The organism is Streptomyces longisporoflavus (genome assembly GCF_014649775.1).
Taxonomy (GTDB): Bacteria; Actinomycetota; Actinomycetes; order Streptomycetales; family Streptomycetaceae; genus Streptomyces; species Streptomyces longisporoflavus.
Genome location: NZ_BMTR01000010.1, coordinates 57,407 through 113,283, shown reverse-complemented (window position 1 = coordinate 113,283; position 55,877 = coordinate 57,407). Strand labels below are relative to the sequence as shown.

Here is a 55,877-nt window from a genome sequence, read left to right as displayed (position 1 = left end):
TGACGCTCCGTGGGTCCGGATCCGACTGGCCGAAGCGCAGGCCAGGCTGGCGGCAACGCGCCTGCTCAGCTGGCGTTTGGTGGGGGATGTCGGGGCCGGTGCGCTGGCGCCGGGAGACGCGAGCGGCGTGAAATTCGCGGGAACCGAATCGGCGGTTGAGGTGTACCGAATATGTCAGGAAGTCACGGGCGAGGCGGGGCTGGTGCGGGCCGGCTCACCCGGGTCCCTGGCGTTCGGCACGTGCGCCGTGGTCGGCGGCGGCAGCAGCGGAGAGGGGGAGCTGGAGCGGATGAACAGGGCGGCGCAGATCAATACGTTCGGGGGCGGGGTGAGCGAGGTGCAGCGGGAGATCGTGGCGACGATGCGCCTCGGCATGCGGAGGGGGCGGCGGTGACTGATCTGTCGTACGAGATGCTGAAGGCGTTCGAGGGCCGGGCGGCGGCGACATCCGGCGTGGGCAAGGACCCGGTCAACGCACCGATGATCCGGCACTGGTGCGAGGCCATGGGGGACGCCGATCCCGACTACAGGGGGGCGGACCCGATCGCGCCGCCGACCATGCTCCAGGCCTGGACGATGGGCGGACTCTCCGGGCATCAGGGGCGCTCGGCCGCGTACGACGAGCTGTTCGCGCTCCTGGACGGCGCCGGATACACCTCGGTCGTCGCGACGGACTGCGAGCAGGAGTACCTGCGTGAGCTGCGGCCGGGGAATGAGATCACCTTCGACGCGGTCATCGAGTCGGTGTCGGAGCGCAAGACGACGAAGCTGGGCACAGGGCACTTCGTCACGACCCGGATGGACGTCAGAGCGGACGGCGAACCAGCGGGGACGCATCGCTTCCGGATCCTCAAGTACGCGCCCGCGCAACGGAAACCCGCGGCCCCTGACGGCCCCGCGAGCAAGCGGCCCCGCCCGGTGATCAACCGGGACAACGCCGGATTCTGGGAGGGCGTGGCACGCCACCAGCTCCTCGTCCAGCGCTGCGGCGGCTGCCGGGCCCTGCGCTTCCCCTGGCTGCCCGGCTGCAATGCCTGCGGCTCGCTCGAATGGGACACGGTCGAGGCGAGCGGCGAGGGCACGGTCTACTCGTACGTCGTCATGCACCACCCGCCCTTCCCCGCCTTCGATCCGCCGTACGCCGTCGGGCTCGTCGAACTGGCGGAGGGCGTGCGCATGGTCAGCAACGTGGTGGGCGTCCCCGGCGACAAGGTGCGAATCGGGCAGCCGGTGCGGCTCGAGTTCCGGCAGGTCGACGCGGAGCTGGAGCTTCCGGTGTTCCGGGTGGTCGAGGACATGGCGGGGGGCGGGGTCTGACATGGACTTCACGCCCACGGAGGAGCAGGCCGCCGCACGGGACCTGGCCGGAGAGGTCTTCGGGGATCTGTCCACGCCCGAGCGGCTCGCGGCTGCGGGCACGGGATCGGACGCCGAGCTGTGGAAGGCGCTGTGCGCGGCGGGGCTGCCGGGCGCGGTGGAGGACGTAGGCCTGCTCGGCCTTGTGCTGCTGCTTGAGGAGCAGGGGCGGGTGACGGCGCAGGTGCCGTTCGCGGCGAGCTGTGTCTACGGGCTCCTCGCGGTGGCGGCGCACGGCACGGAGGAGCAGCGGGAGCGGTTGCTGCCGGGGTTGCGGGACGGCACGGCGGTCGCGACGGGGGCGTTCCCGGCGCGGGGCGGCGTGGTGGCCTGCGCGGAGGGGGCGGGGGCCGGGGGATCACCGGGAGCGCTGACCGGGGCGGTGACCTGGGTGCCGTGGCTGCGGGATGCCACGGAGGTCCTGGTGGCGGTGCGCGACCCGGTGCCGAGGGGCGGCCACGGCCTGTGGAGAGTGCGGGTGGCCGACGCGGAGACCGAGCCCGTGGAGCTGACCGCGCCCTGGGCGGCGGGGCGGCTGGTCCTGGACGGGACTCCCGCGGAGCGGATCGGCGGGGAGGGGGCGTACGACGACGTCCTGGCGAGCGCGCGGACCGCCTTCGCGGGACTGCAGGCCGGGGTGTGCGCGGGCTCGCTGGCCCGCGCCGTCGCCCACACGAACGAACGTGAGCAGTTCGGGCGGCCCCTCGCAGCGAAACAGGGGGTCCAACTGCGCGCAGCGGACGCCCATATGGACACCGAGGCGATACGGGTCACGGCGTACGAGGCGGCCTGGCGGCGTGACGCCGGTCTTGCGTACGGCACGCATGCGCTGACGGCCGCGTGGTGGGCGTCGGAGGCGGGCAGGCGCGTCGTGCACGCGGGCCAGCACCTGCACGGGGGCACGGGCGCCGACCTCGACCATCCCGTGCACCGGCATTTTCTGTGGGGGCGGCAGTTGGACGCGTATCTGGGCTGCGGGGGCGAAGTCCTCGCAGAACTGGGCGACTTGATCGCGCGGGACGCGCGGGACGTGCAGGGCGTGCAGGGCGTGCAGGGCGTGCGGGAGGAGACGGCATGACGGGGAGACGGGATTCCGGCGGAGCCGCCGTAGGAGAGAACGTGAAGGTGGGTGACGAGTTGCCGGAGCTCACCATCCCGGTCACCCGGACGCTGATCGTCTCCGGTGCGATCGCCTCGCGGGACTACCAGGACGTGCACCACGACGCGGTGGCCGCGCGGGAGAAGGGCTCCCCCGACATTTTCATGAACATCCTGACCACGAACGGCCTGGTCGGCCGGTACATCACGGATCACTTCGGCCCCGGGACGATCCTGCGCAAGGTGGCGATCCGCCTGGGGGCTCCCAACTATCCGGGGGACACGATGGTGCTGACCGGCTCCGTGGAGGAGGTCGACGGCGACACGGCCACGGTCAGGGTGGTCGGGGCCAACGCCATCGGCAAGCACGTCACCGGCACGGTCACGGTCACTGTTCCGGGCGAGGCGATCCCGGTTCCGGTTCCGGTTCCGGACGGGCCGTCGGCAGGAGGCGCGGCATGAGCGCCGGCGCGCGTGACCGTCTCGGCGGAAAGGCCGCCGTCGTGGGTATCGGGGCCACCGAGTTCTCCAAGGACTCGGGGCGCAGTGAGCTCAGACTCGCCGTGGAGGCGGTCGGCCTCGCGCTCGCGGACGCCGGTCTCGGCCCCGCCGACGTGGACGGCATGGTCACGTTCACGATGGACACGAACCCGGAGATCACCGTCGCGCAGGCGGCCGGTATCGGAGAGCTCTCGTTCTTCTCGCGGGTCCACTACGGCGGAGGCGCGGCCTGCGCGACCGTCCAGCAGGCGGCGCTGGCGGTGGCGACCGGCGTGGCCGAGGTCGTCGTCTGCTACCGCGCGTTCAACGAGCGGTCGGGCCGGCGTTTCGGCTCGGGCGTCCAGCACCGGGAGCCGTCGGCGGAGGGCGCGGCGCTCGGCTGGGCCCTGCCGTTCGGCCTGCTGACGCCCGCGTCCTGGGTGGCCATGGCGGCCCAGCGCTATCTGCACACCTACGGCCTCACCCCCGATGTCTTCGGCCACGTGGCGGTCACCGACCGGAAGTACGCGGCGACCAACCCCGCGGCGTACTTCCACGGGAAGCCGATCACCCTCGCCGAGCACGCCGCGTCGCGCTGGATCGTCGAACCCCTGCGGCTCCTGGACTGCTGCCAGGAGACCGACGGCGGCCAGGCGATCGTCGTGACGAGCGTGGAGCGGGCCCGCGACCTGCCGAAGCCGCCGGCGGTCATCACCGCGGCGGCGCAGGGCGCGGGTCGGGCGCAGGAGCAGATGACCAGCTTCTACCGCGACGATCTGAGCGGGCTGCCGGAGATGAGCGTGGTGGCACGGCAGCTGTGGCGGAGTTCGGGTCTCGCGCCCGGCGACATCGACGTGGGCATTCTCTACGACCACTTCACTCCGTTCGTGCTGATGCAGCTGGAGGAGTTCGGCTTCTGCGGGCCCGGCGAGGCGGCGGACTTCGTGGCCGGGGAGATGCTGCCGCTGAACACGCACGGAGGGCAGCTCGGGGAGGCGTATCTGCACGGGATGAACGGCATAGCGGAAGCGGTCCGACAGGTGCGCGGCACATCCGTGAACCAGATACCGGGAGCGGCGCGCACACTCGTCACGGCGGGCACCGGTGTCCCCACATCGGGGTTGATATTGGCGGCGGACGGCTGAACGCGTCGCGTGTCCCGCCCGGAACGGGAGCGCCGGGCTCTTCACTCAACGTATGCGATGCCAAAAGCTGATGATGGGATTCGTCCTCTCCACCACCCTGGTCACGCTCGCCGTGGCCGTACCGCCGACGGGCGCCGTGGGCAGACCCGGGGCCGAGGGCCGCGTGACGAAGGCCGAACCCGGTACGAGGGCCGGTGCCGGAGGAAGCGCAGGAGCCAGCGCAGGAGCCAGCGCCGGAGCCAGCGCCGGAGCCGGAAGCGCAGCCGGGACCACGGCCGAAAGCCCGGCCGGAACGACAGCAGGCGATCGTGCCGGCGATAAGGCGGCAGGCGTCTCGCTCTTCCGTGGCCGGGCCTTCGACACCTGCCTCGCCCCGTCCGTCGACACGATGCGCCGCTGGTCGTCCTCCGACTACAAAGCGGTCGGCGTCTACTTCGGCGGCCGCGGCCGGGCCTGCCCGCGCCAGCCGCACCTGAGCCACGGGTGGATGCGCGCGGTGCGGGGCCAGGGGTGGAAGGTGCTGCCGCTGTACGTCGGTTCGCAGTCCCCCTGTGTCATCTCGAAGAACAAGAAGCACGTGCGCATGGGGCGCTACCCCGTGCAGCAGGGGACCCGGGAGGGACGTGACGCGGTAAAGAGGGCGAAGTCGTTCGGGATGCGGGCGGGCAGCCCGCTCTATCTGGACATGGAGGCGTACAACTACCGCCAGGTGGAGTGCGGAAAGACCACCCTGGCCTTCGTGCGGGCCTGGAACCGCGAGGTGCGCGGGTCCGGCTACGTACCGGGGTTCTACAGCAGCGCGAACTTCGGCGTACGGCACATGGAGACGGCGCGGCGGGCCGGGGTGAGGGACCTGCCGTCGGTGATCTGGTTCGCGCGCTGGCACAAGCGGCCGAGCCTGTACAACGAGCCCGTGCTGCGGAAGAACGCGTGGCAGGAGCGGCGCATCCACCAGTACGCGGGGAACGTGAAGGAGAAGCACGGCGGACGCACACTGAAGATCGACCGGAACCTCGTGCACGCGCCGGTGGCCAGGATCAGTTAGGAGCGGCGGCACAGCGCGGCCCTCTCGGGCACGCCCTCAGCCCCGTCCTCGGGCACACCCCTCGGGCACGCCCCTCAGGGATGAACCCTCAGGGGTGTGCTCCGCCTCCTCCACCTTCAGGAGGTGGGGCTACCACCCGGCGTACAACCTGAGGCGGACATGGCTTAGGGACCTGCGGCCGATCCGCTGAAGTAGGGGGCGCTTCTAGCGTGGAGCCATGACCGTATCCATGGTGCCGGTGTGCACCAGCGCATCGAAGGCCGCGACGCGGACAGCGAGTCCTTCGGCGTATCCGTCGTTCGCGTCGTACGTACGGGCACGGCAGCCCGTGTTGCTGCGCACCGCGCGCTCGCTGACCGCGAATCCCAGCGATGCCGAGGATCTGCTGCAGACGGCCCTCACCAAAACCTATGTGGCGTGGGACCGGATCCAGGACCACCGGGCGCTCGACGGCTATGTGCGCCGGGCCCTGTTGAACACCCGGACCTCGCAGTGGCGCAAGCGCAAGGTCGACGAGTTCGCGTGCGACGAGCTGCCCGAGCCCGAGGTGACGCCGGTCGCGGATCCGGCCGAGCAGCAGGTGCTCAGGGACGCGATGTGGCGCGCGATCATGAAGCTGCCCGCGCGGCAGCGGGCGATGGTCGTCCTGCGGTACTACGAGGATCTCAGCGAGGCACAGACCGCCGAGGTGCTCGGGGTCTCCATCGGCACCGTCAAGAGCGCGGTCTCGCGGGCGCTCGGCAAACTGCGCGAGGACCCGGAGCTCACGCCGGTCCGGTGATCGCGGCAGCTCCGCCGGACCTTGGCCCGGTGATCCTGGCCGCTCCGCCGGACCTTTCTTCTCCCGGCCTAGTGACATACCGTGCGGTATGCGGCAAGAATCTGGCGAGCCCTACTGCCAGGTAGGTCATTCGGGAGCCGCCCCGGATGAATGCCGCGCGCCCACCGGGAGGACGCCGTGCTGAGCACGATGCAGGACGTACCACTGACCGTCACCCGCATCCTCCGGCACGGGACGACCGTGCACGGGTCGTCGCAGGTCACGACATGGACCGGCGAAGCCGCTCCGCAGCGCCGCAGCTTCCGTGAGATCGGTGAACGCGCCGCCCAGCTGGCGCACGCGCTGCGCGAGGACCTCGGGGTCGACGGCGACGAGCGCGTGGCCACGTTCATGTGGAACAACGCCGAGCACGTCGAGGCCTACTTCGCGGTCCCCTGTATGGGCGCCGTACTGCACACCCTCAATCTCCGGCTGCCCGCCGACCAGCTGACCTGGATCGTGAACCACGCGGCCGACCGCGTCATCATCGTCAACGGCTCCCTCATCCCGCTGCTGGCACCCCTCCTCCCGCAGCTGCCGACCGTCGAGCACCTGATCGTCTCGGGCCCCGGCGACCGCTCGCCGCTGGCCGGGATACAGGCTCAGGTGCACGAGTACGAGGACCTGATCGCCGCCAAGCCCACGGCCTACGACTGGCCCGAGCTCGACGAGCGCACGGCCGCCGCCATGTGCTACACCTCCGGCACCACCGGCGACCCCAAGGGCGTCGTCTACTCCCACCGCTCCATCTACCTGCACTCCATGCAGGTCAACATGAGCGAGTCCATGGGCCTGACGGACGCGGACACCACGCTCGTCGTCGTACCGCAGTTCCACGTCAACGCCTGGGGCCTGCCGCACGCGACCCTGATGACCGGCGTGAACATGCTGATGCCGGACCGTTTCCTGCAACCCGCCCCGCTCGCCGAGATGATCGAGACGGAGCGGCCCACGCACGCCGCCGCGGTCCCCACCATCTGGCAGGGCCTGCTCGCCGAACTCTCCGCGAAGCCGCGCGACGTCAGCTCGCTGGGCCAGGTCACCATCGGCGGCTCGGCCTGCCCGCCCTCCCTGATGGAGGCGTTCGACAAGCTGGGCATGCGGGTCTGCCACGCCTGGGGCATGACGGAGACCTCCCCGCTCGGCACGGTCGCCCGTCCGCCGGCCAAGGCCCTCGGCACGGACGAGGAGTTCGCCTACCGCCTCACCCAGGGCCGTTTCCCGACCGGCGTCGAGGCACGCCTCGTCGGACCCGGCGGCGAACACCTGCCGTGGGACGGCGAGTCGGCGGGCGAGCTGGAGGTCCGCGGACCGTGGATCGCGGGCGCCTACTACGGCGGCGCGGCGGGCGAGGACCTCAAGCCCGAGGACAAGTTCAGCGAGGACGGCTGGCTGAAGACCGGCGACGTCGGCGTGATCAGCGCCGACGGCTTCCTGACGCTCACCGACCGCGCGAAGGACGTCATCAAGTCGGGCGGCGAGTGGATCTCCAGCGTCGAGCTGGAGAACGCGATCATGGCCCACCCGGAGGTCGCTGAGGCGGCGGTCGTCGCCGTACCCGACGACAAGTGGGGCGAACGCCCGCTCGCGACGGTCGTGCTGAAGGAGGACTCGACCCTCGACTACGCCGCCCTGCGCGACTTCCTCTCGGGCACCATCGCCAAGTGGCAGCTGCCCGAGCGCTGGGCCATCGTGCCGGCGGTGCCGAAGACGAGCGTCGGCAAGTTCGACAAGAAGGTGCTGCGCAAGCAGTACGCGGCCGGGGAGCTGGACGTCACGAAGCTCTGACGCGAGAGGCCTGACAGCAGCGTGCGATACGCCGCTGTCAGGCCTGCTCCGAGGACTAGTTCGTGCCGATCTTCGCCAGCAGGTCCACGATCCGGTCCTGCACCTCGCCGCTCGTCGAGCGCTCCGCGAGGAACAGCACCGTCTCCCCCGCCGCGAGCCGGGGCAGCTCCGTCTCGTCGACGGCGGCGGTGTAGACGACGAGCGGAGTGCGGTTCAACTGGCCGTTCGCGCGCAGCCAGTCGATGATTCCGGCCCTGCGGCGGCGTACCTGCATCAGGTCCATCACCACCAGGTTCGGCCGCATCTGCGCCGCGAGCGTCACCGCGTCCGCGTCGCTCTCGGCCCGTGCGACCTGCATGCCACGCCGTTCCAGCGTCGCGGTCAGGGCGAACGCGATCTCCTCGTGCTCCTCGATGAGCAGGACGCGCGGCGGGTGCTGCTCGCTGTCGCGGGGCGCGAGGGCCTTCAGGAGTACGGCGGGATCGGCACCGTACGCGGCCTCGCGCGTCGCCTGACCGAGCCCCGCCGTGACGAGTACGGGCACCTCGGCGGCAACGGCGGCCGTGCGCAGCGACTGCAGGGCCGTACGCGTGATCGGCCCGGTCAGCGGGTCCACGAACAGCGCCGCGGGGAACGCCGCGATCTGCGCGTCGACCTCCTCGCGGGAGTTCACGATGACGGGACGGTAGCCGCGGTCGCTCAGCGCCTGCTGCGTGGTGACGTCGGGCGCGGGCCAGACGAGCAGACGGCGCGGGTTGTCCAGCGGCTCGGGCGGCAGTTCGTCGTCCATGGGCTGCGGCTGGGGCCGGTTGGCGACCTCGACCGCGCCGCCGGGGCCGTCCAGCGGCTCCGGGCCTTCATCGGCGTCCTCGTCCGGCGCACCGATCGCGTACGAGCGGCCCGCGCCCTCAGAGGAGGACGCGATACGTGACTGTGGCTGACCCGGCGTCTGCCCCGGCATGTGGGCCTGCGTGTGGGCCTGCGCCTGGGACTGCGCCTGAGGGTGCGGACGGGCAGCGGTCTCGGGGCGGTCGTCGCCTGCGGAGTCAGCGGGGCCTGCGGAGCCCGCGGACGCCGCGGACCCCGCTGAGCCAGGGGGAGTGGACAGCCTGCGCCTACGCCCCGAGCCGCTGACGGACCCACCGAGAGTGTGCGACTGCGCCGGAGCCGCGGGCGGCGCCGGTGCCGGCTCCGGCAGCGGGGCCGCGGTGGACTGCGGCGCGTCCGGTACGGTCGCGGGCGCGGGTCCCGGTGCGGGGGCAGATGCTTGCGGAGCTGGGGCTGGAGCCGGAGGCGGGGGCGCCTGCGGGGGGAGCGGAGACTGCGGGGCCTGCGGACTCTGCGGGGCCGCAGCCGGAGCCTGCCCCTGCCCCTGGCCCTGCTGAAGTCCCCGCCGACGCTGCTGTTGCTGCTCGGTGATCTGCTGGCCGAACGGCACACCCTGCCCGAGCGTGCGCACGCTGATGGAGCGCCCCTGCGTCGAGTTGGGGTCGCCGGGCGCGGCCTCGGCGGGCAGCGGCTGCGCGGCCCGTGTCTGGGCCGCTGCCTGAGCCGCCGCCCGGGTCCCGCGCTCGGGCGGGAGCGCGACGCCCCGGCCGGGCGTGTGGACGCCGCGCGCGGGAGTGCCTTCGGCGTACGTGGTGGCTTGCGAGGGAGTCCCGGCGGCCGGGGTCTCCTGCGCCGCTGTACCGGCAGCCGGAGCCGGAGCCGGAGCCGGAGCCGGTGCAGGCGCAGCCGCAGGCCCAGAAGCGGGAGCCTCCGGGACACCCGGAGCAGCCGGGGCGCCTGGGACACCCGGAGCACCCGGAGTACCCGGAACGGCCGGAGCACCCGGCACCGGACGCGACCGGCGCCGACCCGTAGGCGCCTGAGCCGGGTGAGGCTGCGGCGGGGTGTGGTCGTCGGCAGGGTGGTGCGGGGCAGCTTCGTGCAGGGCAGCTTCGTGCCGGCCCGTGTCGTCCTGATCGGCGGAAGCCGGCGGCAGCGCGAAGACCCGCCCGCTGGGAGCCTCCTCGGCAGCGGCCCGCTCCTTGGCGGCGGCCAGCGCACGACGGCGCCGCCCGGTCGGCCTCTGCGAACCCTCGCCGTCGCCCTCGCCCGTATCCCCGGCAACAGCCACGGCCGACCCGACACCACCCGAAGGCAACGCGGGCGGCAACGCCAACTGGTCATCGCCACGCTGTGCCCGCTGCCCGGCAGCGGGGGCCACCCCGCCCGCCGGAACCGGTACACCCTGCGGCGGCACGGTCGCCCCCAGAGCAGCGGACCCTGCCGCATGCTCGGCAGCAGTCACTACAGAACCGACGGACCCCGCAGCCGCAGAGCCCTCCGCAGCGCTGGGCCGCCCACGCCGCCGTCCCGTACCACCGGAAACCTGCGCACCCTCGGTCGCCCCGGGCACCTCCGCGGAAGCCGCGATCTGAGCCTCAGCAGTCCCAACAGTCCCGGCAGCCCCAGCAGTCTCAGTAGCCTCGGCAGCCTCCGCCGCACGCCGCCCGCGCCGCCGCCCGGTCCCACTGGGCGAAACCCCGCCCCCGGCGCCGTCTTCGCCGGAAACGGAACTCTCCAGGAACGAATCAACCGACGGCCCCGCAGCCCGCCGGGCCCTGCGCCGACCGCCACCGGTAGCGGGAGAAGCCTGCGCGGGCACCACGACGGAAGACCCGACAGAACCGCCGACGGAAGACCCGACAGAGCCACCGGTCTCAGCGGAACCACCCACGCCCCCCGTCACCTCAGGGGCGGGGACGGGGGCGGACGCCGCAGCGACGGCGCCGCCCCCCGCCCCGATCGGCACCTCAAGGACGTACGCGCTGCCGCTCATCCCCGGCACCTCATGCGTCTGCAGCACGCCGCCGTGTGCCCGCACGATGCCGCGGACGATCGGCTCGTGCACCGGGTCTCCCCCGGCGTACGGCCCACGCACCTCGATGCGGACGACCTCGCCGCGCTGAGCGGCGGCCACCACCACGGTCGAGTCGACGTACCCGCCGGCGGGTACGGCCGCGGGCGCCACACCGGCGCGCGCGTTGCCCGTGGCGTCGATGCCCGCCACGTCGGCGACCAAGTGGGCGAGAGCCGTGGCGAGCCGCCCCGGGTCCACCTCGACCTCGATCGGCGGCGCGTGCACCGCGAACTGCGCGCGGCCGGGCCCGATCAGCTCGATCGCGCCCTCCACGCCGCTCGCGACGACGGCGTCGAGCATGACGTTCACGCGCGAAAGCTGCTCCGTGCCCGAGTCGAGCAGCTGGAAGCCCAGGACGTTGTCGACGAGGGTGGTGATGCGCGCGTACCCGGCCGAAAGGTGATGAAGGACCTGATTCGCCTCGGGCCACAACTGCCCGGCGTCGTCGGCGGCGAGAGCCGAAAGCTCGCGCCGCAGCTCGTCGAGCGGACCCCGCAGGGACGACCCGAGCACGGCGAGCAGCTGCTCGTGCCGCGCGGCCAGCGCGTCGTACCGCGTCTTCTCGCTCTCGACGAGCTCCTCGAACCGGTCCTTCTCGCGCTCGGCGAGCGCCGCGTACCGCTCCTGCTCGGCGGCGATCTCCTCCGCGCGCTGCTCGGCGAGGGCGGCAAGTTCCGCGGCGTGCCGCTCGGTGGCGGCCCGCAGCTCTTCCGCACGCCGCTCCGTCGCGGCCTGCATCTCCTGCGCGTGCTGCTCCAGCGCGGCCTGGTGCTCCTCGGCCAGCGCGTCGTAGGGACGCCGGTCGGTGAACGTCATGACCGCGCCGACGAGCTGGTCCCCGTCCCGTACGGGCGCCGTCGTCAGGTCGACCGCGACCCGTTCGCCGCTCTTGGACCACAGGACCTGCCCGCGCACCCGGTGCTTGCGCCCGGAGCGGAGCGTGTCGGCGAGCGGGGATTCCTCGTAGGGGAAGGGCTCGCCGTCGGCGCGGGAGTGCAGCACCAGGTGGTGCAGCTCCTGCCCGCCGAGATCGCTGGCCCTGAAGCCCAGTATCTGCGCGGCGGCCGGGTTGACGAGGACGACCCGGCCCTCGGTGTCCGTTCCGACGACGCCCTCGGCGGCGGCGCGCAGGATCATCTCCGTCTGCCGCTGGGAGCGCGCGAGTTCGGCCTCGGTGTCCACGGCGCCCGAAAGGTCCCGTACGACGAGCATGAGCAACTCGTTGCCGGTGTAGCCGTAATTGTCGTAGGCGTCCCGGATGTCTTCGAGGTTCGAGCTGGTGACCTCGACGGGGAACTCGGTGCCGTCCGTGCGGCGCGCGATCATCCGCTTCGGCTTCGTACGCCCGCGCTCGTCGATGGAATCGGGCCTGCGCATCGATCCGGGAATGAGCCGGGAGTCGAACTCCGGCAACAGATCGAGGAGCCCGCGCCCCACGAGGGCGGTGCCCGGCGTCTCGAACGCCTCGAGCGCGATCGCGTTCGCGTTCACGACGGTCCCGTTGGCATTCACGAGGACCAACGCGTCCGGGAGCGCGTCGAGTATGGCTGCGAGGCGAGCAGCGCCTCGGGATGGCCTGCTGCTCACGACGACGCTTCCTCCCTGGTTACTGCTGCTTGCCGACTCGCCCGGGCCATTTTGCCGCGTGGCCCGTGGCGTGTCACGAAAGGGAGTCTACGGGGAGAGGTTGCGAGCGCGACGCCGGATGAGAGGGAGGTCGCACGCAGAAGATGTGAGGCTTCCGTAGCCCCTGGTCACGACGGGTCTCTACGCACCGGATGCACCGGCCTCCGGCAGGACGGGGACCATGTTGTTCCAGCGGGAGATCTCGCAGCCGTTCTTGCGGTCGTAGGTCGCGTTCACGGGGCGGCCGTGCCACGTACCGGTGATGCGCGCGGTGGCGGGGCCGCCGTACTGCATGGTGCAGTTCGCGTCGGCCGGCGTGGGCGCGAAGGCGTCGCGGCCCCACCTCTCCTGGTCGAGCCTCTCGCACGCTTCCTGCGCGCGCGGGTGCGTGCCGCCCGTCGGGTGGCATTCCAGCTCGTACGTTCCGTTGAGCCCTTCCCCGGCGTCGGTGACCTTCACCGTCAGCCGGTCGGGGGTCGCCCCGGTCAGCTGCGACGGCAGGGGGAGGGGGCCGGGGCCGGCGTCGGCGACGGCGGGCGCGGCGGACAGGGCGGCGAGGGACGCGGCGGCGGTGAGAACGAGACGGCGCAGCATGACGGGGCTCCACTGGGTGCGGGATGCCGGGTACGCGAACACGTACGGGCTCTGCCGCGTCTAACGTCGTTGACGCCGTGACGTTGCGGGGGCGGGCGGCGCTTTGCCCTGCGGGCCGCCCGGCTAGTACCGTGAGAGCCGCGATTGGTGACACGCCGCCCGGCTGTGTCATCATCTGCACGCACCCCCCGCGCTCGCGCAGGTGTGCAAGCTGGAGGCGTCGCCTAGTCCGGTCTATGGCGCCGCACTGCTAATGCGGTTTGGGACTTAAATCCCATCGAGGGTTCAAATCCCTCCGCCTCCGCTGCAAGATCCCGAAGCCCCGGTCCCCTGGACCGGGGCTTCGGCGTTTCCCCGCCCGGAGGCGTGTTTCCGCAGGTCGCAAGCGGTGCGGCAAACGGATTTCACATGGCGGCGGTGGTCATGTAATGTTCTTCCTGTCGCCGCGAACGGGCCGAAAGGCCGGGGAGCGAAGGCACACAAAAGAAAAATCAAGCACTCGTAGCTTAACGGATAGAGCATCTGACTACGGATCAGAAGGTTGCAGGTTCGAATCCTGCCGAGTGCACAGCAGACCAGAGGCCCCGTGGAGGAATCCACGGGGCCTTCGGTGTTTGGTGGGCTTCCTTGGGAGAAGGCGGTCGTGGCGTTCGGGTGACGAGTAACCTTGCGGACACGGAACGTGGTCGTCTTCCCGGGGGCGTTACGCCCGCCCCCTTCCCGGGGGCGTTACGCCCGCCCCGGGGGAGTTCAGCGATGGAGTACCGGGTGTCTGTGAGGGAACTGCTCGTCGGTCTTGAGCGGGCCGTCGAGGCGGGAGAGCACCGCTTGTGGGCGGTTCGGTGTGCGCACGCGCTGGGGCTGGAGGGCATCGCCGTATCCCTGCGGTGGGGGTCGGAACTGGTGTGGTTCAGCGATGAGATCAGTGCGCGGCTCGAGGACGCACAGTTCACGCTGGGGCAGGGACCCGGCATGGAGAAGGAGTTCGGCAAGTTCGGCCAGGGGCCGTGTCACGTACCGGATCTCGGTTCGTACGCAGGCGAACGCTGGCCGCAGTTCGTGGCCGCGGCCCGGGCTCTCGGCGTGGGGGCGCTCTTCGTCTGGCCCATCCGGTCGGGGACAGTGCGGTGCGGGACCCTGACCGGATACCGCGGGTCGCCGGGACCGTTGACCGCGCGGCAGGAGGCGGACGGGCTGCGGGTGGCCGACGCGCTGACCGGCCGGCTGCTGGCGTGGCGGCCGGGTGAGGAGGCTGCCGCCGGCGGTGTCGACGGTGCCGGCGAGGCCGGGGTGGTCGAGCTGCACCGGGCGGAGGTGCATCAGGCCACCGGAGTGCTCAGCTACCAGCTCGGCGTGCCGATGGAGGAGGCGTTGGTCCGCATGCGGGCCCGGGCCTTCGCGTCCGGTCTCCCCCTGACCGAAGTCGCCCGCGAGATTCTCCGGGCACTGCCGTCGTGAAGCCCCCGTCAGGCGCGTGCCTCAGCAGGGCGATCGTGCGCCGAGGAGTCAAGGCATGAGCCGAGAACGAAAGATCGCCGAAACCTTCGTCGAACTCGCAGGCACCCTCGTCGCGGATTTCGACGTCATCGACTTCCTGCACCAGTTGACCGTCCGGTGCCGCGACATCTTCGCCGTCGCCGACGCGGCCGTCCTGCTGGCCTACCCCGGCCCGCAGTTGTACAGCCCCGCCCCGTGCGATCCCGGCCCCGCCCTGAGCAAGGTGCTGGAACTCGCGCTGACCGGAGGCCCGGCCCTGGACGCCTACCGGACCTCCGCCGCCGTCAGCCCGGGCAATCTCGCCCACGCCCATGCCCACGAGCGCGCCGGCTGGCAGGACTTCACGCCGCTCGCCCGCGAAGCCGGTTACACGTACGCCAGTGCCGTCCCCTTGCGGCTGCGCGAGGAGACGATCGGCAGTCTGCTGCTTCTGCGCGCCACCGACAGCCCGTTGCCCGCCGACGACCTCGCCATGGCTCAGGCCTTTGCCGACGCGGCCACCATCGGCCTGCTCCACGCCCGCTCCGTACGGCACGGCGAAACCCTGGACAGTCAGCTCAGCGCCGCCCTGCACAGCCGCGTCACCATCGAACAGGGAAAAGGCTTCTTCGCCGCCCGGGGCAACATCTCCCTCGACGACGCCTTCACCGCCATGCGCCGCCATGCCCGCCGCCATCGCCTCCTGCTCACCGACGTCGCCCGGCATGTCGTCGAGACCGGCAGTCTGCCGGAGCCGCCGTCCGCCGCCTCTCCGTGTTGCCCCGCCGAGGACGCGTCGAACGAGTAAGTGCGGCCGGTCCGTTCACCCTGCGGGCGGCTGCTGTGCGGGATTATGGACGCCACTCCTCCTGCCACAGCCGGTGCAGTTCGTAGGCCACGGCGAGTGCCCGCAGGTCCTGAAGGGCGTCCATCTCGCTCCGGGGCCAGTCGGCGTCGTCGTGGTCGGCTTCGCGTACGGCGGCCTCGCTGATGCGGGCGATGCCCCTGCGGGCGGCGATCTCCTGGTGGATGCGGCGCGGGGTACGGCAGCCGCAGCGGGGCGTGTCGTGGGTGGCGGGTGCCTCGGCTGCCCGGCAGTCCGCCTCGTGGCCTGCCCGGCAGTCCGCCTCGTGGAAGAGGTCCGCCGCCGCCTCTTCCTCGTCCAGGCGGGAGTGCACGAAGGCGGCCAGGGCGGTGAGGCGTACGGCCGCCGCCGTGCCCTGCGAGGGTGAGGGCGAGGGCGCGGGCGAGGGCGGTTCAGGGGGCCGGGGCGGTCCGGGCGACGGGGCGCCGGGCTGGGCGGGCAGGCTCGCGTTCTGCTCGCGTCGGGGCGAGGGCGAGGGCGAGGGCGAGGGCGAGGGCGAGGGCGAGGGCGAGGGCGAGGGCGAGCGCGAGGAGAGCATCTCCGCGCGGTCGGCGCGGGAGTGCTCCGACCGTAGCCGCGCCTCCACCGCCTCGGACCGCACCCTGCGCGCCCTGGCCCGCGTCTCCGCGACTGAGCGCAGCAGCCGATCACAGCGCTCGTACAATCCGGCGAGTCCTGCGGCGTCGGCCGTGCCGTGCATCCTGCCCCCCCTTTTAGTTGAGCGCATCCGTGCTTACGAGATCGGACTTTCCCGGCCCGGGTCTCCGGCGGCGGACGGAGCGCGGGGGAGGTCGCCCGTGGTGATGACCTCCTGGGCCACCGCGGCCAGCCGCAAGCGGTGGTGGCGCGCGTATCGGCGCAAGGTCTCGAAGGCGTCCGTGGGAGAGATGCCGCGGCGGGCGGCGAGGTAGCCCTTGGCCTGCTCGATGAGGATGCGGCTGTGCAGGGCCTTGCGGAGCTGTTCGTTGAGGGTGCCGGCCTCCTGCATGAAACGGGCGTGGAGCAGGCCGATGGCGGCGGCGTCGGCGAAGGCCTGTGCCAGGGCGAGATCGGCGGCCGGCATCGGGCTGTGGCCGGTGCGCAGCAACAGCAGGCTGCCGAGGGTCTTCTGGCGCAGCCGCAGGGGTACGGCACCGGCGTAGGTGTAGCCGGCGGCGCGGGCCCGGAGGGTGAAGTCGCGCCAGGCGGTGGGGGCGCTGCCGAGGTACCCGGGGGTGATGGCGGTGGCGGTGCGGTAGGCCTCGACGGTGGGGCCTTCGCGCAGGGCCGTGTCGAGTACGGCGGCCTTGGCGGCGTCGGCGGCGTCGGCGGCGTGCGCGGCATCAGCGGCAGCAGCGTCATCAGCGGCATCCGCGGCACCGGCGTCGAAAGGGCCGCCGGTGAGCGCTGCCGGGCAGTAGAGGTTGGGTTCCGGGGAGGCCGGCCGGATCTCCGGGGAGGCCGAACCGTTCTCCGGGGAGGTCGGCCCGTTCTCCGGGGAGGTCGAATTCCGTGGAGAGGCCGGTGCTTCGGGGGAGGCCAGCAGGACAGCGGCATCCGTGATGTCGAGGACGTCACGGCAGCAGAGGGCCAGCTGCTCCGCGAAGTCGATTACGTCGAAGTCATCCGCCAGGGTGTCGGCGAGTGCCAGGAACGTGCGGGTGATCTTCTCTTCCCTGTTCATCCTCATCCTCCGGTTGCCGGAGCGGCAGACGCGCAGACCGGCACGTTCCGTGACCGGCAGATTACGCGCCCTCGCGGAAGCGGAACACGCCAACGGCGAAAGCCGCACGGTAGCGGCACCGGCATGGACACCGGCATGGACACCAGCGGGGACACCGGCGTGGACACCAGCGACGGCACACCCGCAAGCGGCCCCCGGAGCTGGTCCGGGGGCGTCCGCGAGAGGCCGGAACCCCGCCGGGCTCAGGCCGGCGTCCTGACGGCCGCGCGCTCCTGCGGCTGTCCCTGCACGACACGGCGGGGGCGGCCCGGCATCCCCATCAACGGGTTGGCGACGCCCCAGGCCGCGCCCTTGCAGATCAGCTCCTTGTAGAACGCGGCGAGCTGTCCCGTCAGGGCCGCCCGGACAGCGCGGTCGTCGGCGGTGACGTACTGGATCAGGCCCTCCTTGCGGCCCAGCGAGATGCACTGGTTGAAGTAGCGCAGCAGGACCTTGGGGATCTTCCCGCCGGTCAGGCGCGCCGCGATGGCGTCGGCGGCCTGCCATGCCATGGGGGTGCCCGTGGCGCACGACATCCGCAGCGGCTTGTCGCCGGGGCCCATCGCCATGGCCGCGTCACCGACCGCGTACACGTCGGGGTGCGACACCGAGCGCATGGTCCGGTCGACCACGATCTGGCCGGAGTCGGTGACTTCCAGGGTGCTGGCGCGGGCGATCGGGTGGACCGCGAAGCCGGTGGTCCACACGGTGACCGCGGCCGGGATGGTCGTGCCGTCGGTGGTGGTGACGCCGTCGGCCCGCACTTCGGCGACCGCCGCCTGCTCGTACGCGGTGATGCCGAGCTTGCCGAAGACCTTCCGTACGTGGGCGCGGCCCTTGGGCGAGAGCCAGTCGCCGAGACCGCCGCGGGCGGCGAGGGCGATGTCGAGGTCAGGCCGGGACTCGGCGATCTCGGTCGCGGCCTCCAGACCGGTGAGTCCGCCGCCGACGACGACCACGGTCTCCCCGGCGCCGAGGGCGGCCAGGCGCTCGCGAAGCCGGAGCGCTCCGGGGCGGCTCGCGATCTGGTGGGCGTGCTCGGCGACTCCGGGGACGCCGCCCGTGCTCCAGCCGCTGCCGAGGGCGTAGACGAGGGTGTCGTACTCCAACTCCTCGTCCTCGCCCGGTCCGGCCTGGTCCACCGCCGTGACGGTGACGGTCTTGCGGTCGGCGTCGACCGCGGTGACCCTCGCGAGCTTCAGCTCGACGCCGGTGCCCGCGAACATCTCGCCGAAGGGCCGGGGCCTGAGATCCTGGCCGGCCGTCAGCTGGTGCATGCGGACGCGCTCGACGAAGTCGGGCTCGGGGTTGACGAGGGTGATGGCGACGTCGTCGCGGTGCAGCCGCTTGGCGAGGCGCCCGGCGGCGATGGCTCCGGTGTATCCGGCTCCGATGACGATGATCCGGTGCTGCTGCATGGTCTGGCTCCTGTCAGCTCTGAAGCCTCTGAATCGGCTCTTCAGCGGGTTTCGCCCCTTGAACCGGGCAGCCCGCCGTTTCCTGACAGGAACAGAATGTGAAGCACGTCACACGGTCATGCGTCGTCGTCAGAAGGCCTCGCGCAGTGCCGGCTCCCCGTGGTCGGCGCTCGCCCACCGCCGGGTCGCGCGTTCGAGCTTGTCGGGGTTGACCTGGTTGTGGAACGCGGCGATGCCGTCGTCGGTGATCTCCAGGCACATGATGCCGACGACCCGGCCGTCGAGGACCGCCACGATGGCGGGGGCGCCGTTGGCGGTCGTGACGTAGGCCTCGGGGGAACCCCCGACGAGGGCGCGCTTGGCCTGGCTCGGCTTGAACAGGCCCCGCATGAACTTCGCGACCGCGACAGCGCCCTCGAACGCCTTGGCCCGCGCCGGGACCTTCCCGCCGCCGTCGCCGATCGCGACGGCGTCCGCGGTGAGAAGCCGCACCAGCGGCTCGGTCCGGCCGCTGGTTGCGGCCGCGAGGAACTCCTCGACGATCCGCTTGGCCGTGGCCTCGTCGATCTCGGTGGTGCGGGCCCTGCCCTCCGCGACGCGCTTCTTGGCGCGGTGGAAGAGCTGCTGACCCGCGGACTCGGTGATGTCGAGGATCTCGGCGATCTCCCGGTGCCGATAGCCGAAGGCCTCCCGCAGCACGTACACCACGCGCTCGTCGGGCGAGAGGCGCTCCATCAGCCTGAGGACCGCGTACGACAGTGATTCGCGCTGCTCGGCGGTGTCGGCGGGGCCGAGCATGGGGTCACCGGCGAGCAGCGGCTCGGGCAGCCACTCGCCCACGTACGTCTCGCGCCGGGCGCGGGCCGAAGTGAGCTGGTTGAGGCAGAGGTTGGTGAGGACCTTGGTCAGCCAGGCCTCGGGGACCTCGATGCGGTCGACCTCGGCGGCCTGCCAGCGCAGGAAGGTGTCCTGCACGGCGTCCTCGGCATCGCTCGACGAGCCGAGGAGGCGGTAGGCGATGGCCTCCAGGCGGGGCCTCGCGGCCTCGAAGCGGTCCACGTCGTCCATGGTCAGAGCCATGCCCGGATCCTAGCCACTGACCTGCGTCCGCGTGCGGACAACAACATCCGCGGTCCGGGCAAGCAACGGGCCGGCTCGGTGTGATCGTCGGCACTAATGGAGCTTTAACCGGCGGAGCCGCACATTCCACACCTAGCGTGATCAACGACCAAGTACGTCCTGCCTGTTGGAGGGGTGATCACGGTGACCGCGGGACGGGCAGGTGTGGAGGCAGTCGCGGCAGTCGAGGCAGTCGCGTCGGTCGCGGCGGTGACCGTCCGGTACGGATCCACGATCGCCCTCGACGACGTCTCCCTCGAATTCCCGTCCGGGGTCACCGGGCTGCTCGGCCCCAACGGAGCGGGCAAGAGCACCCTGTTGTCCCTGCTGAGCACGGCACGCAGGCCGAAGTCCGGGACCGTCACCCTCCTCGGTGACGAGGCCCCGGGGCGTGCGCGGATACAGCGGCTCCGGCAGCGGATCGGGGTGCTTCCGCAGTCCTTCGGCTTCTATCCCCGTTTCACCGTCCTGGAGTTCACCGAGTACGCGGCCTGGCTGCGCAAGGTGCCCGCCGCCCAGCGCCGCGAGCGGGCCTTCGACGCGCTGCGCCTCGTCCAGATGGAGAAGCACGCGGACCGGAAGATGGGCGCTCTGTCCGGCGGAATGCTGCGCCGGGTCGGTATCGCCCAGGCCATGGTCAACGAACCGGCCCTGGTGCTCCTCGACGAACCGACCGTGGGTCTCGACCCGGCCCAGCGCGTCGGATTCCGCGCGCTGATCCAGGAGTTGGGCGAGCGCTCGGCCGTGGTGATGAGCACCCACCTCGCCGAGGACGTCGCCCATGTCTGCGACCGGGTCGCCGTCCTCATCGAAGGTTCGGTCCGCTTCACGGGGACAGTCGCCGAGCTGTGCGCGCTCCCGGACGGGGGCGCGCCCGGCAAGGACGGCAAGGACGGCAAGGACGGCAAGGACGGCAAGGAAATCGACGGCGGAGCCGTGGAAGCCGGTTATCTGCATCTGGCCGGGACAGAAGCGGTGGCCACCTGATGCGTGTGCTCCTTACCGAGATGCGGCGCGGCGAGGCCAAGGGGGCCGCCGCGCTCATGGGCGCGATCGGCGTGTACTACTTCACCGCCGAGAGCCCGGCCCAGAGCGACTGGATCGGCTGGTGGACCCAGACCAGCCTCCGGGTCCAGCTCTACTCGGTGATCGTGATGGGCCCGGTGACGAGCGCGGCAGCCGCCTGGGGAGCGGGCCGCGCCTTCCGGCACCGAACGAGGGTCTGGGCCGACACCGCGGCCCGCGGCGGCTGGGCGCAGGCGCTGCTGCTCTGGCTCGCGGTGTGGCTGTGGGCGCTGCTCGCGTACGGAGTCCTCGTGGCCGTCGCGTTCTCGCGGACCGCGGAGGTCAGCGACGTCAGCGAGCCCGCCTGGACGCCGCTGCTGCTCGGGGCCGGGATGCTGGGCCTGGAGATCGCCGCCGGGGTCGCGATCGGTTCGGCGCTGCCGTCCCGCGTGGTCGCCCCCTTCGCGGGCATCCTCTGGTACGCGCTCTTCGTCTTCGTCGCGTTCGTCCCCGACACCCCGCCGGCCAAGCTGTTTCCGGCGATAGACGAGTTCTGGAGCTCGGAGTTCGAGCCCAACACGGCGCGCATGCTGATCGCCTTCGCCTGGTGCCTGGCCCTTGGCCTGCTGCTCACCGCGCTGCCCGCGCTGCGGCGCCGTGCGTCACTCGCCCCGCGTCCCGTCGCCCTCGGGGCGCTCGTCGTGGCGGCCGTCGTCGCGGGCGGGGCGCTTGTGGCCTTCCGTACGCCGACGCCCGACTCGTACTGGGCGGTACGCAAGGCCCAGCCCGCGCAGCCGCTCTGCGCCACCAGCGGCCGTACGAAGGTGTGCCTGTGGCCGGAGGACCGCCATCTGCTGCCCGGGGCCCGCGCCGCGGTGAAGACCGTCGACGAACGACTCGGCACCCTTGAAGGGCTCAACCGCGCCTTCTACGCGAGCGGTCTGAAGCGGCCCGCGGGGCCCGTCGCCGAACTGTCCCTGATGACGCCCGCGGAGACCGAGGCCGACCTGACCGACGCGCTGTTCGCGGCGGCGCTACCCCAGCCCGAGTCCGCCGACTGCGAGGCTCACCCGCTGAAGCAGACCGGCGGCTTCCCCGACACGTTCCTCTTCGAGGCCGTCATCCGGGACCGCGCCGGGGCGCCCGGCGAGTACTACGGCGAGAAGTTCGGCCGCGTGCTCGCCCGCGTCACCGGGGCCCCCGCCGCGAAGCAGGACGCGTGGATCGAGACGGCGGCCGGGGACATCCGCGCCTGCCGCCCGGTCCCGGAGCCGCCGCGGTGAGCCCCGCGCGGAGCCCCCGGGCGTGCGGGGCCCCCGGGCAGTGCGGAGCCCCCCAACCGAAGGGCACCCCCGAGTGAGCGCGGTCGTCGCCTTCGTACGCTGCCGTGGCCTGCTCCGGGCCACCGGCGTCGCGCTCCTGATTGCCTTGGCGGCGACCGCGTTCGCGGGGCAGCGCGTGGCGGTGCCCGAGTTCCGCTATCTGGTCGACTTCAGCGTGCCGGTGGCGGAGATCGTGCCGCTCGCCCACGCGGTGGTCCTCGCCACCACGCTGTTCTCGCCGATGGCCGACCTGGAGCAGACCGCCGCCCAGCCGATGAGCCGCCTGCGGGGCGGGTACCTGGTGGTGCTGCTCGCCCTGGCCCTCGGCCTCACCGCGCTGCCGCTGCTCACCGGCGCGACCGCGGAGGTGTTCGGCTCGGCTGCCCGCAATGTCGTCGGCTATCTCGGCCTCGGCATGATCAGCGCCCGCCTCTTCGGCAGCGGGCTCGCCTGGCTGCTGCCGCTCGGAATGTTCGGGCCCACCCTGCTGCTCGGCGTGGACAGCGACAACACCCCGGAACCGTGGGCCTGGTCGCTGCACGCGTCGTCCAGTACGTCGGCCGCCGCGGTGGCCGTGCTGCTCTGGCTGACCGGCGTGGTCGCCGCCGCCACGGGGCGGCCTCGGCGGACGGAGCGGGCGGAGCAGTAGAAGGCGGAGCTTGCGCGAAACTGGCCCTATGGAGTGGCGCAGTGCGGGGTTGAGCTGGGCGGACCAGGAGCGGCCCGTGCTCGTGTGGGAGCGGGGCGAGGTCAGTCCGCTGGTCGTGGGCCGGCGGATGGGGTTCCGTGCCGTGGGCAGGCGACAGTGCGTGGGCGCGCGGGGCAACCCCTGCCCCGTCGCAGCCGCCGTCCCGGCGCGCGGGACGCAGGCCCGTTGCGCCGACTGCGCACGTCTCGACCGCGCGCACTCGGTGGCCGCCGACACCATCGCCGACGATCCCCGCACCTACCGCGTCTACCTCGCCTGGTTCGGGGCGGGCCTCGTGAAGGTGGGGATCACCCGCGAGGAGCGGGGCCCGGCCCGCCTCCTCGAACAGGGAGCCGTCGCCTTCGCCTGGCTGGGGCGCGGGCCCCTGATGGCGGCTCGGCGGGCCGAGGAACTGCTGCGCGTCGCACTCGGGGTACCGGACCGGATCTCGTACGCCAGGAAGCGCGCCGTCAGGGCCGCCTTGCCGGACGTGGAGGAGCGGCGGCACGAGCTGGAACGTCTGCATGGTTTCGCCCTCGCCCTCGACGGATGGCCCGAGTCCCTGGAGCGGGTCCCGTCGGCCGTCGTCGACCACGGCGAGGCGTTCGGGGTCGAGCGTCTCGCGGGCGCCGGCGGCGGATTCGCCGTCACCGAACTCGTCGACGGCGGCGTGGTGCGGGGGGATCTCGTCGCGGTGGCCGGGCCCGACCTGTATCTCGACGACGGCGGCCGACTGATCGTGCTCGACAGCCGACTGCTGCGGGGGTGGCGGCTCGAAGGGGCGGAGAGCGCGGGGGACGCGGGGCGTACGACTGTGCCCGTACGGGAGGTGCCTGTGATCCAGGGCGGCCTTTTCTGAGCCCGGACCCTGCTCGCTGACCGGATGGTCAAGTCTCGCTGCCCGTACGGCAATGAAGGTGGCCGGAGGGTGGACAGGCGGGCGGGGCGCGGCCAAGTCTGTGTACATGAGTGATCAGCCTCTTACGCCTGTCGCGCCTGCCGTACCTGTCGCGCCCGCCACACCTGTCCAGCCTTTTGAACCTCCCTACTACGCCGTCGTGTTCACCTCCCTGAGAACCGAGGCCGAAGACGGCCACGACGACGGTTACGCCGAGACCGCCGACCGCATGGAGGAACTCGTCACCTCCATACCGGGCTTCCTGGGCATCGAGTCCGCACGTACGCCGGGCGGACTCGGCATCACGGTCGGCTACTTCCGCGACGCGGACGCGATCAAGCAGTGGCGCGGCAACACCGAACACCGCACGGCGCAGAAGCGGGGGCGGAGCGAGTGGTACGAGAAGTACGTCGTCCACGTCGCCAAGGTGGAGCGGAGTTACGCCTTCGAGCGGGGTGCGTAGCCGAGCCTTGCAACACCCGTACTGCCACCGGGTCAGCGCAGCCTCAGGCCCCGGCTCTCCGCTACGCGCAGGGCGTCCTGGAGCGCCTCGGTCAAGCGCTGGGCCAGGTAGCGGATCTCGGTCTCGGAGGCGTCGGGGATCATGCCGCGCGCGTACGTGAGCAGCTCACCGCCCATGCCCAGCTGAACGGACTCCATGGCGTCGGCGACGCGGGACACGGGGCCGGTGGCGTCGCCGATCAAGTAGCAGGGCTTGCCCTCGGGGCCGGGCCAGGGCAGCAGGCGGGCGGGGCTGATGAAGTCGTCGGCGTCGTCATCCATCAGGCGATCTCCATCCCGTGGATCCAGTAGGGGCCCGGGGCGTCCACCCCGAAGGTGGCCAGCAGCAATTCGCGTCGGCGGCTTAGCTGTTCGTGGGCGGTGAGGTAGGGACGTACGGGGCGGGTTGCCTCACCGGCGAGGGGGAGAAGGGAGTCGAGGCCGTAGCGGCTGCGGGGGGTGGCTGGTTGCGGGTCTGGTCGCACTGGCGGTGCGGGGGCGGTTGCCATGGGCGCGTGGCTGGGGGCCAGGAGGAGTCTCGCCCAGGCGGTGAGGCGGCGGATAAGGTCGGTCATGTCGTCAGTTCCTTGCTTTGGGTGGCTGATGGCCGTGCCCCCGGACGGTTGCCTCCGTCGCGGGGGTCTTGGCTTCCGTCACGGTATCGGAGGTTCACCGGAGCATGCTAGGGCTAACTGAACAATTCCCTGAATCGCACTGGAGTGCATGGCATGCCCACCATGGTGTGGTGATGGAATTCGCCCCAGACAAGCCTCGCTGGCGCCAAGTAGCCGAGGTGATCCAAAACCGGATTGAGGACGGCACATATCCCCCGCGCACTCGTGTGCCGTCCGTCGTCCAGCTGACCGCCGAGTTCGGCATCGCCAACGCGACCGCGCACAAGGTGCTCACGGGGCTGCGCGCGAAGGGGCTGACCTACACCGAGTCGGGTCTCGGCTCTTTCGTCTCCCCTGCTTCCCCGTCCAAGGGACTCGCTGAAAGCGAGGACACTCAGCCTGCCTGGCGCCAGGTCGCCGCAGCCATCGCCGCGCGTATCACCGACGGCAGCTATCCCGTGGGGTCGCGAGTGCCGTCCGCACTGGAACTGTCCGCCGAGTTTGAGATCGCGACCTCCACCGCCCAGAAGGTGCTCGCCCATCTCAAGGACGAGGGTCTCGTCCGAGCCGAGGTCGGCCTCGGCTCGTTCGTCGCCGGGCCCCGGCTGTAGCTCACCCCGTTTCTCAGGGAATTCACAGGTTGCCGAAAGCTCCCTCTCACGGCCGCCCCGCAACCTGTACGGCATGACTACGACCTCGCCCCAGGGGCGTACCGAACTGCTCAGGGCGGACGGGAGCCCCGTCCGCGTACTCGTCGTCGACGACGAGGTCTCGCTGACCGAGCTGCTCTCGATGGCCCTGCGCTACGAGGGCTGGCAGATCCGCAGCGCGGGGGACGGCGCCGGCGCGGTCCGTGCCGCCCGTGCCTTCCGGCCCGACGCCGTCGTGCTCGACATGATGCTGCCGGACATGGACGGCCTCGCCGTACTCGGACGGCTGCGGCGCGAGCTGCCCGACGTCCCGGTGCTGTTCCTGACGGCCAAGGACGCCGTGGAGGACCGCATCGCCGGTCTCACCGCCGGGGGCGACGACTACGTGACCAAGCCCTTCAGCCTGGAGGAAGTCGTCGCGCGGCTGCGCGGCCTCATCCGCCGGGCGGGGGCCGCCGACCGGCGCAGTGAGTCCGTACTCGCCGTGGGGGATCTGACCCTCGACGAGGACAGTCACGAGGTCACGCGGGGCGGGGACTCCATCCACCTCACCGCCACCGAGTTCGAGCTCCTGCGCTTCCTGATGCGCAACCCGCGCCGCGTGCTCAGCAAGGCGCAGATCCTGGACCGCGTGTGGAACTACGACTTCGGGGGCCAGGCCAACGTCGTCGAGCTCTACATCTCGTACCTGCGGAGGAAGATCGACGCCGGGCGTGAGCCGATGATCCACACGCGGCGCGGAGCCGGTTACCTGATCAAGGCCGCGCCCTCGACCGAGGTGGCCGCCGCCTCATGACGCGGCGGCGGCAGCCGCGGTCGCTGCGGACGCGGCTCGTCGTCTCGGCGGTGGCGCTGATCGCCGTCGTCTGCGCGGTGATCGGCACGGTGACGACCATCGCGCTGCGCTCGCATCTGTACGACCAGCTGGACAAGTCGCTCGCGGCCGTGGCGATGCGGGCGTCGGGGCCGATGCCGAAGCCGGGGGCCGAGCTTCCCGGCGTCCTGTCCGGGGACGGGGACGAGGACGCGGCGAACGATCCGCTGCGGTTCGTCTCCAAGGGGCCCCAGGAGCTCGGCACCATCGGCGCCGTCGTGGAGGACGACGGCTCGGTCGGTCAGGCCCTGGTCAGCAACGAGTCGGACAGCGGCAGCATCGAGCCGCAGACCGAGCAGCTCGACGGGGCGCAGTCGGACGCGCTCGGGTCCGTGCCGCGCGACGGGGACGAGCACAACGCCGACATCCCCGGCCTCGGCGAGTACCGCGTGGTGTACACGGCGGGGCCCAACGGCGACTTCCTCGTCGGCATCCCCACGGCGAAGGTGCAGAACACCCTCGAAACGCTGATCATCGTCGAGGTCAGCGTCACCGCCGCGGGCCTGGTCGCGGCCTCGCTCACCGGCGCGGTGATGGTCGGCGTCGCCCTGCGCCCGTTGCGCCGGGTCGCGGCGACCGCCACGCGCGTATCCGAACTGCCGCTGCACAGCGGCGAGGTGGCGCTGTACGAGCGCGTGCCCGACACGGAGCCGAACACGGAAGTCGGGCAGGTGGGCGCCGCGCTCAACCGGATGCTCGACCACGTCCACTCCGCGCTGCACGCGCGGCAGGAGAGCGAGACGCGGGTACGTCAGTTCGTCGCGGACGCCAGTCATGAGCTGCGTACGCCGCTGGCCTCGATCCGCGGCTATGCCGAACTGACGCGCCGGGGGCGGGAGTCGACCGGTCCTGACACGCGGCACGCGCTGGGGCGCATCGAGTCCGAGGCACAGCGGATGTCGGGGCTCGTGGAGGATCTGCTGCTGCTCGCGCGCCTCGACGAGGGGCGGGACGAGGGGCGGGACGGGACACGTTCCGGGACGCCCGGCCGACCCGGAGCCAGACTGCCGCTCTCGTACGAGAGCACTGATCTCTCGCCGCTGGTCGTGGACACCGTGAGCGACGCGCGGGCCGCGGGCCCCGGGCACTACTGGGCCCTTGAGCTGCCCGACGAGCCCGCGCTCGTCCTCGCCGACCCGGCCCGTCTCCAGCAGGTCGTCGTCAATCTGCTGGCCAACGCGCGTACGCACACACCACCGGGCACGAAGGTCACCGCCCGCGTGCGGCGGGCCGGACCCGGCGTCTGCCTGGAGGTCGAGGACAACGGCCCCGGCATCGCCCCCGCCCTCCTCCCCCACGTCTTCGAGCGCTTCGCCCGCGGCGACGCCTCACGCTCCCGCAACGCGGGTTCAACGGGGCTCGGCCTCGCCCTCGTACAGGCCATAGTCGAGGCCCACGGCGGCGGTGTGGAAGTCGAGAGCGTGCCGGGCCGTACGGTCTTCACGGTCGCGTTGCCCGCAGTATCGGAGCAGGTCAGCGGCCCGTCGCGGCACTCACAGGCGGGCCACAGCCTCACCACACAGGCCTGACAGACCACTTGGCGAATGTCGGTGCCATGCAAACCGACTCTGCTTCGGGCGGTGCTTGCTCGGTCCCTCTGCCGGCCCGGGCCCACCTCCCCGCCGGATGGCGTGATGCGCCCGTTCCCGTGCCCGTGCCCGTCCTGGACATCGTGATCCCCGTCTACAACGAGGAGAAGGATCTGGAGCCGTGCGTGCGGCGCCTGCACGAGCACCTCGTACGGACCTTCCCCTACCCCTTCCGCATCACCGTCGCGGACAACGCGTCCACGGACCGCACCCCCGAGGTGGCGGCGCGGCTCGCGGCGTCGAGCGAGGAGGTCCGGTACACGCGCCTCGAACAGAAGGGGCGCGGCCGTGCCCTGCGCGCCGTGTGGTCCGCGTCGGACGCCCCCGTCCTCGCCTACATGGACGTGGACCTGTCCACCGACCTCAACGCGCTGCTCCCGCTGGTGGCGCCGCTGATCTCCGGGCACTCGGACCTGGCGATCGGCTCACGGCTCGCGCGCAGTTCGCGGGTGGTGCGCGGCCCGAAGCGGGAGTTCATCTCGCGTACGTACAACCTCATCCTGCGCGGCTCGCTCCAGGCCCGCTTCTCCGACGCCCAGTGCGGGTTCAAGGCGATCAGGAGCGATGTGGCGGGGGTGCTGCTGCCGCTCGTCGAGGACACGGGGTGGTTCTTCGACACGGAGATGCTGGTGCTCGCCGAGCGCGCGGGCCTGCGTATCCACGAGGTTCCGGTCGACTGGGTCGACGACCCGGACTCCACGGTTCACCTGGTCAGGACGGCCACGGACGACCTGAAGGGTGTGTGGCGGGTGGGGAAGGCCCTCGCTGTCGGCGCCCTCCCTCTCGACCGCCTCGCGCGCCCCTTCGGGGACGACCCGCGCGACCGGCAACTGGCCGGTGTGCCGCGCGGCCTCGCCCGCCAGCTGGTCGGCTTCTGCGTGGTCGGCGCGCTCTCCACGCTCTTCTACCTGCTTCTGTACTCCGGTTTCCGTACGTTCTCGGGCTCGCAGGTGGCCAACGCGCTCGCCCTGCTCGTGTCGGCGGTCGCCAACACCGCCGCCAACCGGCGGCTGACCTTCGGGGTGCGCGGCCGTGACCGCGCGATGCGCCACCAGGCACAGGGCCTGGTGGTCTTCGCCATCGGCCTCGTCCTGACCAGCGGTTCGCTGGCCGCCCTCGACGCGGCGTCGGGCAACGCGTCCCACGGCACGGAACTCGCGGTGCTCATAGCCGCCAACCTCGCGGCGACGGTGCTGCGGTTCCTGCTCCTGCGGGCCTGGGTCTTCCCGGAGCGGCGCTCCGACGCGATGCCGCCGCCCGACGCCTCGTCCTCGTACGAGACCGACTACGCACACGACCCGAGGAACGCACGATGACGACGACCTCCCACGCGCCCCAGTCGGTGCCGCCACCCGCGGCGACGCATGGGCGAGCCCACCGGGCCACGCGCACCCTGCCCGCGCGGCTCTGGCGCGGACGCCACGACGACCCGCGCTGGGCGCGTCCCGCCTTCCTCGGGCTGCTGCTCGCGACCGCGGTCCTCTACCTCTACAACCTCAGCGCGTCCGGCTACGCCAACTCCTTCTACTCCGCGGCCGTCCAGGCGGGCAGCCAGAGCTGGAAGGCGATGTTCTTCGGCTCGCTCGACGCGGGCAACGCGATCACCGTCGACAAGCCCCCGGCCGCGCTCTGGCCGATGGCACTCTCCGTGCGCCTCTTCGGCCTCAACTCCTGGGCGGTGCTCGCCCCGCAGGTGCTGATGGGCGTCGCGACGGTCGGTGTCCTGTACGCGGCCGTCCGCCGCCGCTTCAGTCCGGCGGCCGGGCTCATCGCGGGCGCGGTGCTCGCGCTGACGCCCGTCGCCGCGCTGATGTTCCGGTTCAACAACCCGGACGCGCTGCTCGCGCTCCTGATGACGGTCACCGTGTACTGCGTCCTGCGCGCACTGGAGAACGGCCGCACCAAGTGGCTGGTGTGGGCGGGCGTCGTGGTCGGCCTCGCCTTCCTCGCCAAGACGCTCCAGGCGTTCCTGATCCTGCCGCCGCTCGCCGTCCTGTACGCGGTGTGCGCGCCCGTGCGGCTGCGCAAGCGCTTCGGCCAGCTGGCACTCTCCGGGCTCGCGATGATCGTGGCCGGCGGCTGGTGGGTGGCGATCGTGGAGCTCTGGCCCGCGTCCTCACGCCCGTACATCGGCGGCTCGCAGAAGAACTCCTTCCTTGAGCTGACCTTCGGCTACAACGGCCTCGGCCGCATCAACGGCGAGGAGACCGGCAGCGTCGGCGGCGGGGGCGGTCCCGGCGGTGGCGGTGGCGGTGGCATGCAGTGGGGCGAGACCGGGCTCGGGCGGATGTTCAACTCCGAGGTCGGCGCCCAGATTTCGTGGCTGCTGCCCGCCGCGCTGATCCTGCTCGTCGGCGGCATCATCCTCACCTGGAAGGCCCGCAGGACCGACACCACGCGCTCGGCGTTCGTGGCGTGGGGCAGCGCCCTGCTGATGACGGCGGCCGTCTTCAGCTTCATGGCGGGGATCTTCCACCAGTACTACACGGTCGCCCTCGCCCCCTACATCGCGGCGCTGATCGGCATGGGCGCCACGGTCCTGTGGGAGGAGCGGGCCAAGTGGTGGGCGGGCGCGCTGCTCGGCGTGGCCGTCGCGGGCACGGCCTGGTGGGGGTACGTCCTGCTCGGCCGGACCCCGGACTACCTGCCTTGGCTGCGCTGGGCGGTGCTCGTGGGCGGCCTCGTGGGCGCGGTCGGGCTGCTGCTCGCGGCGCGGCTCGGGCGGCAGCTGGCTCTGGTGGCGGTCGGACTGAGCTTCGCTGCCTCGCTGGCGGGGTCGGTCGCGTACACGCTCTCCACGGTGAACAGCGCGCACACCGGGTCGATCGTGACCGCGGGGCCTGCTTCGGCGGGCGGCATGGGTGGACCTGGCGGCGGAGGCGGCCGTCCCGGTGGCGGTGGCGGTGGCGGCGGGATGCAGCCGCCCGGCCAGGGTCAGAGGGGCCAGGCCCCCGGCGGCCAGAACGGCAACGCCATGCAGCCCCCCGGTCGGAACGGCCAGCAGGGCAAGCAGCAGCAAGGCGGCATGCCCGGCGGCCGTACCGGCGAGCGCGGCGGCATCGGCGGAGGCGGCGGCATGGGCGGCCTTCTCGACGGTGCTCAAGTCAGCGCCAAGGCGAAGAAGCTCCTGGAGGCGGACGCCGGCGACTACACCTGGGCGGCGGCGGCCATCGGCTCGCAGAACGCCGCGAGCTACCAACTCGCCACCGGTGACCCGGTGATGGCGATCGGCGGATTCAACGGCAGCGACCCGTCACCGACCCTCGCCCAGTTCAAGCAGTACGTCGAGGACGGGAAGATCCACTACTTCATCTCCGGCGGTGGCATGGGAGGCGGCGTGGGCGGCGACAGCGGCACCTCCTCCAAGATCACCTCCTGGGTGGAGGACAACTACAAGAAGGTCACCGTCGGCAGTGCGACCTTCTACGACCTGACCCAGCCGAAGAAGAGCTGACAGCTTCCGCCCGCAAGGGGCCGAACGCACCTGCGGCCGGCCCCTTCGTCATGCCCGCATGCCCGCGCATACCCGTCTTGTACGCCGTACGGGGAATGCTTTACGGTGTACATCACCACTCCACATACACCGTATAAGCAGAAGGAGAGGAGAGGGCATGACGGCAGCGACGACCGCCGAGACCCCCACCCCCTCACACGGGCATCCGCAGCGGTGGCTGATCCTCGGCGTCATCTGCCTCGCTCAGCTCACCGTCCTCCTGGACAACACCGTCCTCAACGTCGCCATCCCCTCCCTCACCAAGGAGCTGGACGCGTCCACGGCGGACATCCAGTGGATGATCAACGCCTATTCGCTGGTCCAGTCCGGCCTTCTGCTCACCGCGGGCAGCTCCGCCGACCGCTACGGCCGCAAGAAGATGCTCGTCGCGGGCCTCGCGCTCTTCGGCATCGGATCGCTGGTCGCGGGCCTCTCCCAGTCCTCCGCGCAGCTCATCGCCGCGCGGGCCGGAATGGGCGTCGGCGGCGCCCTCCTGATGACCACCACCCTCGCGGTGGTCGTGCAGATCTTCGACGACAGCGAGCGGATGAAGGCGATCGGCCTCTGGTCGACCGTGAACTCCCTCGGCTTCGCGCTCGGCCCGCTGATGGGCGGGGTCATGCTCAACCACTTCTGGTGGGGCGCGATCTTCCTGATCAACATCCCCGTGGCGCTCATCGGTCTCGTCGCCGTGATCAAGCTGGTCCCCGAGTCCAAGAACCCGCAGGGCGACCGCCCCGACCTGCTCGGCGCGCTGCTTTCGACGATCGGCATGGCCTCGGTCGTCTACGCGATCATCTCCGGGCCCGAGCACGGTTGGACGTCGACGCAGGTGCTCGGCGCCGCCGCGATGGGCGTGGCCGTACTCGGCATCTTCGTCTGGTGGGAGCTGCGCATCCCGTACCCGATGCTGGACATGCACTTCTTCCGCAACCAGAAGTTCATCGGCGCCGTCGCGGGCGCCATCCTGGTCGCCTTCGGCCTCGGCGGTTCGCTGTTCCTGCTGACCCAGCATCTCCAGTTCGTCCTCGGATACGAGCCGTTGGAGGCGGGCCTGCGCACGGCACCGCTCGCGGTCACCGTGGTCGCGCTCAACCTCACCGGGCTCGGCGCGCGGCTCCTGAAGAAGACCAGCACCCCCGCGACGATCGCCATCGGCATGACCCTGCTCGCCGCGGGCCTCGCCGCGATCGCCGTACTCGGCGGCGACAACTACACCGGCATGCTGACCGGTCTCATCGTGATGGGCGCGGGCATCGCGTTCGCCATGCCCGCCATGGCCAACGCGATCATGAGCGCGATACCGCCGGCGAAGGCGGGCGTGGGCGCGGGCGTCAACGGCACGCTCGCGGAGTTCGGCAACGGCCTCGGCGTCGCGGTCCTCGGCGCTGTCCTGAACTCGCGCTTCGCCTCGCTCGTCACCGTCTCCGCGGTCTCGCTGCCCGCGGCCCTTGCGGCTGCCGGGTCCGACGCCGAACGTACGAGGATCGCCGACGCGTTCTCCTCGGGCCTTGAGACCAGTCAGCTGGTGGGGGCGGTGGCCGTGTTCCTCGGGGGCATGGTGGCGGCAGCGTTGCTCAAGCGTGCGGAGAGGGCAGACTCTGCGAAGACGGACCCGGCCACGGCGTCCGCATAGCATCGACGGGCGGGCGACGGACTGGCCGATTCCGGTCTGTCGCCCGCCTCGGGACCACCGGTACCAGTACAAGCTCAGGACCAGGAAGGTGCGCCATGGCGAAGGCAGCCGACCGCGCGAAGAGCCCCGCGCGGACCAGCGTCTGGCTGGAGGGCAAGGCCCTCCGCAACGGCGCGGGCCGCAGGAGTGATCAGCCGTCGGGCCTCGACCGGGAACGCATCACCGAGGCCACGGTCCGCCTCCTGGACGAGGAGGGCCTCGCCAAGTTCTCCATGCGCCGCCTCGCGGCGGACCTGAACGTCACGGCGATGTCCGTGTACTGGTACGTGGACACCAAGGACGACCTGCTCGAACTGGCCCTGGACGCGGCAGCCGGGGAGATGAACCTGCCGGACGTCGATTCGATCACGCCGGACGGCTGGCGCGAAACGCTGCGCGAACTGGCCGAGGAGTACCGGCGGTTGCTGGTCAGGCACGCCTGGGTGTCGCCGCTGGTCGGCAACTTCCTCAACATCGGCCCGAACTGGCTCAGGTTCGCTCTGACCGTGCAGAACGTGGTGCGCAAGACCGGTCTGCCCGCGAAGAAGCAGACCGGTGCGATCTCGGCGGTCTTCCAGTTCGTGTACGGATTCGGCACCGTGCAGGGCCACTACATCGCGCGGTGCGCGGCGGCGGGGCTCACTCCGGGGGAGTACTTCACGGAGGCCATGGCCGTGGTCCGCGACCACCCGGACGTGGAGGAGACCCTGCACAGCGCCGCCGACATGATGGAGGCGCGGGGCGGGGCCACGGTCGAGGAGATGTGGGAGCTGGACTTCACGGTCGCCCTCGACCTGCTGATCGCGGGCATCGAGGCGACACTCAAGCCCGGCCCGTAGGCCCGTACCGCACGCGCCGCTCAGGCCTTCGACGCCGGGAATCCCCCGGTGGCCACCGGCCCCCACCGCTCCGGAGTGATCCGGATGATGGACTTGCCCTGCTTCACCATGGCCTCGCGGTACTCGTCCCAGTCCGGGTGCTCGCCGGAGATGTTCCGGAAGTACTCGACGAGCGGCTCCACCGAGTCCGGGGAGTCGATGACCTCGGCCGTGCCGTCGATCTGCACCCACGGCCCGTTCCACTCGTCGCTGAGGACGATGATGCTGACCCGCGGGTTCCGCTTGGCGTTGCGCGTCTTGGCCCGCTCCGGATACGTGGACACCACGATCCGTCCGGAGTCGTCGACCCCGCAGGTCAGGGGAGATCCCTGCGGGGTTCCGTCCGACCGGCCCGTCAGCAGAATGGCGCGGTGCCTGGGGCGGACGAAGTCGAGCAACTCGTCGAGCGAGACCGTGGTGTTGGTAGCGATATTGGGTGCCATGAACGCACCCTAGTGCCGCACGCGGCGCTAGACCCGGGGGAGCGAGTCCCCTTGGACCGCCTGGATGTCGAGCTCCACCCGCAGGGTCGTACCGATCGCCGAGATGCCCGCCTGCACCACCTGGTTGTAGTTCATGGCGAAGTCCTCCCGGCGCAGCTCGGCCGTGGCCCGGAAGGCCGCGCGCGTGCCGCCCCAGGGGTCCGCGCCGGTGCCGAGGTAGCTCAGGTCCAGGTCGACCGGGCGTACGACACCGTGCATGCCGAGCTCGCCGTGGACGGTCCAGCGGTCCGATCCGGCGGGCGTGAGGCCGGTCGACCGGTAGGTCAGCTCCGGGTACTGCTCGACGTCCAGGAAGTCCGGCGACTTCAGGTGGCCGTCCCGCATGCCGTTGCCGGTGTCGATGGACGCCGACCTGATGACCGCCTCGACGCGCGACTTCTCCACGTCCTCGGCGATCTCCACGACCCCGCCGAACTCGGTGAACCGGCCGTGCACGCTGGTGATCCCCAGGTGCTGGGCGACCGCACCCACCGTCGAGTGCGCCGGGTCGATGGTCCAGGGCCCGGGCGGCGGCAGTTCGGTGCCGCCCTGCCGGGCCAGGACGATGTTGCCCACCTCGGCACGGCCGCTCGCCGTGACCATGGCGGTCGAGGCGACGGGCGCGTAGCCGACCGCGGTGACGATCACGGTGTACGGTCCCGGCGCCAGGTCCGTCGCGTCGCGCACGGCACCTTCCGCGTCCGCCGAGGCCCGCAGCACCTGCGTACCGGTCATGTCGGTGAGGGTGACGACGGCGTGCGACACCGCCCACCCGTCCCGCGTCCGAATCCGAGCGCTGAGTCCCATCCCGTTTTGCTCCTTGCCAAGCTCAAAGCTCAAAAGAAAGTGTGCGGCCCCCGGCGGCGGTGACACGGCCGTCCCCTGCCGTATGCGCCACCGCCGGTCCGGGGGCCCTTCCACAACCGGCCCGGGCACGCTCATCCGCTCGAAGGGCGCGCCCGGGCCGGGGTCAACTACTCGCCGGGGTGGGCGAGTTCGATGTCGTGGTCACCGACACCTTCACCGGCGACGGTCAGTCCCGTCGCCACCGGCGGGTAACCGGTCGCGATGACCGTGTACTCGCCGCTGTCCAGGTCGCTGAAGGCGTAGGCGCCGTCGGACCCGGTGGTCGCGGTGGCGACGACGTTGCCCGCCGCGTCCACCAGGGTGACGCGGGCGTCGTTCAGCGGACCGCCCTTGGCGCGGACGGTGCCGAGCACCTGCGCGCCGGCGTTCAGCTCGACCTCGACCCGGGTGACGCCGACCGCGCCGACCTCGACGGGCAGCGCCATCGGGCGGTGACCCGCGGCGTTCACCGCGATGGTGACCTGGCCGGGCACCAGCTCGGCGAAGGTGAACTCGCCCTGCTCACCGGTGAGCCCGGTGGCCAGGACATCGCCGCGCACGTCGGTCACGATGACCATCGCGCCGGACACCGGCAGCTTGCCGTCGGAGGCCCGCACCACACCGCTGAGGCCGCTCGTGCCGCTCAGCAGGATGTCGTACGTGAGCGCCTCGTCGGAGACGACGATCGTGGAGGCCTGCGGCTGGAAACCGTCGGCCGAAGCGATCAGTACGTACGAGCCCGCGCCCGGCGCGTCCACCGCGTAGGACCCGTCGCCCTGCGCGACCGCACGGCCCAGCTGCCGTCCCCCGAGGGAGATCAGCGTGACCGCGGCCCGCGGGACCGGGGTGCTCTCCGCGCCGCGGACGAAGCCGCGGACCGGGGTGCCGCCGAAGGTGGGCGGAAGGGTGTCACCGGCGGCCGCCGAGGCCACCGCCGCGAGCTTCTGCGTGCCCTCGGGGCCCGTCTCGGTGTGCGCGCCGACGGAGACGGGCACAGGCTGCTCTGCGGCGGCCGAGGCGGCGGCCGGGGCGGCGGAGGGAGTGGCCGCGGGGGCGTCGGCGTCCGAGGACTCGGCGGCCTGGGCCAGCGCACCGGACGTACGCAACGGAACCTCCTTGATGAAGATCGTGATCAGGAAGGCCAGGAAGGCCAGCGGCGCGGCGATCAGGAAGACGTCGGCGATGCCGTGCCCGTAGGCGCTCTCCATGACCGTGCGGAACGGAGCCGGGAGCTTGTCCAGGTCCGGGATGGCGCCGCCGCCCGTACCGCCGTGACCCGCCTTCGCGGCCTCGGGGCCGAGGTCGGCCAGGCCGTCCTTCACGTAGTGGGTGATGCGCGTGGACATCACGGCGCCGAGCGCCGAGACGCCCATGGCGCCACCGAGGGAACGGAAGAAGGTGACGACGGAGCTCGCGGCACCGAGGTCCTGGGGAGCGACCTGGTTCTGCGTGGCGAGCACGAGGTTCTGCATCATCATGCCGATGCCGAGACCCATCAGCGCCATGTAGATCGCGATGTGCCAGTACTCGGTGTCGTAGCGCATCGTGCCGAGCAGGCCGAGGCCCGCGGTCAGGAGCGCACCGCCGGTGACCAGCCAGGCCTTCCACTTGCCGGTCTTGGTGATGATCTGGCCCGAGACCGTCGAGGAGATGAACAGGCCGCCGATCATCGGGATCGTCATGACACCGGACATCGTCGGCGACTTGTCGCGCGCCAGCTGGAAGTACTGGCTGAAGAACACCGTGCCCGCGAACATGCCGACACCCACGAAGAGCGAGGCGAGCGAGGCGAGGGTGATGGTGCGGTTGCGGAAGAGGCGCAGCGGGATGATCGGCTCGCTCGCCTTGGCCTCGACGAGCAGGAAGAGCAGGCCGAGGACGATCGAACCGCCGACCATGGCGCCGGTCTGCCAGGACATCCAGTCGTACTTGTCACCCGCGAAGGTCACCCAGACCAGGAGCAGGCAGACGGCCGCGGTGATGAAGAAGGCGCCGCCCCAGTCGACCTTGACGTCCCGCTTCACGACGGGGAGCTTCAGGGTCTTCTGCAGGACGATCAGAGCGATGATCGCGAACGGCACGCCGACGTAGAAGCACCAGCGCCAGCCCAGCCACGACGTGTCGGTGATGACACCGCCGAGCAGCGGGCCGCCGACGGTGGCGACGGCGAAGGTCGCGCCGAGGTAGCCGGAGTAGCGGCCGCGCTCGCGCGGGGAAATCATCGCGGCCATCACGATCTGTGCGAGGGCGGAGAGACCGCCCACGCCTATGCCCTGCACGACACGACAGGCGATCAGCATCGACGGGCTCTGCGAGAGACCGGCGACGATCGAACCGCCGACGTAGATGATCAGGGCTATCTGGACCAGGGCCTTCTTGCTGAAGAGGTCCGACAGCTTGCCCCACAGGGGGGTGGTCGCCGTCATCGCCAGGAGCGACGCGGTGACGACCCAGGTGTAGGCGGACTGGCCGCCGCCCAGGTCGCCGATGATTTCGGGCAGGGCGTTGGAGACGATCGTCGACGACAGGATCGCGACGAACATGCCGAGCAGCAGGCCGGAGAGGGCCTCCATGATCTGCCGGTGTGTCATCGGAGCGTTCTCGTCATGAGTCGCCCCGTGCTTGGCGTGGCTGCCCCGCACACCGGATGGTGTGGTTGTTGCCATGGGCTTCCTCTTCATTACGCGGGTGTACGGGTGGTCTCTTCGAAGGGGAGCCGGGCCGAAGCCGCGCGGCAGTCCCCGAAACTGTCGCGCAGTCGCGCGAGCAGCGTGCTGAGCTGGACGACCTCGTCGTCTGACCAGTCATGCAAGTAGTGGGTGAGTGTCCTGATGGACAGCTCGGACAGCTCATTGACCTTGGTCTGGCCCGCGGGCGTCAGGCGCAAGATCCGGGAGCGCTTGTCGGCGGGGTCGGGTTCCCGGAGGATCCACTCCTTCTCGGCGACGTGGGCCACGTGGCGGGAAGTCACCGACATGTCCACGGCGAGCAGCTCGGCGAGCCTGCTCATCCGCATCTCTCCGTGCCGGTCGAGCAGGATGAGTACGGCGGCGGACCCGCCCGGGCAGTCGTGCGGCAAGCCTCGTCCGAGGCCGCGCTTCACGGCACCGATGGCGCTGAGCTGTCGGGCCAGGTCCTCGTAATGACGCTGCGCGGCCACGACACCTCCTATGTTGTTGCTTAGGGCAACGATAAAGACAGTTGGTTGCCGCAGGCAAACTAAAACTGGACCAACCGGCTAAAGAGTCGGCAAAGCTCTGGGGCCGCCCCAGTAAAGTCCGTGGTCAGCGGGGGTTGGGCCGACCCCCGATGGTTCGCTAGGGTCCTGCGCTATGGCACACAACCCCCAGGGCCCCCAGAACACCCCCGACCCGGCCGGCAGCACGCAGATGTTCCGCGCCTTCGTCGACGAGTCCCCCCAGGGCCGAGCCCAGCAGCCGGCGGCAGCATCCGCGGGCCCGCGCATCGGCCTGATCATCGGCGTCGTCATCGCGATCGCGGTGGTGGCGGGGGTGGCGTGGCTGGCGCTGAAGTAAGGACGCCCCGGAGGGGCGTTTAGGGGCGCGGGGAACTGCGCGCTCAGCCACGGCGGACCCGCAGGTACAAGACGACGGGCTACTCCCACTCGACGGAGACGTCCCGCGTCTCCACATGCATGCCCAGCGGCACGCGCCACGCGTCGACGCACACAGTCCAGGTCTTCTTGACGGACTTCCCCGCGTCGATGGGCGCGGGCAGCTTCTCCGTGGATTTCAGCGTGGCCCAGTCCACGCCAAGCGCACCGATGACGTGCGTCTCGAAGGTGACCGTCCCGGACCGCACCGGCGACCCCCCGGTGTTACGGAAGGAGACGGTCACCTTCTCGCACCAGCGGTCGTCCGCGGGCTTACGCTGCGGCTCACTCACGCTGAGCTTCGCGGGTCCGCTGGGCCCCGCGCTGGTGCCACCGCCGGGCGCGGAGGGAGATTCACTCGCCCCGCCTTCAGGGCGCCCCGCTGAGCCGCCCCCCGAACCACTCTCCGTACGAGGGGACTTGGCACCGTCAGCCGAGGAACCACCGCTGTCCGATCCGTCCGAGCTGCTCGGCCCGCCCGGAGAGCCGGAACCGGCCTTGCCGCCAGGGGACTTGCCGGAAGAGCCACCGGCGCCGGACTCCGACGGCGCGGGGGAGTCACCCTCACCCCCAGACTCACCACCGCCGCTCCCCCCGCCGGGAGGCACCAACGGCACAAGCTCCACCTCACCGGTGGGCGCAACTCCCTTGCCAGGCGCCCGCTCAGGGCCCGCACCGGCCGGCCCCGTGGCCACATAGCCGTCGTCACCGCCCCCGCCCCCGCAGGCGGCAAGGACCCCGCCCAGGCACAGGGCAGCCGTAGACGCGCTCAGTACGTTTCGTATGCCACGTCGCATCGCGACAGTGTGTCTGACGACCCGTCAATTAGGAACCCCGTCAGCAACTGCTGTCCCCCTGCGGCTCCTTGAGCGTCCCTGGCCACAGGGGGAGTGCGATCAGTCCGCGATGAGTCCTTCACGCAGCTGCGAAAGCGTCCGCGTGAGCAGCCGCGAGACGTGCATCTGCGAGATGCCGACCTCCTCGCCGATCTGCGACTGCGTCATGTTCGCGAAGAAGCGCAGCATGATGATGCGGCGCTCGCGCGGCGGCAGCTTGGCGAGCAGCGGCTTGAGGGACTCGCGGTACTCGACGCCTTCGAGCGCGCTGTCCTCGTACCCCAGGCGGTCGGCGAGGGAGCCCTCGCCGCCGTCGTCCTCCAGGGCCGGGGAGTCGAGCGAGGAGGCGGTGTACGCGTTCCCGACGGCCAGGCCGTCGACCACGTCCTCCTCGGACACCCCGAGTGCCTTGGCGAGTTCGGGCACGGTCGGTGAGCGGTCCAGCCGCTGCGCCAGCTCGTCGCTCGTCTTCGTCAGCGCGAGCCGCAGCTCCTGGAGGCGGCGCGGGACGCGCACCGACCAACTGGTGTCGCGGAAGAAGCGCTTGATCTCGCCGACGACGGTCGGCATCGCGAACGTCGGGAATTCCACGCCGCGTTCGCAGTCGAATCGGTCGATCGCCTTGATCAGGCCGATCGTGCCGACCTGGACGATGTCCTCCATCGGTTCGTTGCGGCTGCGGAAGCGCGCTGCCGCATACCGGACGAGCGGGAGGTTGAGCTCGATCAGCGTGTCCCTTACGTAGACACGCTCGGGGCTGTCCTTGTCGAGTGCGGCGAGCCGCAGGAACAGGGAGCGGGACAGGGTGCGGGTGTCGATGGCTCCTGAAGCCCCGGAAACACTTGAGCTCGCAAGCGCGTCGGGCGCTGATTCGCTCTTCGTGAGCGTGAGCACCTTCGAGCTGCCCTGGTCTGCGGACATGCCACCCCCTTTGGGTCGCGGACGGTCGCGGCACACGTTCCCGTCGGAGGAACGCAGCCTCCACCTGAATACCGGACGTGGGGCTCCGGCAAACGCGGTTCCAGCAGAATGTCACATGTCGGCAACACGCTGTAGTTACATGTCGACAAAGAAGGGTGACACCGATGCAGGAAAGAGGGGGTCTGGGGCTTTTCTGCTCGTGAAGCGTCGGGAACTGCTCATTGAGCAGTCCACTCGTTACGGTTACGCCTCGATACGGTTTGCGGATCGAAGTCGCGCGAAGCTTCTGGCCAGCAGTCTTGACACATGCATCTGAGAAACGCCCAATTCGGCGCTGATCTGTGATTGCGTCAGATTGCTGTAGTAGCGAAGGAGCAGGATGCGCTGTTCGCGCTCGGGCAGCTGTACGAGGAGATGGCGGACGAGGTCGCGGTGCTCGACGCCGTCGAGTGCCGGGTCCTCATAGCCGAGCCGGTCGAGCAGGCCGGGCAGACCATCGCCCTCCTGGGCCGCCTCCAACGACGTCGCGTGGTACGAACGTCCGGCCTCGATACAGGCCAGGACCTCCTCCTCGGTGATCCGCAGCCGCTCGGCGATCTCCGCGGTCGTGGGCGAGCGCCCGAACGCCGTGGTGAGGTCCTCGGTCGCCCCGGTCACCTGCACCCACAGCTCGTGAAGACGGCGCGGCACATGGACCGTTCGTACGTTGTCGCGGAAGTACCGCTTGATCTCGCCGACCACGGTGGGCATCGCGAAGGTCGGGAACTGCACGCCGCGCTCGGGGTCGAATCGGTCGATGGCGTTGATCAGGCCGATCGTGCCGACCTGGACGACGTCCTCCATCGGCTCGTTGCGGCTGCGGAAGCGGGCGGCGGCGTAGCGCACCAGCGGCAGATTGGCCTCGATGAGCGCACCGCGGACGCGGCCGTGCTCGGGGCTGCCCGGTTCGAGCCCCTTGAGTTCGGCGAAGAGCACCTGCGTCAGGGCCCGGGTGTCGGCGCCCCTGCTGCTGGGGGTGCTGGGGCTGCCAGGGGTGCCGGGGCTGCCGGAGGTGCCGGTGGCGGCCGGGAGGCTCGCGCCGTCGGTGGCCGCGCTCTGGTTGCTCGGAGCGCCGGGGCTGCTCGCCTGCGGGGTCACGGGTGGTGCTTCGGGCGCAGTACTGGCCGGCACGGTCAACGCCACCCCTTCTCGGTCAAGCGCAATCAAGTCCTGTCGAGCTCGGTCAAGATCAGCCGACCCTGGTCAACTCATCCGTCAAAAGCGGTCATAGCATCACAAGACATGTGCACTGTGTGCAAGCACCCGATAACTACGTGTTGAGGGCCGAGTTGGGCCATAAGACGCAGAAAAGCCCCTCACCGTCCGGTGAGGGGCCGCTTCGCGCGGTAGGTCAGAACTCGTAGTCCGCGATCACCCACGTGGCGAACTCCCGCCACAGTGCGACGCCCGCCTGATGGGCCGGGTGCTCGATGTACCGCTTCAGCGCATCGGTGTCCTCGACCGCCGAGTTGATGGCGAAGTCGTACGCGATGGGCCGGTCGGTGATGTTCCAGTCGCACTCCCAGAACGTGAGCTCCGGGATCTGGTCGCCGAGCGCGCGGAAGGCCTTGACGCCTTCGACGACGCGCGGCTCGTCGCGCCGCACACCGTCGTTGAGCTTGAAGAGGACCAGATGGCGGATCATGCGCACTCCAGGGATGCGGGGCGGGGGACCGGGGGGAGGGGAGGACGGCGGGACGAGCCGCTCAGTCCTTGCCTCCGTTGGCGACCCACGTCATGAAATCGCCTATGCTCCGAGCGGCATCCGAAACCGCCTCGAAGCCTATCTGCACATAGTCCGCGGCCTTGGCGGGGTCAGTGATGATCACGTAAAGCATGAAGACGACGAGCGCGAAGAGCCCGATTTTCTTCCACTGCACCGCCATGCTCCGGCCTCCCCTTACCCGCTGCGCTCTGTGACCCCTGTGACGGGCGTGAGTCTAACCCGGCACGTGCTCACCGGGCCTTTGAGGACCAACGGCCTGGTGGCAGAGGCCCTTTGCCGGGCCGTTCCCGGTTGCGCGGGCGGCAGGATGGGTGATGTGCCCGAGCGGATCTGGCAGGAATCCGCGGGCCAGGGACCGGCCCCCACTGCGGGGTCACGCGCCGTCTGCTTCCCCCCAAGGACGGCGCGGGCCGGAGGGTCCGGTCCTCATCGGGGGGAGCGGCTTGTCCCCCCGATGCCGCTTCCCCCGACCCATTCATCCGCCGTCGCGCGCCCCCATCCATCCGCCGTCGCGGAAAACGACGAAGGCCCCGTCCTCGCGGACAGGGCCTTCGTCGTAAGAGCGGTAGCGGTGGGATTTGAACCCACGGTGAGTTTCCCCACACTCGCTTTCGAGGCGAGCTCCTTCGGCCGCTCGGACACGCTACCGAGAGGAACTCTAGCCCAAAGAGGGCCGTGGTCAGAAATCCGCCCCCTCGGCACCTCTAGGGCGACCCCTCAGAGCCCCTGAAGAAGCGGGTGAGCAGCTCCGCGGTCTCCTCCGCGAGGACGCCCTGGATCACCTCGGGACGGTGGTTCAGCCTTCTGTCGCGTACGACGTCCCAGACGGAGCCGGCGGCGCCCGCCTTCTCGTCACGCGCTCCGTAGACGACCCGGTCGACCCGGGACTGCACGAGCGCGCCCGCGCACATCGTGCAGGGCTCCAGGGTCACCACGAGGGTGCAGCCCGTCAGCCGCCACTCGCCGAGCGCGGCGGCGGCCCGGCGGACGGCGAGCACCTCCGCGTGCGCCGTCGGGTCGCCGGTCGCCTCGCGTTCGTTGTGGCCCGCCGCGAGCACCGTCGTGCCGTCCGGGGACAGCACGACGGCGCCGACGGGCACATCGCCGCCCCGGGCGGCCAGTTCGGCCTCGGCCAGGGCAAGCCGCATGGGCGCCCGCCAGCGGTCGCGTACGGGATCGGGCTCCAGGCCGGTTTCGGTCACACCGGGAACCTAGCGGACGGCCTCGAGCACCTCCGCAGCCCCGAGGATCTCGGCGATGTCGCTGAGCGCGTCACCGGGTTCCAGGCCGAGCAGGTCCTTCTCGGGCACGCCGAGGTCGGTCATGAGCTCGGAGTCCCCGAGGGGCCCCGCGGGCACCGCTTCGCCCGAGGGCTCCCCCGTGTCGTCGTCATCGGCGGGATCGGGGGCGGCGTCGGAGCCGACCGGTTCGCCGTCCTCCGTACCGTCCAGGTCGAGGGCGTCCAGATCGACGCCCGGATCGTCGTTGCCCGGCTCACGGCCGAGCATCTCGTCGGTGAGCAGGATCTCGCCGTACGAACTCCGGGCGGCAGCGGCCGCGTCCGAGACGTAGATACGAGGGTCCTCCTCACCGTCGACGCGGACGACGCCGAACCAGGCGTCCTCCTGTTCGATGAAGACGAGGACGGTGTCGTCCTCAGCGCTCCCGGCAGTGGCCTCGCGGGCCAGGTCGGCGAGATCCGACAGGGTCTCCACATCGTCGAGCTCCGTGTCGCTCGCTTCCCACCCGTCTTCGGTGCGCGCGAGCAGTGCGGCGAAGTACACCGTGACTCTCCCACTGGTCATAGACAGTGCCGGTTGACGGTTTGGGTGTCCCCCCGGCGAGTTCGGGGAGCGGGGGAATTGCTGTTCCAAGCCCCGCCCACTCGGAATCGTGGCAGAAACCACGGCTCAAGGAGAGGTCTTCCGCCCGCTGTGTCCGCGTCGCTTTGCACGGACACCTCCCGGATGCCTGCGTGAGAGGTGGCCGCTACCAGCGGAACGTGCGCATACGCATCTGCTGACGCATGCGTGCGGCTCGGGCGCGGCGCGGCTTCACGCGGTCGCGCAGCTCTAGCGCCTCGGCCCTCTCGTGCAGGAACTGGGCGCGTCGGCGCCGACGCTCGGCTTCGGTCTCGCGGTCCGGCTCCCGGCCTCCCGGCTCCCGGCCACCCGGCTCTCTGTCGGGCATGGGCATCACCACCCCAGGTCGTACGTCCACTTTCCCCCGGACGGCGGGTTTGATGCGAGCGCGGGATGTTCCGGGGGGCGCGGGGAGGGCCGGAGCGGTCGGTGACGGGGGAGTCCGGGGGGTCCGTGGCGCGGTTACTGTTGAGGGCATGCGGATCCACGTCGTCGACCACCCGCTGGTGGCGCACAAACTCACCACGCTGCGCGACAAGCGCACCGACTCCCCTACCTTCCGGCGCCTCGCCGACGAGCTGGTCACCCTGCTCGCGTACGAGGCCACCAGGGACGTGCGCACGGAGCAGGTCGACATCGAGACCCCGGTCACAACGACGACCGGCGTCAAGCTGTCCCACCCGCGCCCCCTGGTCGTGCCGATCCTGCGCGCCGGGCTCGGCATGCTGGACGGCATGGTGCGGCTCCTGCCGACCGCCGAGGTGGGCTTCCTCGGGATGATCCGCGACGAGGAGACGCTCCAGGCGTCGACGTACGCGACCCGGATGCCGGAGGACCTCTCCGGCCGCCAGGTGTACGTCCTCGACCCCATGCTGGCCACCGGCGGCACGCTCGTCGCGGCCATCCAGGAACTGATCAAGCGCGGCGCGGACGACGTCACCGCCGTGGTGCTGCTCGCCGCCCCCGAGGGCGTCGAGGTCATGGAGCGCGAGCTCGCGGGCACGCCGGTGACGGTCGTGACGGCTTCGGTCGACGAGCGGCTCAACGAGAACGGCTACATCGTGCCGGGTCTCGGCGACGCGGGCGACCGGATGTACGGGACCGCGGAGTAGCGCTCGGGGTCCTTCCCGGACCGGCGTTCAGCAGCCCTTGCGGCCGTTGGACGGTGAGGGCGTCGGCTTGGGCTCGGCGAGTACCGCCAGAGCCTTGTCGGCGTCCTTTTTCTTTGCCAGATCCTTGAACTTCGAGCCCAGGATGAGGTCCACCTCGCCGCCCTTGCGGGCGTCCGTGCGGCTCTCGGCGCCCGCGAGCTGCGTGCCGAGTACCGGGATCGCGCTCTGAGCGGCGGACTTGGGGCCGAGCAGTACGCCGGTGCCCTTGACCTTCTTGTCGTACTCCTTGGGCGCGTTGTCCACCTTGCCGACGGTGAAGCCGCGCTTCTTGAGCTCGGCCGCGACGTCCTTGGCGAGGCCGCCGCGGGGCGTGGCGTTGTAGACGTTGACCTTGATGTCGCCCGGCTTCGGGAGTGCCTTGGGCGCGGGCGCCTTGGCCGAGGAGCCCGGCCGCTCGGCCGCGCAGTCGCCGCGCGTGCTCGCCGCGGTGGCCTTGCCGCCGCCCGTGAAGACATCGATGAGCTGCAGGGTCCCCCAGCCGATCAGGCCGACCGCGACGACGGAAGCGACCACCGCGAGCACGATCCGGCGGCGGCCACGGTTCCGGCGCATACGGGGATATTTGGCACCCGTGATGCGGTACTTGCCGCCCATGCCGGGGGGAGTGAGCATGCTCATGGGCGCAGCGTAATGCGACGACGCCGTGATGCCTACTAAATGATCATTGACTCGGGCTCAGTCCAACCCAAAAGGGCCAACGAGGGCGTGGGCGTGCGGCGGCGCACCGGTGCCGCTGTTGTCGTCGGACCGGTGGGCGGTGCTGTCGTCTGGCTGGTCAGCCCAGTTCGAGGACGCGGGCGTGCAGCACCTGGCGCTGCTGGAGCGCCGCGCGGACCGCGCGGTGCAGTCCGTCTTCCAGGTAGAGGTCGCCCTGCCACTTCACCACGTGCGCGAACAGGTCGCCGTAGAACGTCGAGTCCTCCGCGAGGAGCGTCTCTAGGTCCAGCTGGCCCTTGGTCGTCACGAGCTGATCGAGGCGGACCGGGCGCGGCGCGACGTCCGCCCACTGCCGGGTGCTTTCCCGGCCGTGGTCGGGGTACGGCCGGCCGTTTCCGATGCGCTTGAAGATCACACGGAAAGCCTACCGGGCAAGGCTCTCCGGGCGCAGCCTTGGCGACCGAGTGCGAGTCTGGGAAATGACGCCGTAAATGGGGGCATTCCGGAAAGACCCGCGCCGGGAGCTGGGGCAGAAGTGAACGACGACCCCGCCGATGCCGTCCACGACGGGGAGCGCGAACCCCTCTAACGGGTCTTTCTCTGTCACGGGGCTGACGGCCCGATCTCTTGCTGCGCCGAACCAAAAGGGCCGGAACTTGTCGACCCTCCGCGTCGCGGTCGCGGTCGTCTTTCGGTACGGCTCGGCGCAGACGCCGAGGCAGGGCGCTCGCCTCCGCGTCTGCGCCGGCGGCTCAGCGGTCGCTCTGGCCGGACCTCTCCTGGTGATCCTCCTCGTCCTCGTTCTGCGTCTTCACGGGGGCCGAGGCCGGATGGGGCGCGTTGCGTACGGCTTCGGCGCGGAGGAGGGCGTGCAGGGCGGCGTAAGGGTCGATGGGCATGGGTGTCTGTCCTCGTTTCTCTGCTGCTTGACAGGGGGGAGGAGTGGCGGTCAGGCCGGGGGCCCAGGGGACTGTCAGCAGCGGAGGACGACGGAACGCGGGGCGGTGACGTGGGGGCGGTCGCGGAGGGGGCCGGGGCGGCTTCGGAGTGCGGCGCGGGGACGTGCGGTGGCCGGGGTGGCGTGGGGGACGGGGCGCCTTGCCGGTACGCGGAGTGCGCTGTCGGCGGTGTCCTGGTGGGCCTCACCGCAGGGCTCGGTGGAGACGGCCGCGGGGGGTGGGGCGGGGGCGGCCCTGGTGGGGGACGCGGGGGCGAGGACGGTGCCGAGGAGGGCCAGCAGAATCAGAACAGCGCGGAGCCACGCGGGACGGCACAACGCGACGCGGCTCATGTGGGGTCATGTCCCACGGAGGGGGCCGCTTGGTGTTGCCTTGCGCCGAGATTGGCCCGCTTGGGCTATGGCGGGGTGGGCGCGGGTTCCTGTGGGGGGCGGTGCGTGAGGGCTGGGTGGCGGGCTGCGGGCTGCGCTGTCCCGCTACTGCCCGGCGGCGGCCTTCGCCGCCTTCAGCTGCTGCTTGTGGGCGCGGACCCGCCGGAGGGATTCGGGGCCCGTGATGTCCGCGACCGAGCGATACGCGTCCGCCTCGCCGTAGGCCCCCGCCGCCTCCCGCCAGCCCGCGGGCCGTACGCCCAGTTGCTTGCCCAGCAGGGCCAGGAAGATCTGGGACTTCTGCTTGCCGAAGCCGGGGAGGTCGTTGAGCCGCTTCAGGAGATCCTTGCCGGACGCGCACCCCTCCCACAGGGCGGTGGGGTCCCCCTCGTAGTGCTCCACCAGGTACTCGCACAGCTGCTGGATCCGCTTCGCCATCGACCCCGGATAACGATGCACCGCGGGTTTGGCCGAGAGCAGCGCGGCGAACTCCTCGGGGTCGTACGCGGCGATCTCGTGCGCGTCGAGATCATCCGCGTTCAGCCGCCGGGCAATCGTGTGCGGGCCCGCGAACGCCCACTCCATCGGCACCTGCTGGTCGAGCAGCATCCCGACGAGCGCGGCCAGCGGACTGCGGCCGAGGAGCTCGTCGGCTTCCGGCTGCTGCGCCAGGTGCAGGGTGACGTCCATGGGCCCGATCCTCTCCCGCGGGGCGGAGGTTCGCACGCGGGGCTCGGTACGCGGGGTCTGTACGCGGGGCCTGTACGCGGGGTCTGAAAACCCTTCGCGTGTGGCGGAGCGTGCGGGAGACGATGGCGGGATGAGACAAGCCACGGCCACCCTCGTCCGCCCCCGCCGCTCCTCCGACCTGCCCGCCTGCGTGGAAGCACTCGCCGGCGTGCACGAGGCCGACGGCTACCCGACCAACTGGCCGGAGGAGCCCGCCGATTGGCTGACCGGAGGCGCACTCATAGGCGCCTGGATCGCTGAGCTCGACGGGCGTGTGGCCGGACATGTCGCGCTCTGTCGCCGTGACGCGGACGATGTGGCGCCCGGGTTGTGGAGCGAGCGCCAGGGCGTGCCGATCGACCGGACAGCCGTCGTCAGCCGCCTGTTCGTCGCGCCCGGCGCCCGCGGGCACGGACTCGGGGCGCTGCTCCTCGCGCGGGTCGTGGCGGAGGCCGGTGCGTCGGGGCTCGACCCGGTCCTGGACGTCGTCGAGTCCGACACCTCGGCCACCGCGCTCTACGAACGTACGGGCTGGCGGTTCCTCGGCACCGGCGAGCAGCACTGGAGCCCGCGGCAGACGGTCACCGTGCGGTGCTACGCGGCTCCGGAGCCGGGCCCGGAGCCGTCTCCGGCGTCGATGTCGGCGCCGGGACCGGGCACGGCGCCGGGCGAGCCCGCCTGAGCCGCCGCCTCCCGCAGCGCGTCGAGCAGCCCCCGCACCGCCGGGCGCTCGGGTGCCGGCCCCCGCACCGCCGCGTAGATCGACCGGATCGGCACCGGGTTGCGGACCTCGCGTACGACCACGCCCGAATGGGGCGCGTCGAGGCCGAGTTGCGGTACGAGACCGACGCCGAGGCCCGCGGCGACGAACCCCTGGGCCGTGGCGTAGTCCCCGCTCTCCACCACGAAGTCCGGGCTGAAACCGGCCGCGCCGCACGCCTCCAGGATGGGATCGAGGCAGGGCCCCGGCGACTCGCTGGCCACCCACGGTTCGTCGGCCAGGTCCGTCATGTCGAGCAGCGGCTTGGCCGCGAGGGGATGCCCCGCAGGCAGCACGGCGTGGTACCGGTCGTCCAGGAGATGCTCGAACCGCACGCCGTCCAGACCCAGTTGACCCCGCGGCCTGACCACAAGCGCGAGATCCGCCTGTCTGTCCCGCACCTGCGGCATCGGGTCGTCCGGGTCGGACAGCTTCAACTCGATCTGTACGCCGGGCTGTGCGCGCCGCAACGCCGCGAGCGCCGGGGCGACGAGCGCCGCCCCGGCGGTGGTGAAGTACCGCATGGAGACCCGGCCCGTACGCCCGGCCCGCAGCTCCGCGAGCGCCGTCTCCGCCTCGGCGAGCTGCCTGCCGATCGTGACCGCGTACTCGGTGAGCAGCCGCCCGGCGTCCGTCGCCCGCACCCCGCGGCCGGTGCGCTCAAGGAGTGCGATGCCCGCCTCCTTCTCCAGGGCCGCCATCTGCTGGCTCACGGCGGAGGGCGTGTACCCGAGATTGCGGGCCGCGGCGGTCACGGAACCGCTGGTGACCACTGCCCGGAGGACCTGCATGCGCCGCGTATCAAGCATGCAGCGCAGCTTAATGCCGCGCCGGTTTCCTTACGTAGAACTAACCGCGGGCGGCCCGGGCCACCGCCGTCCCGAAGGCGGCCATGCCACGCGCGTTGGGGTGCAGCGGCGCCGCGACGCTGGTCGGCAGCAGGCCCTCGATATAACGCTCGGACGGTGCTGCGCAGGTGTCGTGACCGGCGCTGACGGCGGCGGTGTCGACGTAGGTGGCGTGGTGGGCCTTGCTCTGTTCCGCGAGTACGCCGTTGAGCTGGTTCACGCGCGCCTGGAGGTAGTTGCCGTCCTTGTCCCAGATGGGCTGGGTCGGCCAGCAGCCGTCCTTGCGGATGTAGGTGGCGTACCCCGCGACGACGATCTTCGCGTTCGGGGCGCGCCGGTGTACCTCGTCGAGCGCCTTGCCGAAGGTGGCACTCCAGGCGTCGATGGCCTTCGCGGTGGGGTCGCCCTTGCTCGCGGCGGTGTCGGCGCAGGAGATGCCGGTGGGCTTGGGGAGGAGGTTGACGCAGCCCAGCGCGGTGGCGACGAGGCTGACGTCGTTGCCGCCGATGGTCAGGGTCACCAGGTCGGTGCTCGGCTTGAGTGCCTCGTACTGGGGCGGCAGCAGGCCGAACTGGCGGCCGGAGAAGTCGCTCACCTTGGCCCCCGAGCAGCTGACGTCGGTGAGCCTGGCGCCGAGTGCCTCGGCGGCGACGGCCGGGTAGTTCCGGTCTGAGCGGAGGCAGGACAGCTGGTTCTGGACGGGGATGAGGGGGCCCGCGGCGAAGGAGTCGCCGATGGCTACGTACTCAAGGGGCTCGTCGGCTTTCGCGGGCGCGGACTTCGGTGACGCGGCGCCGGCCGGAGCGGCTCCGAGGACGCAGGCCGACAGGGCGGCGGCCACGATCGCCGTGATGGTGGTGCGGGTGCGTGAGGGGCGCACGGGCTCTCCTGGGTGGGTGCGGGGCCCGGGGGTGCGGGCCCTGGAGATTGGGGGTGAGAGTGAGGGTGTACCGGGGGTAACAGACGCCCTTATGATCCGGGCCATCGCGCCCCCGGCGTTGTGGGCGCGCGACCAGACTTTCCGGGGAGCCAGTTGTGACCGGTGACAAAAGCGCGGGCCGCCTCGACAAGAGCGTGGGCCGCTTCCTGATCGCCGACGTACCGGGCCTCGCCGAGAGGGTCACCCGGCGCATCGCGGACGACCTGCCGGTCTACGGGCGGCTGCCCGCCGAGGAACTGCACGGAGACGTACGGACCATCGTCGGCATGACGATCCGCGCCTTCGCCGAGGTGCTGCGCACGGAACGCATGCCGCCCCCGGAGTTCCTGGAGAAGGTGCGCCTCTCGGCGGCCAGGCGCGCGGAGGAACGCCTCCCCGTGGACGCCGTCGTCAGCGCCTACCACTACGGGGCCGCCATCTGCGTGGAGGAGGTGACGGCGACGGCCGAACCGCACGAACTGATCGAGGCCCACCGGCTCCTGCTCGACTGCCTGCGCGAGATCACGTCCGCCGTCACCGCGGGATACGTGGCGGAGAGCCAGTCACTGATCGGCGAGCGCGACGCCGCCCGGCACACCGTCCTGTCCGCCCTGCTCGACGGCAGAGGCGCCGAACTCGACCCCGCCCACCTGGGGATACGCCTCCCGCCGTGCTATCTGGCGCTCGCCTTCACCATCGGACGCCACCCGGACGAGGACCGCGCCGACGTCGACGCCACGGTGGCCTCACGGCGCAAGATCAGACGCCTGCGTACGGAGCTGGACCGCGCCCTCGGCCACCCCGTGCTCACCCGCCTGTCCGCCGACGAGGGCCTCGCGCTCATCCCGTCCGACAGCGCCCCGGACCGGGCGCCCGACACCCAGCGCGCACGCCTCGCGAAACTGACGGCATCCCTCATCACCGTCAGCGGAGTGCCCCTGACGGCGGGCGTCGCCGCGAGCACACCGGCCGAGGTCCCGCAGGCCGTACGGCTCGCCACGGAGCTGCGCGACACCGCGGTCGGCACGGGACGACCGCCGGGCGTCTACCCCCTGACGTCGCTGCTCCTCGACTACCAGCTCACCCGCGCGAGCCCGGCCCGCTCCCACCTGGCCGCGCTGCTCTCACCCCTGACGGAGGGCCCGGACCTGCCGGCGACCCTGCGCACCTACTTCGCCTCGAACCTGGACCGCCGCGAAACAGCGTCCCGCCTGCACGTCCACCCCAACACGGTCGACTACCGCCTACGTCGCATAGCCACACTGACGGGCCTGGACCTCACCGCCCACACGGACCTGCTGACACTACGAGCGGCGCTGACGGCACACGACGCGACTGACCCGCAGAGGCCTGGCCGGACGTAAGCGCTCGGCCCACCAAACGTCGATGGGCCCCACCGCGAACGGTGGGGCCCATCAACTTAGTGCCCGGTGAGGCACTGGCGGAGGATACGAGATTCGAACTCGTGAGGGGTTGCCCCCAACACGCTTTCCAAGCGTGCGCCCTAGGCCACTAGGCGAATCCTCCGCCGCAAACAATACAAGACGTTGGGGAGTGCTCGCGAACACGATCCGCCTCGGACCGGAAGATCGTCCTCAGGTCTTCCGGAGGCGGGCATCGAGGTGGGGTCCGGCGTCGCTTCCGGCGCCCGGGATCGGCTAAGGTGGGGCTCAGCCCCTCACGTGGCGCTATCTGACTGAACTCCCCCAGGGCCGGAAGGCAGCAAGGGTAGGTTGGCTCTGGCGGGTGCGTGGGGGGCGCTTTGCGTTGGGGCGGTCCTGGTTGTCAGTGGTCGCCATTAACCTCGTATGTGTGTCGTCTCTCGCGTTGTACCGCCGCTATCGCCCGGAGTCGTTCGCCGAGGTCATCGGGCAGGAGCATGTAACCGACCCGCTGCAGCAGGCGCTGCGCAACAACCGGGTCAATCACGCCTACCTGTTCAGTGGTCCGCGCGGCTGCGGCAAGACGACCAGCGCGCGCATCCTGGCCCGCTGCCTCAACTGTGAGCAAGGTCCCACTCCGACGCCCTGCGGCGAGTGCCAGTCCTGCCGAGACCTGGCGCGGAACGGGCCCGGTTCGATCGACGTCATCGAGATCGACGCCGCTTCGCACGGAGGCGTGGACGACGCCCGTGACCTGCGCGAGAAGGCCTTCTTCGGCCCAGCGAGCAGCCGGTACAAGATCTACATCATCGACGAGGCGCACATGGTCACCTCGGCGGGCTTCAACGCCCTGCTGAAGGTGGTCGAGGAGCCGCCGGAGCACCTCAAGTTCATCTTCGCGACGACGGAGCCCGAGAAGGTCATCGGGACGATCCGCTCGCGTACGCACCACTATCCGTTCAGGCTCGTGCCGCCGGGGACGCTCCGGGAGTATCTGGCGGAGGTGTGCGGCCGGGAGCAGATGGCCGTCGAGGAGGGTGTGTACCCGCTGGTCGTGCGGGCCGGTGCCGGGTCCGTGCGTGACTCGATGTCCGTGATGGACCAGCTCCTCGCCAGCGCGGGCGAGGCAGGTGTGACATACGCCATGGCGACGTCCCTCCTCGGTTATACGGACGGGTCGTTGCTCGACTCCGTGGTGGAAGCCTTCGCCTCGGCGGACGGGGCGGCGGCCTTCGAGATCGTCGACCGCGTCATCGAGGGCGGCAACGACCCGCGGCGCTTCGTCACCGATCTGCTCGAGCGGCTGCGGGACCTGGTGATCCTCGCGGCGGTGCCGGACGCGGCGGAGAAGGGACTCATCGACGCGCCGTCGGACGTCGTGGAGCGGATGCAGGCGCAGGCCGGCGTCTTCGGCGGCGCTGAGCTCAGCCGCGCGGCCGACATCGTCAACGAAGGCCTCACGGAGATGCGGGGAGCGACTTCGCCCCGGCTGCAGTTGGAACTGATCTGCGCCCGCGTGCTGCTCCCGGCGGCGTACGACGACGAGCGCTCGCTGATGGCCAGGCTTGACCGGCTCGAGCGCGGCGGCAACTTCATGGCGGCGGCGCAGGGAAGCGGTTCCGGCCCGGCGATGGCGTACGTCCCCGGGCCCGAGGCCCACGCTGGTGGGCAGCAGCCGGGGGTGGCCGTGCCGCCGCCGGGTGCCGGTGAGGCGCAGGTCGCGCCGGGGGGCGGGGCCGCGGCGGCGCGGGCGGCTGTGCGGGGCGGGGGGCAGGGGGCTGCTGCTTCGGCTGCTCCCGAGCCTGCGGCTCCTGCGGCTCCGGCTGCTCCTGCGGCTCCGGCCGCTCGGCCTGTGGAAGCGGCGCCGCCGGCTCCTGCTCCGGCTCCGGCTGCCGCGCCGTCCGGTGAGCGTCGCCCCGGTGGGTGGCCCACGGCTTCGGCGCCGGGAAGCGGTCCGGCGAAGGCTGCTCCCGCTGCTCCCGCTCCGTCCGCTCCCGCTCCGGAGGCGGCTCCTCGCCCGGGTGGCTGGCCCACGGCCGCCGCTGCGGGCGGCGGTGCTCCGGCTGCTCCGCAGCAGCCCGCACAGGCGGCGCCCGCTCCGGTGGCCTCCGCTGCCCCGGCTCAGGCACAGGCACCGGCTCCCGCCCCTGCCCCGGCCCGGGCGGCGCCGGTGGGCGGGCCCGACCCGCGTTCCCTGTGGCCGAACATCCTCGACGCCGTGAAGGGGCGCCGCCGCTTCACCTGGATCCTGCTGAGCCAGAACGCCCAGGTGGCGGGCTTCGACGGGACGACGCTGCAGATCGGCTTCGTCAACGCGGGAGCGCGGGACAACTTCGCGAGCAGCGGTAGCGAGGATGTGCTGCGGCAGGCTCTGTCGGAGCAGTTCGGGGTGCAGTGGAAGGTCGAGGCGATCGTCGATCCCTCGGGCGGCTCCGCGCCGCCGCCTGCCGCGGGCAACTTCGGGGGCGGCGGCGGCTTCGGTGGCAGCACGCCGGCTGCCTCGCGCCCGGCTCCGCCGCCGCAGCAGCAGTCGCAGGCGTCCCCGCCGCCCGCCGCGAACCGGGCGCCGGCCCCGACTCCCGCGCCCGCTCCGGAGCGTCGCGCCCCGGACCACGTCTCCGCCGAGGACGACATCCCGGCGGACGACGACCCCGACCTGGTCGAATCGGCCCTGTCCGGCCACGACCTGATCGTCCGCGAACTGGGCGCAACGATCATCGAGGAATACAACAACGAACCGTAAGCCTGGCCGCGCGGCTGGCGGCTGGCGGCTTGCGGCTTGCGGTTCGCGGTGTGCGGTCTGCGTCTGCGGCTTGCGCCCACCAACACGGGGCAAACAGCTGGGCGGACTCGGCCGCAGTCGCCCCGCGGACGAAGGCGGCCCGGCACTCCAGACGCCCGGCACGGACCAGACCCCGGCCCCTGGAGGAACGTACAAGAAGCGAGGGCGCTGGAGCTGAGGCTCCTGTACGAACGCACTGGCCCGCGCCAGCTAGGCTGGCGCCCGTGAAGGTCCTCGTCATCGGCAGTGGTGCCCGCGAACACGCCCTGTGCCGCTCTCTGTCCCTCGACCCCGACGTCTCCGCCCTGTACTGCGCCCCCGGCAACGCCGGCATCGCGGACGTGGCCGAGCTGCACCCGGTCGACGCCCTCGACGGCAGCGCGGTGGCCGCCCTCGCCACCCGGCTCTGCGCGGGGCTGGTGATCGTGGGCCCGGAGGCCCCCCTGGTCGCCGGAGTCGCCGACGCCGTACGCGAGGCAGGCATCCCCTGCTTCGGGCCCTCCGAGGAGGCCGCCCAGCTCGAAGGCTCCAAGGCCTTCGCCAAGGACGTGATGGCGGGCGCCCAGGTACCCACCGCCCGGTCCTACGTCTGTACGACCCCGGAAGAGATCGACAAGGCCCTCGACGCCTTCGGAGCGCCGTACGTCGTCAAGGACGACGGTCTTGCCGCCGGCAAGGGCGTCGTCGTGACCGGCGACATCGAGGCCGCTCGCGCCCACGCCCTCGCCTGCGACCGCGTCGTCATCGAGGAGTTCCTCGACGGCCCCGAGGTCTCCCTCTTCGCGATCACGGACGGCGTCACCGTCGTCCCGCTCCAGCCCGCGCAGGACTTCAAGCGTGCCCTGGACGGCGACGAGGGGCCGAACACCGGCGGCATGGGCGCGTACTCGCCTCTCCCCTGGGCGGACCCGAAGCTGGTCGACGAGGTCATGGAGAGCGTGCTCCAGCCCACCGTCGACGAGCTGCGACGGCGCGGCACCCCGTTCGCGGGGCTGCTCTACGCAGGCCTCGCGATCACCAGCCGCGGCGTACGCGTGATCGAGTTCAACGCCCGTTTCGGCGACCCCGAGACGCAGGTCGTCCTCGCCCGCCTGCGGACCCCGCTCGCCGGAGTCCTGCTGGCCGCCGCGAACGGCACCCTCGTCGACCTCCCGCCGCTGCGCTGGAGCGACGACGCGGCGGTGACGGTCGTCATCGCCTCGCACAACTACCCGGAGACGCCGCGCACCGGCGACCCCATCGAGGGCCTCGGCGATGTGGCCGCACAGGATGCCCCGGACGCGTACGTCCTGCACGCCGGGACGAAGCGCGACGGCGACGCCGTGGTCAGCGCGGGCGGCCGTGTGCTC

Annotated in this window: 54 protein-coding genes, 4 tRNA genes and 1 other RNA gene (2 of these 59 running past the window's edge); 31 read left to right on the top strand and 28 right to left on the bottom strand. The window is 71.4% G+C overall.

The window, feature by feature from the left end; translation table 11 throughout:
- The 8 genes from IE226_RS21335 to IE226_RS21300 form a co-directional block, all read left to right on the top strand.
- Positions 1-394, top strand: partial view of an acyl-CoA dehydrogenase family protein gene (locus IE226_RS21335; protein WP_190082903.1) — the end only. The gene continues 830 nt to the left of window position 1, outside the view; 394 of the gene's 1,224 nt are visible here — the last part of the coding sequence; the start codon falls outside the window, past its left edge; it ends in the stop codon at positions 392-394.
- 17 nt (positions 395-411) lie between these two features.
- Positions 412-1,317: a bifunctional MaoC family dehydratase N-terminal/OB-fold nucleic acid binding domain-containing protein gene (locus IE226_RS21330; RefSeq protein WP_190083102.1), complete on the top strand. Its 906-nt coding sequence runs from the start codon at positions 412-414 to the stop codon at positions 1,315-1,317.
- Between the two features lies 1 nt (position 1,318).
- Complete coding sequence (locus IE226_RS21325) at positions 1,319-2,434, top strand: acyl-CoA dehydrogenase family protein (RefSeq protein WP_190082902.1); 1,116 nt, start codon at positions 1,319-1,321, stop codon at positions 2,432-2,434.
- A gap of 41 nt (positions 2,435-2,475) precedes the next feature.
- Entirely contained in the window at positions 2,476-2,916 is a 441-nt protein-coding gene (locus tag IE226_RS21320; RefSeq protein WP_190083101.1) for a MaoC family dehydratase, read from the top strand.
- Entirely contained in the window at positions 2,913-4,079 is a 1,167-nt protein-coding gene (locus IE226_RS21315; protein WP_190082901.1) for a lipid-transfer protein, read from the top strand. Before IE226_RS21320 ends, IE226_RS21315 begins: the two co-directional genes overlap by 4 nt.
- Positions 4,080-4,131: 52 nt before the next feature.
- The gene (locus IE226_RS21310; RefSeq protein ID WP_190082900.1) at positions 4,132-5,124 is read left to right on the top strand and encodes a DUF1906 domain-containing protein; all 993 of its coding nucleotides are present in this window, start codon (positions 4,132-4,134) and stop codon (positions 5,122-5,124) included.
- 217 nt (positions 5,125-5,341) lie between these two features.
- On the top strand, positions 5,342-5,905 hold the full coding sequence (locus tag IE226_RS21305) for a SigE family RNA polymerase sigma factor (RefSeq protein ID WP_190082899.1): 564 nt from the start codon (positions 5,342-5,344) through the stop codon (positions 5,903-5,905).
- 177 nt (positions 5,906-6,082) lie between these two features.
- Positions 6,083-7,732, top strand: coding sequence for a long-chain fatty acid--CoA ligase (locus IE226_RS21300; RefSeq protein ID WP_190082898.1), 1,650 nt, complete (start codon positions 6,083-6,085; stop codon positions 7,730-7,732).
- A 55-nt stretch (positions 7,733-7,787) separates the two neighbouring features.
- Here IE226_RS21300 and IE226_RS21295 read toward each other — a convergent pair whose 3' ends face one another.
- Complete coding sequence (locus IE226_RS21295; protein ID WP_190082897.1) at positions 7,788-12,224, bottom strand: hybrid sensor histidine kinase/response regulator; 4,437 nt, start codon at positions 12,222-12,224, stop codon at positions 7,788-7,790.
- Between the two features lie 180 nt (positions 12,225-12,404).
- On the bottom strand, positions 12,405-12,857 hold the full coding sequence (locus tag IE226_RS21290) for an SSI family serine proteinase inhibitor (protein WP_190082896.1): 453 nt from the start codon (positions 12,855-12,857) through the stop codon (positions 12,405-12,407).
- A gap of 213 nt (positions 12,858-13,070) precedes the next feature.
- Here IE226_RS21290 and IE226_RS21285 point away from each other — a divergent pair.
- The 4 genes from IE226_RS21285 (at position 13,071) to IE226_RS21270 (ending at position 15,141) form a co-directional block, all read left to right on the top strand.
- A tRNA-Ser gene (locus IE226_RS21285) sits at positions 13,071-13,161 on the top strand.
- A 191-nt stretch (positions 13,162-13,352) separates the two neighbouring features.
- A tRNA-Arg gene (locus IE226_RS21280) sits at positions 13,353-13,425 on the top strand.
- 200 nt (positions 13,426-13,625) lie between these two features.
- A complete protein-coding gene (locus IE226_RS21275; protein ID WP_190082895.1) occupies positions 13,626-14,315 on the top strand; it encodes a GAF and ANTAR domain-containing protein in 690 nt (229 codons plus the stop codon).
- A gap of 55 nt (positions 14,316-14,370) precedes the next feature.
- Complete coding sequence (locus IE226_RS21270; protein WP_190082894.1) at positions 14,371-15,141, top strand: ANTAR domain-containing protein; 771 nt, start codon at positions 14,371-14,373, stop codon at positions 15,139-15,141.
- A gap of 43 nt (positions 15,142-15,184) precedes the next feature.
- On the opposite strand, the gene IE226_RS44895 is transcribed toward IE226_RS21270, so the two are convergent.
- From IE226_RS44895 to sigJ, 4 genes are all read right to left on the bottom strand, one after another.
- Entirely contained in the window at positions 15,185-15,799 is a 615-nt protein-coding gene (locus IE226_RS44895; protein WP_190082893.1) for a DUF6221 family protein, read from the bottom strand.
- A 132-nt stretch (positions 15,800-15,931) separates the two neighbouring features.
- Complete coding sequence (locus IE226_RS21260; RefSeq protein ID WP_190082892.1) at positions 15,932-16,861, bottom strand: ANTAR domain-containing protein; 930 nt, start codon at positions 16,859-16,861, stop codon at positions 15,932-15,934.
- A gap of 242 nt (positions 16,862-17,103) precedes the next feature.
- Positions 17,104-18,318, bottom strand: a complete 1,215-nt coding sequence (locus IE226_RS21255) for an NAD(P)/FAD-dependent oxidoreductase (RefSeq protein WP_190082891.1) — start codon at positions 18,316-18,318, stop codon at positions 17,104-17,106.
- Positions 18,319-18,447: 129 nt separating this feature from the next.
- Complete coding sequence (sigJ, locus tag IE226_RS21250; RefSeq protein ID WP_190082890.1) at positions 18,448-19,398, bottom strand: RNA polymerase sigma factor SigJ; 951 nt, start codon at positions 19,396-19,398, stop codon at positions 18,448-18,450.
- Positions 19,399-19,581: 183 nt separating this feature from the next.
- Here sigJ and IE226_RS21245 point away from each other — a divergent pair, with 183 nt between their 5' ends.
- The 5 genes from IE226_RS21245 to IE226_RS21225 all read left to right on the top strand — a co-directional run bounded on the left by IE226_RS21245 (position 19,582) and on the right by IE226_RS21225 (position 23,813).
- The gene (locus IE226_RS21245) at positions 19,582-20,424 is read left to right on the top strand and encodes an ATP-binding cassette domain-containing protein (protein ID WP_229871390.1); all 843 of its coding nucleotides are present in this window, start codon (positions 19,582-19,584) and stop codon (positions 20,422-20,424) included.
- The gene (locus tag IE226_RS21240) at positions 20,424-21,725 is read left to right on the top strand and encodes a DUF7224 domain-containing protein (RefSeq protein WP_190082889.1); all 1,302 of its coding nucleotides are present in this window, start codon (positions 20,424-20,426) and stop codon (positions 21,723-21,725) included. The genes IE226_RS21245 and IE226_RS21240 overlap by 1 nt, the downstream gene beginning before the upstream one ends.
- Before the next feature lie 73 nt (positions 21,726-21,798).
- Complete coding sequence (locus IE226_RS21235) at positions 21,799-22,413, top strand: hypothetical protein (protein WP_190082888.1); 615 nt, start codon at positions 21,799-21,801, stop codon at positions 22,411-22,413.
- A gap of 28 nt (positions 22,414-22,441) precedes the next feature.
- Positions 22,442-23,311 carry a DUF2797 domain-containing protein gene (locus tag IE226_RS21230; RefSeq protein ID WP_190082887.1) on the top strand — a complete coding sequence of 290 codons (870 nt, stop codon included), beginning with the start codon at positions 22,442-22,444 and terminating at the stop codon, positions 23,309-23,311.
- A 199-nt stretch (positions 23,312-23,510) separates the two neighbouring features.
- Positions 23,511-23,813 carry an antibiotic biosynthesis monooxygenase family protein gene (locus IE226_RS21225; RefSeq protein ID WP_308429506.1) on the top strand — a complete coding sequence of 101 codons (303 nt, stop codon included), beginning with the start codon at positions 23,511-23,513 and terminating at the stop codon, positions 23,811-23,813.
- 32 nt (positions 23,814-23,845) lie between these two features.
- Here the strand turns inward: IE226_RS21225 and IE226_RS21220 are convergent, their stop codons facing one another.
- Both IE226_RS21220 and IE226_RS21215 read right to left on the bottom strand, forming a co-directional pair.
- Positions 23,846-24,133 (bottom strand): hypothetical protein, encoded by a 288-nt coding sequence (locus tag IE226_RS21220; RefSeq protein ID WP_190082885.1) that lies wholly within the window; start codon positions 24,131-24,133, stop codon positions 23,846-23,848.
- Positions 24,133-24,426, bottom strand: a complete 294-nt coding sequence (locus IE226_RS21215; RefSeq protein WP_190082884.1) for a hypothetical protein — start codon at positions 24,424-24,426, stop codon at positions 24,133-24,135. The genes IE226_RS21220 and IE226_RS21215 overlap by 1 nt, the downstream gene beginning before the upstream one ends.
- A gap of 173 nt (positions 24,427-24,599) precedes the next feature.
- Here IE226_RS21215 and IE226_RS45090 point away from each other — a divergent pair, with 173 nt between their 5' ends.
- The 7 genes from IE226_RS45090 (at position 24,600) to IE226_RS21180 (ending at position 33,585) form a co-directional block, all read left to right on the top strand.
- Positions 24,600-25,076, top strand: a complete 477-nt coding sequence (locus IE226_RS45090) for a GntR family transcriptional regulator (protein ID WP_308429505.1) — start codon at positions 24,600-24,602, stop codon at positions 25,074-25,076.
- 73 nt (positions 25,077-25,149) lie between these two features.
- Positions 25,150-25,911 carry a response regulator transcription factor gene (locus IE226_RS21205; protein ID WP_190082883.1) on the top strand — a complete coding sequence of 254 codons (762 nt, stop codon included), beginning with the start codon at positions 25,150-25,152 and terminating at the stop codon, positions 25,909-25,911.
- Positions 25,908-27,518: a sensor histidine kinase gene (locus IE226_RS21200; protein WP_190082882.1), complete on the top strand. Its 1,611-nt coding sequence runs from the start codon at positions 25,908-25,910 to the stop codon at positions 27,516-27,518. The genes IE226_RS21205 and IE226_RS21200 overlap by 4 nt, the downstream gene beginning before the upstream one ends.
- Before the next feature lie 26 nt (positions 27,519-27,544).
- On the top strand, positions 27,545-28,894 hold the full coding sequence (locus IE226_RS21195; RefSeq protein WP_190082881.1) for a bifunctional glycosyltransferase family 2/GtrA family protein: 1,350 nt from the start codon (positions 27,545-27,547) through the stop codon (positions 28,892-28,894).
- Positions 28,891-31,032 (top strand): ArnT family glycosyltransferase, encoded by a 2,142-nt coding sequence (locus IE226_RS21190; RefSeq protein ID WP_190082880.1) that lies wholly within the window; start codon positions 28,891-28,893, stop codon positions 31,030-31,032. The genes IE226_RS21195 and IE226_RS21190 overlap by 4 nt, the downstream gene beginning before the upstream one ends.
- Positions 31,033-31,189: 157 nt before the next feature.
- Positions 31,190-32,707, top strand: a complete 1,518-nt coding sequence (locus IE226_RS21185; RefSeq protein WP_190082879.1) for an MFS transporter — start codon at positions 31,190-31,192, stop codon at positions 32,705-32,707.
- A gap of 95 nt (positions 32,708-32,802) precedes the next feature.
- Complete coding sequence (locus IE226_RS21180) at positions 32,803-33,585, top strand: TetR/AcrR family transcriptional regulator (RefSeq protein WP_190082878.1); 783 nt, start codon at positions 32,803-32,805, stop codon at positions 33,583-33,585.
- A gap of 20 nt (positions 33,586-33,605) precedes the next feature.
- On the opposite strand, the gene IE226_RS21175 is transcribed toward IE226_RS21180, so the two are convergent.
- The 4 genes from IE226_RS21175 to IE226_RS21160 form a co-directional block, all read right to left on the bottom strand.
- A complete protein-coding gene (locus IE226_RS21175; RefSeq protein ID WP_190082877.1) occupies positions 33,606-34,067 on the bottom strand; it encodes a PPOX class F420-dependent oxidoreductase in 462 nt (153 codons plus the stop codon).
- Positions 34,068-34,094: 27 nt separating this feature from the next.
- On the bottom strand, positions 34,095-34,913 hold the full coding sequence (locus IE226_RS21170) for a YceI family protein (protein WP_190082876.1): 819 nt from the start codon (positions 34,911-34,913) through the stop codon (positions 34,095-34,097).
- Positions 34,914-35,080: 167 nt separating this feature from the next.
- The gene (locus tag IE226_RS21165; RefSeq protein ID WP_506417423.1) at positions 35,081-37,543 is read right to left on the bottom strand and encodes an MFS transporter; all 2,463 of its coding nucleotides are present in this window, start codon (positions 37,541-37,543) and stop codon (positions 35,081-35,083) included.
- A gap of 89 nt (positions 37,544-37,632) precedes the next feature.
- Entirely contained in the window at positions 37,633-38,112 is a 480-nt protein-coding gene (locus IE226_RS21160; RefSeq protein ID WP_190082874.1) for a MarR family winged helix-turn-helix transcriptional regulator, read from the bottom strand.
- Positions 38,113-38,284: 172 nt separating this feature from the next.
- Here IE226_RS21160 and IE226_RS21155 point away from each other — a divergent pair, with 172 nt between their 5' ends.
- Complete coding sequence (locus IE226_RS21155; protein ID WP_190082873.1) at positions 38,285-38,488, top strand: hypothetical protein; 204 nt, start codon at positions 38,285-38,287, stop codon at positions 38,486-38,488.
- A 79-nt stretch (positions 38,489-38,567) separates the two neighbouring features.
- On the opposite strand, the gene IE226_RS45085 is transcribed toward IE226_RS21155, so the two are convergent.
- The 9 genes from IE226_RS45085 to IE226_RS21110 form a co-directional block, all read right to left on the bottom strand.
- Entirely contained in the window at positions 38,568-38,858 is a 291-nt protein-coding gene (locus IE226_RS45085) for a hypothetical protein (protein WP_308429504.1), read from the bottom strand.
- Positions 38,859-39,461: 603 nt separating this feature from the next.
- Positions 39,462-40,322, bottom strand: coding sequence for an RNA polymerase sigma factor SigF (locus IE226_RS21145; RefSeq protein WP_190082871.1), 861 nt, complete (start codon positions 40,320-40,322; stop codon positions 39,462-39,464).
- 243 nt (positions 40,323-40,565) lie between these two features.
- Entirely contained in the window at positions 40,566-41,498 is a 933-nt protein-coding gene (locus IE226_RS21140; protein ID WP_373307005.1) for an RNA polymerase sigma factor SigF, read from the bottom strand.
- Between the two features lie 214 nt (positions 41,499-41,712).
- On the bottom strand, positions 41,713-42,006 hold the full coding sequence (locus IE226_RS21135) for a Dabb family protein (protein WP_190082869.1): 294 nt from the start codon (positions 42,004-42,006) through the stop codon (positions 41,713-41,715).
- Positions 42,007-42,067: 61 nt separating this feature from the next.
- Positions 42,068-42,247, bottom strand: coding sequence for a hypothetical protein (locus IE226_RS21130; protein ID WP_190082868.1), 180 nt, complete (start codon positions 42,245-42,247; stop codon positions 42,068-42,070).
- Positions 42,248-42,650: 403 nt separating this feature from the next.
- Positions 42,651-42,735: transfer RNA gene (locus IE226_RS21125), tRNA-Ser, on the bottom strand.
- Between the two features lie 56 nt (positions 42,736-42,791).
- Positions 42,792-43,235, bottom strand: coding sequence for a tRNA adenosine(34) deaminase TadA (gene tadA, locus IE226_RS21120; protein WP_190083098.1), 444 nt, complete (start codon positions 43,233-43,235; stop codon positions 42,792-42,794).
- Positions 43,236-43,298: 63 nt separating this feature from the next.
- Entirely contained in the window at positions 43,299-43,871 is a 573-nt protein-coding gene (locus IE226_RS21115; protein WP_190083097.1) for a tRNA adenosine deaminase-associated protein, read from the bottom strand.
- A gap of 205 nt (positions 43,872-44,076) precedes the next feature.
- A complete protein-coding gene (locus IE226_RS21110; RefSeq protein WP_190082867.1) occupies positions 44,077-44,277 on the bottom strand; it encodes a hypothetical protein in 201 nt (66 codons plus the stop codon).
- A gap of 148 nt (positions 44,278-44,425) precedes the next feature.
- On the opposite strand from IE226_RS21110, the gene upp reads away from it, so the two are divergent.
- Complete coding sequence (gene upp / locus IE226_RS21105; RefSeq protein WP_190082866.1) at positions 44,426-45,061, top strand: uracil phosphoribosyltransferase; 636 nt, start codon at positions 44,426-44,428, stop codon at positions 45,059-45,061.
- Between the two features lie 27 nt (positions 45,062-45,088).
- On the opposite strand, the gene IE226_RS21100 is transcribed toward upp, so the two are convergent.
- From IE226_RS21100 to IE226_RS21085, 4 genes are all read right to left on the bottom strand, one after another.
- Positions 45,089-45,739 (bottom strand): LytR C-terminal domain-containing protein, encoded by a 651-nt coding sequence (locus IE226_RS21100; RefSeq protein WP_190082865.1) that lies wholly within the window; start codon positions 45,737-45,739, stop codon positions 45,089-45,091.
- A 157-nt stretch (positions 45,740-45,896) separates the two neighbouring features.
- On the bottom strand, positions 45,897-46,193 hold the full coding sequence (locus IE226_RS21095; RefSeq protein WP_003955420.1) for a type II toxin-antitoxin system VapB family antitoxin: 297 nt from the start codon (positions 46,191-46,193) through the stop codon (positions 45,897-45,899).
- Positions 46,194-46,530: 337 nt separating this feature from the next.
- Complete coding sequence (locus IE226_RS21090) at positions 46,531-46,677, bottom strand: hypothetical protein (RefSeq protein WP_190083119.1); 147 nt, start codon at positions 46,675-46,677, stop codon at positions 46,531-46,533.
- A gap of 536 nt (positions 46,678-47,213) precedes the next feature.
- On the bottom strand, positions 47,214-47,798 hold the full coding sequence (locus IE226_RS21085) for an HhH-GPD-type base excision DNA repair protein (protein WP_190082864.1): 585 nt from the start codon (positions 47,796-47,798) through the stop codon (positions 47,214-47,216).
- A gap of 130 nt (positions 47,799-47,928) precedes the next feature.
- Here IE226_RS21085 and IE226_RS21080 point away from each other — a divergent pair, with 130 nt between their 5' ends.
- Positions 47,929-48,519, top strand: coding sequence for a GNAT family N-acetyltransferase (locus IE226_RS21080; RefSeq protein WP_190082863.1), 591 nt, complete (start codon positions 47,929-47,931; stop codon positions 48,517-48,519).
- Here the strand turns inward: IE226_RS21080 and IE226_RS21075 are convergent.
- Both IE226_RS21075 and IE226_RS21070 read right to left on the bottom strand, forming a co-directional pair.
- A complete protein-coding gene (locus tag IE226_RS21075) occupies positions 48,432-49,406 on the bottom strand; it encodes a LysR family transcriptional regulator (RefSeq protein WP_190082862.1) in 975 nt (324 codons plus the stop codon). The two genes, IE226_RS21080 and IE226_RS21075, sit on opposite strands and share 88 nt — an antisense overlap.
- Positions 49,407-49,446: 40 nt before the next feature.
- Positions 49,447-50,325: an SGNH/GDSL hydrolase family protein gene (locus tag IE226_RS21070; RefSeq protein WP_229871375.1), complete on the bottom strand. Its 879-nt coding sequence runs from the start codon at positions 50,323-50,325 to the stop codon at positions 49,447-49,449.
- A 155-nt stretch (positions 50,326-50,480) separates the two neighbouring features.
- On the opposite strand from IE226_RS21070, the gene IE226_RS21065 reads away from it, so the two are divergent.
- On the top strand, positions 50,481-51,728 hold the full coding sequence (locus IE226_RS21065; RefSeq protein WP_190082860.1) for a PucR family transcriptional regulator: 1,248 nt from the start codon (positions 50,481-50,483) through the stop codon (positions 51,726-51,728).
- Positions 51,729-51,803: 75 nt separating this feature from the next.
- On the opposite strand, the gene IE226_RS21060 is transcribed toward IE226_RS21065, so the two are convergent.
- A tRNA-Ser gene (locus IE226_RS21060) sits at positions 51,804-51,891 on the bottom strand.
- 142 nt (positions 51,892-52,033) lie between these two features.
- On the opposite strand from IE226_RS21060, the gene ffs reads away from it, so the two are divergent.
- The 3 genes from ffs to purD all read left to right on the top strand — a co-directional run.
- An RNA gene (gene ffs, locus IE226_RS21055) (signal recognition particle sRNA small type) lies at positions 52,034-52,132 on the top strand.
- A gap of 44 nt (positions 52,133-52,176) precedes the next feature.
- Positions 52,177-54,489: a DNA polymerase III subunit gamma and tau gene (locus tag IE226_RS21050; RefSeq protein WP_190082859.1), complete on the top strand. Its 2,313-nt coding sequence runs from the start codon at positions 52,177-52,179 to the stop codon at positions 54,487-54,489.
- 263 nt (positions 54,490-54,752) lie between these two features.
- A protein-coding gene (purD, locus tag IE226_RS21045; protein ID WP_190082858.1) for a phosphoribosylamine--glycine ligase crosses the window boundary here: on the top strand, positions 54,753-55,877 show its 5' portion. It continues 153 nt past the right edge of the window; 1,125 of the gene's 1,278 nt are visible here — the first part of the coding sequence; it begins with the start codon at positions 54,753-54,755; its stop codon lies beyond the right edge, outside the window.

What these genes read in the sequence shown, in the direction of transcription:
- tadA (WP_190083098.1), bottom strand. Translation starts at nt 43,235, where the DNA reads ATGCGGCTTGCCCTGGCCGAGGCCGAACTGGCCGCCCGGGGCGGCGAT.
- IE226_RS21075 (WP_190082862.1), bottom strand. Translation starts at nt 49,406, where the DNA reads ATGCTTGATACGCGGCGCATGCAGGTCCTCCGGGCAGTGGTCACCAGC.
- IE226_RS21195 (WP_190082881.1), top strand. Translation starts at nt 27,545, where the DNA reads ATGCAAACCGACTCTGCTTCGGGCGGTGCTTGCTCGGTCCCTCTGCCG.
- IE226_RS21270 (WP_190082894.1), top strand. Translation starts at nt 14,371, where the DNA reads ATGAGCCGAGAACGAAAGATCGCCGAAACCTTCGTCGAACTCGCAGGC.
- IE226_RS21135 (WP_190082869.1), bottom strand. Translation starts at nt 42,006, where the DNA reads ATGATCCGCCATCTGGTCCTCTTCAAGCTCAACGACGGTGTGCGGCGC.
- IE226_RS21190 (WP_190082880.1), top strand. Translation starts at nt 28,891, where the DNA reads ATGACGACGACCTCCCACGCGCCCCAGTCGGTGCCGCCACCCGCGGCG.
- IE226_RS21310 (WP_190082900.1), top strand. Translation starts at nt 4,132, where the DNA reads ATGCGATGCCAAAAGCTGATGATGGGATTCGTCCTCTCCACCACCCTG.
- IE226_RS21240 (WP_190082889.1), top strand. Translation starts at nt 20,424, where the DNA reads ATGCGTGTGCTCCTTACCGAGATGCGGCGCGGCGAGGCCAAGGGGGCC.
- IE226_RS21290 (WP_190082896.1), bottom strand. Translation starts at nt 12,857, where the DNA reads ATGCTGCGCCGTCTCGTTCTCACCGCCGCCGCGTCCCTCGCCGCCCTG.
- IE226_RS21305 (WP_190082899.1), top strand. Translation starts at nt 5,342, where the DNA reads ATGACCGTATCCATGGTGCCGGTGTGCACCAGCGCATCGAAGGCCGCG.
- IE226_RS21315 (WP_190082901.1), top strand. Translation starts at nt 2,913, where the DNA reads ATGAGCGCCGGCGCGCGTGACCGTCTCGGCGGAAAGGCCGCCGTCGTG.
- IE226_RS21330 (WP_190083102.1), top strand. Translation starts at nt 412, where the DNA reads ATGCTGAAGGCGTTCGAGGGCCGGGCGGCGGCGACATCCGGCGTGGGC.
- IE226_RS45090 (WP_308429505.1), top strand. Translation starts at nt 24,600, where the DNA reads ATGGAATTCGCCCCAGACAAGCCTCGCTGGCGCCAAGTAGCCGAGGTG.
- IE226_RS21215 (WP_190082884.1), bottom strand. Translation starts at nt 24,426, where the DNA reads ATGACCGACCTTATCCGCCGCCTCACCGCCTGGGCGAGACTCCTCCTG.
- IE226_RS21255 (WP_190082891.1), bottom strand. Translation starts at nt 18,318, where the DNA reads ATGCAGCAGCACCGGATCATCGTCATCGGAGCCGGATACACCGGAGCC.
- IE226_RS21180 (WP_190082878.1), top strand. Translation starts at nt 32,803, where the DNA reads ATGGCGAAGGCAGCCGACCGCGCGAAGAGCCCCGCGCGGACCAGCGTC.
- IE226_RS21145 (WP_190082871.1), bottom strand. Translation starts at nt 40,322, where the DNA reads ATGTCCGCAGACCAGGGCAGCTCGAAGGTGCTCACGCTCACGAAGAGC.
- IE226_RS21260 (WP_190082892.1), bottom strand. Translation starts at nt 16,861, where the DNA reads ATGAACAGGGAAGAGAAGATCACCCGCACGTTCCTGGCACTCGCCGAC.
- IE226_RS21165 (WP_506417423.1), bottom strand. Translation starts at nt 37,543, where the DNA reads ATGACACACCGGCAGATCATGGAGGCCCTCTCCGGCCTGCTGCTCGGC.
- IE226_RS21325 (WP_190082902.1), top strand. Translation starts at nt 1,319, where the DNA reads ATGGACTTCACGCCCACGGAGGAGCAGGCCGCCGCACGGGACCTGGCC.
- IE226_RS21130 (WP_190082868.1), bottom strand. Translation starts at nt 42,247, where the DNA reads ATGGCGGTGCAGTGGAAGAAAATCGGGCTCTTCGCGCTCGTCGTCTTC.
- IE226_RS21090 (WP_190083119.1), bottom strand. Translation starts at nt 46,677, where the DNA reads ATGCCCATCGACCCTTACGCCGCCCTGCACGCCCTCCTCCGCGCCGAA.
- IE226_RS21205 (WP_190082883.1), top strand. Translation starts at nt 25,150, where the DNA reads ATGACTACGACCTCGCCCCAGGGGCGTACCGAACTGCTCAGGGCGGAC.
- IE226_RS21220 (WP_190082885.1), bottom strand. Translation starts at nt 24,133, where the DNA reads ATGGATGACGACGCCGACGACTTCATCAGCCCCGCCCGCCTGCTGCCC.
- IE226_RS21100 (WP_190082865.1), bottom strand. Translation starts at nt 45,739, where the DNA reads ATGAGCATGCTCACTCCCCCCGGCATGGGCGGCAAGTACCGCATCACG.
- IE226_RS21230 (WP_190082887.1), top strand. Translation starts at nt 22,442, where the DNA reads ATGGAGTGGCGCAGTGCGGGGTTGAGCTGGGCGGACCAGGAGCGGCCC.
- IE226_RS21185 (WP_190082879.1), top strand. Translation starts at nt 31,190, where the DNA reads ATGACGGCAGCGACGACCGCCGAGACCCCCACCCCCTCACACGGGCAT.
- upp (WP_190082866.1), top strand. Translation starts at nt 44,426, where the DNA reads ATGCGGATCCACGTCGTCGACCACCCGCTGGTGGCGCACAAACTCACC.
- IE226_RS21200 (WP_190082882.1), top strand. Translation starts at nt 25,908, where the DNA reads ATGACGCGGCGGCGGCAGCCGCGGTCGCTGCGGACGCGGCTCGTCGTC.
- IE226_RS21175 (WP_190082877.1), bottom strand. Translation starts at nt 34,067, where the DNA reads ATGGCACCCAATATCGCTACCAACACCACGGTCTCGCTCGACGAGTTG.
- IE226_RS21085 (WP_190082864.1), bottom strand. Translation starts at nt 47,798, where the DNA reads ATGGACGTCACCCTGCACCTGGCGCAGCAGCCGGAAGCCGACGAGCTC.
- IE226_RS21080 (WP_190082863.1), top strand. Translation starts at nt 47,929, where the DNA reads ATGAGACAAGCCACGGCCACCCTCGTCCGCCCCCGCCGCTCCTCCGAC.
- IE226_RS21110 (WP_190082867.1), bottom strand. Translation starts at nt 44,277, where the DNA reads ATGCCCGACAGAGAGCCGGGTGGCCGGGAGCCGGGAGGCCGGGAGCCG.
- IE226_RS21155 (WP_190082873.1), top strand. Translation starts at nt 38,285, where the DNA reads ATGGCACACAACCCCCAGGGCCCCCAGAACACCCCCGACCCGGCCGGC.
- sigJ (WP_190082890.1), bottom strand. Translation starts at nt 19,398, where the DNA reads ATGGCTCTGACCATGGACGACGTGGACCGCTTCGAGGCCGCGAGGCCC.
- IE226_RS21170 (WP_190082876.1), bottom strand. Translation starts at nt 34,913, where the DNA reads ATGGGACTCAGCGCTCGGATTCGGACGCGGGACGGGTGGGCGGTGTCG.